53 protein-coding genes and 1 other RNA gene (2 of these 54 cut by a window edge) are annotated in these 55565 nt (G+C 65.9%); 35 read left to right on the plus strand and 19 right to left on the minus strand.

The features are described 5' to 3' along the window. Positions 1-378, plus strand: partial view of a DUF2780 domain-containing protein gene (locus JFY56_RS21750; RefSeq protein WP_208316242.1) — the 3' portion only. 183 nt of this gene lie to the left of the window's left edge; the window shows 378 of its 561 coding nt (coding positions 184-561); its start codon lies off the left edge, out of view; the stop codon is at positions 376-378. Between the two features lie 7 nt (positions 379-385). Here JFY56_RS21750 and JFY56_RS21755 read toward each other — a convergent pair whose 3' ends face one another. After that, on the minus strand, positions 386-844 hold the full coding sequence (locus JFY56_RS21755; protein ID WP_208316243.1) for a GGDEF domain-containing protein: 459 nt from the start codon (positions 842-844) through the stop codon (positions 386-388). Between the two features lie 54 nt (positions 845-898). Then, complete coding sequence (locus JFY56_RS21760; protein WP_208316244.1) at positions 899-1354, minus strand: EVE domain-containing protein; 456 nt, start codon at positions 1352-1354, stop codon at positions 899-901. A gap of 188 nt (positions 1355-1542) precedes the next feature. On the opposite strand from JFY56_RS21760, the gene JFY56_RS24555 reads away from it, so the two are divergent. Further along, positions 1543-1677: a hypothetical protein gene (locus JFY56_RS24555; RefSeq protein ID WP_268968894.1), complete on the plus strand. Its 135-nt coding sequence runs from the start codon at positions 1543-1545 to the stop codon at positions 1675-1677. Position 1678: 1 nt separating this feature from the next. Here JFY56_RS24555 and JFY56_RS21765 read toward each other — a convergent pair whose 3' ends face one another. The 4 genes from JFY56_RS21765 to JFY56_RS21780 all read right to left on the minus strand — a co-directional run bounded on the left by JFY56_RS21765 (position 1679) and on the right by JFY56_RS21780 (position 3061). Continuing rightward, on the minus strand, positions 1679-2320 hold the full coding sequence (locus JFY56_RS21765) for a 5-formyltetrahydrofolate cyclo-ligase (RefSeq protein ID WP_208316245.1): 642 nt from the start codon (positions 2318-2320) through the stop codon (positions 1679-1681). A gap of 10 nt (positions 2321-2330) precedes the next feature. Then, positions 2331-2509: non-coding RNA, 6S RNA (gene ssrS, locus JFY56_RS21770), on the minus strand. 31 nt (positions 2510-2540) lie between these two features. Next, the gene (locus JFY56_RS21775) at positions 2541-2855 is read right to left on the minus strand and encodes a cell division protein ZapA (RefSeq protein WP_208316246.1); all 315 of its coding nucleotides are present in this window, start codon (positions 2853-2855) and stop codon (positions 2541-2543) included. Further along, on the minus strand, positions 2852-3061 hold the full coding sequence (locus JFY56_RS21780; protein WP_208316247.1) for a TIGR02449 family protein: 210 nt from the start codon (positions 3059-3061) through the stop codon (positions 2852-2854). Before JFY56_RS21780 ends, JFY56_RS21775 begins: the two co-directional genes overlap by 4 nt. A gap of 179 nt (positions 3062-3240) precedes the next feature. Between JFY56_RS21780 and JFY56_RS21785 the strand changes: the two genes are divergently transcribed. Genes JFY56_RS21785 through JFY56_RS21805 form a run of 5 tightly spaced genes read left to right on the plus strand, consistent with a single transcriptional unit; the run spans position 3241 to position 8037 of the window. Next, positions 3241-3792, plus strand: coding sequence for a UPF0149 family protein (locus tag JFY56_RS21785; protein WP_208316248.1), 552 nt, complete (start codon positions 3241-3243; stop codon positions 3790-3792). Positions 3793-3801: 9 nt separating this feature from the next. Beyond that, positions 3802-5136 (plus strand): Xaa-Pro aminopeptidase, encoded by a 1335-nt coding sequence (gene pepP / locus JFY56_RS21790; RefSeq protein WP_208316249.1) that lies wholly within the window; start codon positions 3802-3804, stop codon positions 5134-5136. 1 nt (position 5137) lies between these two features. Next, positions 5138-6322, plus strand: a complete 1185-nt coding sequence (gene ubiH / locus JFY56_RS21795; protein ID WP_208316250.1) for a 2-octaprenyl-6-methoxyphenyl hydroxylase — start codon at positions 5138-5140, stop codon at positions 6320-6322. An 8-nt stretch (positions 6323-6330) separates the two neighbouring features. Next, entirely contained in the window at positions 6331-6810 is a 480-nt protein-coding gene (locus JFY56_RS21800) for a DUF4442 domain-containing protein (RefSeq protein ID WP_208316251.1), read from the plus strand. Positions 6811-6819: 9 nt separating this feature from the next. Next, on the plus strand, positions 6820-8037 hold the full coding sequence (locus tag JFY56_RS21805; protein WP_208316252.1) for a 2-octaprenyl-3-methyl-6-methoxy-1,4-benzoquinol hydroxylase: 1218 nt from the start codon (positions 6820-6822) through the stop codon (positions 8035-8037). Between the two features lie 184 nt (positions 8038-8221). On the opposite strand, the gene JFY56_RS21810 is transcribed toward JFY56_RS21805, so the two are convergent. Next, positions 8222-9241, minus strand: a complete 1020-nt coding sequence (locus JFY56_RS21810; protein WP_208316253.1) for an AraC family transcriptional regulator — start codon at positions 9239-9241, stop codon at positions 8222-8224. A 145-nt stretch (positions 9242-9386) separates the two neighbouring features. Between JFY56_RS21810 and JFY56_RS21815 the strand changes: the two genes are divergently transcribed. After that, positions 9387-10310: an SdiA-regulated domain-containing protein gene (locus JFY56_RS21815; RefSeq protein WP_208316254.1), complete on the plus strand. Its 924-nt coding sequence runs from the start codon at positions 9387-9389 to the stop codon at positions 10308-10310. Between the two features lie 9 nt (positions 10311-10319). Here JFY56_RS21815 and JFY56_RS21820 read toward each other — a convergent pair whose 3' ends face one another. Together JFY56_RS21820 and rpiA are read right to left on the minus strand one after the other, a co-directional pair. Beyond that, positions 10320-10652 (minus strand): YegP family protein, encoded by a 333-nt coding sequence (locus tag JFY56_RS21820; RefSeq protein ID WP_208316255.1) that lies wholly within the window; start codon positions 10650-10652, stop codon positions 10320-10322. A gap of 129 nt (positions 10653-10781) precedes the next feature. Continuing rightward, a complete protein-coding gene (gene rpiA / locus JFY56_RS21825) occupies positions 10782-11453 on the minus strand; it encodes a ribose-5-phosphate isomerase RpiA (protein WP_208316256.1) in 672 nt (223 codons plus the stop codon). 116 nt (positions 11454-11569) lie between these two features. On the opposite strand from rpiA, the gene ilvA reads away from it, so the two are divergent. After that, complete coding sequence (ilvA, locus tag JFY56_RS21830) at positions 11570-13102, plus strand: threonine ammonia-lyase, biosynthetic (protein ID WP_328824951.1); 1533 nt, start codon at positions 11570-11572, stop codon at positions 13100-13102. A gap of 79 nt (positions 13103-13181) precedes the next feature. After that, a complete protein-coding gene (locus tag JFY56_RS21835) occupies positions 13182-13649 on the plus strand; it encodes a DUF2269 domain-containing protein (RefSeq protein WP_208316257.1) in 468 nt (155 codons plus the stop codon). 104 nt (positions 13650-13753) lie between these two features. Here the strand turns inward: JFY56_RS21835 and JFY56_RS21840 are convergent, their stop codons facing one another. Beyond that, positions 13754-14410 (minus strand): histidinol-phosphatase, encoded by a 657-nt coding sequence (locus JFY56_RS21840; protein ID WP_208316258.1) that lies wholly within the window; start codon positions 14408-14410, stop codon positions 13754-13756. Positions 14411-14557: 147 nt separating this feature from the next. On the opposite strand from JFY56_RS21840, the gene JFY56_RS21845 reads away from it, so the two are divergent. Both JFY56_RS21845 and ptsP read left to right on the plus strand, forming a co-directional pair. Continuing rightward, positions 14558-15037 (plus strand): RNA pyrophosphohydrolase, encoded by a 480-nt coding sequence (locus JFY56_RS21845; RefSeq protein WP_208316259.1) that lies wholly within the window; start codon positions 14558-14560, stop codon positions 15035-15037. 32 nt (positions 15038-15069) lie between these two features. Continuing rightward, on the plus strand, positions 15070-17349 hold the full coding sequence (gene ptsP / locus JFY56_RS21850) for a phosphoenolpyruvate--protein phosphotransferase (RefSeq protein ID WP_208316260.1): 2280 nt from the start codon (positions 15070-15072) through the stop codon (positions 17347-17349). A gap of 401 nt (positions 17350-17750) precedes the next feature. On the opposite strand, the gene JFY56_RS21855 is transcribed toward ptsP, so the two are convergent. Further along, a complete protein-coding gene (locus tag JFY56_RS21855; RefSeq protein ID WP_208316261.1) occupies positions 17751-18497 on the minus strand; it encodes an NRDE family protein in 747 nt (248 codons plus the stop codon). Between the two features lie 111 nt (positions 18498-18608). Here JFY56_RS21855 and JFY56_RS21860 point away from each other — a divergent pair, with 111 nt between their 5' ends. Beyond that, positions 18609-19391, plus strand: coding sequence for a sulfite exporter TauE/SafE family protein (locus tag JFY56_RS21860; RefSeq protein ID WP_208316262.1), 783 nt, complete (start codon positions 18609-18611; stop codon positions 19389-19391). Positions 19392-19408: 17 nt separating this feature from the next. Beyond that, a complete protein-coding gene (gene lgt / locus JFY56_RS21865) occupies positions 19409-20209 on the plus strand; it encodes a prolipoprotein diacylglyceryl transferase (RefSeq protein ID WP_208316263.1) in 801 nt (266 codons plus the stop codon). Between the two features lie 54 nt (positions 20210-20263). Here the strand turns inward: lgt and elbB are convergent, their stop codons facing one another. Continuing rightward, on the minus strand, positions 20264-20917 hold the full coding sequence (gene elbB, locus JFY56_RS21870) for an isoprenoid biosynthesis glyoxalase ElbB (RefSeq protein ID WP_208316264.1): 654 nt from the start codon (positions 20915-20917) through the stop codon (positions 20264-20266). A gap of 106 nt (positions 20918-21023) precedes the next feature. Further along, a complete protein-coding gene (locus JFY56_RS21875; RefSeq protein WP_208316423.1) occupies positions 21024-21587 on the minus strand; it encodes a DedA family protein in 564 nt (187 codons plus the stop codon). A gap of 243 nt (positions 21588-21830) precedes the next feature. Here JFY56_RS21875 and hemB point away from each other — a divergent pair, with 243 nt between their 5' ends. Both hemB and ppk1 read left to right on the plus strand, forming a co-directional pair. Next, positions 21831-22844 carry a porphobilinogen synthase gene (hemB, locus tag JFY56_RS21880; RefSeq protein WP_208316265.1) on the plus strand — a complete coding sequence of 338 codons (1014 nt, stop codon included), beginning with the start codon at positions 21831-21833 and terminating at the stop codon, positions 22842-22844. A gap of 22 nt (positions 22845-22866) precedes the next feature. Further along, positions 22867-25074 carry a polyphosphate kinase 1 gene (gene ppk1 / locus JFY56_RS21885; protein WP_208316266.1) on the plus strand — a complete coding sequence of 736 codons (2208 nt, stop codon included), beginning with the start codon at positions 22867-22869 and terminating at the stop codon, positions 25072-25074. 359 nt (positions 25075-25433) lie between these two features. Here ppk1 and ppx read toward each other — a convergent pair whose 3' ends face one another. Further along, a complete protein-coding gene (gene ppx, locus JFY56_RS21890; RefSeq protein ID WP_208316267.1) occupies positions 25434-26936 on the minus strand; it encodes an exopolyphosphatase in 1503 nt (500 codons plus the stop codon). A gap of 195 nt (positions 26937-27131) precedes the next feature. Here ppx and trxA point away from each other — a divergent pair, with 195 nt between their 5' ends. The 4 genes from trxA (at position 27132) to JFY56_RS21910 (ending at position 31621) form a co-directional block, all read left to right on the plus strand. Beyond that, positions 27132-27458 carry a thioredoxin TrxA gene (gene trxA / locus JFY56_RS21895; protein WP_084313849.1) on the plus strand — a complete coding sequence of 109 codons (327 nt, stop codon included), beginning with the start codon at positions 27132-27134 and terminating at the stop codon, positions 27456-27458. A gap of 235 nt (positions 27459-27693) precedes the next feature. Further along, positions 27694-28956, plus strand: coding sequence for a transcription termination factor Rho (gene rho, locus JFY56_RS21900; RefSeq protein WP_208316268.1), 1263 nt, complete (start codon positions 27694-27696; stop codon positions 28954-28956). A gap of 120 nt (positions 28957-29076) precedes the next feature. After that, positions 29077-30546: a 4-hydroxy-3-polyprenylbenzoate decarboxylase gene (gene ubiD / locus JFY56_RS21905; RefSeq protein ID WP_208316269.1), complete on the plus strand. Its 1470-nt coding sequence runs from the start codon at positions 29077-29079 to the stop codon at positions 30544-30546. A gap of 112 nt (positions 30547-30658) precedes the next feature. Then, on the plus strand, positions 30659-31621 hold the full coding sequence (locus JFY56_RS21910) for a CDP-6-deoxy-delta-3,4-glucoseen reductase (RefSeq protein WP_208316270.1): 963 nt from the start codon (positions 30659-30661) through the stop codon (positions 31619-31621). Here the strand turns inward: JFY56_RS21910 and JFY56_RS21915 are convergent. Beyond that, a complete protein-coding gene (locus JFY56_RS21915; protein WP_208316271.1) occupies positions 31606-32499 on the minus strand; it encodes a LysR substrate-binding domain-containing protein in 894 nt (297 codons plus the stop codon). The genes JFY56_RS21910 and JFY56_RS21915 overlap by 16 nt on opposite strands. Before the next feature lie 260 nt (positions 32500-32759). On the opposite strand from JFY56_RS21915, the gene JFY56_RS21920 reads away from it, so the two are divergent. The 7 genes from JFY56_RS21920 to JFY56_RS21950 all read left to right on the plus strand — a co-directional run bounded on the left by JFY56_RS21920 (position 32760) and on the right by JFY56_RS21950 (position 41207). Next, entirely contained in the window at positions 32760-33875 is a 1116-nt protein-coding gene (locus JFY56_RS21920; RefSeq protein WP_208316272.1) for an ABC transporter ATP-binding protein, read from the plus strand. Positions 33876-33914: 39 nt separating this feature from the next. Beyond that, on the plus strand, positions 33915-34832 hold the full coding sequence (locus JFY56_RS21925) for an ABC transporter permease (RefSeq protein WP_208316426.1): 918 nt from the start codon (positions 33915-33917) through the stop codon (positions 34830-34832). Then, positions 34832-35638 carry an ABC transporter permease gene (locus JFY56_RS21930; RefSeq protein WP_208316273.1) on the plus strand — a complete coding sequence of 269 codons (807 nt, stop codon included), beginning with the start codon at positions 34832-34834 and terminating at the stop codon, positions 35636-35638. The genes JFY56_RS21925 and JFY56_RS21930 overlap by 1 nt, the downstream gene beginning before the upstream one ends. A gap of 26 nt (positions 35639-35664) precedes the next feature. Beyond that, positions 35665-36699 carry an ABC transporter substrate-binding protein gene (locus JFY56_RS21935; RefSeq protein WP_208316274.1) on the plus strand — a complete coding sequence of 345 codons (1035 nt, stop codon included), beginning with the start codon at positions 35665-35667 and terminating at the stop codon, positions 36697-36699. 153 nt (positions 36700-36852) lie between these two features. After that, positions 36853-38316, plus strand: a complete 1464-nt coding sequence (locus JFY56_RS21940) for an amidase (protein WP_208316275.1) — start codon at positions 36853-36855, stop codon at positions 38314-38316. A gap of 35 nt (positions 38317-38351) precedes the next feature. Beyond that, positions 38352-39671 carry a malonyl-CoA decarboxylase gene (locus tag JFY56_RS21945; RefSeq protein WP_208316276.1) on the plus strand — a complete coding sequence of 440 codons (1320 nt, stop codon included), beginning with the start codon at positions 38352-38354 and terminating at the stop codon, positions 39669-39671. Positions 39672-39680: 9 nt separating this feature from the next. Next, on the plus strand, positions 39681-41207 hold the full coding sequence (locus JFY56_RS21950; protein ID WP_208316277.1) for a malonate--CoA ligase: 1527 nt from the start codon (positions 39681-39683) through the stop codon (positions 41205-41207). A gap of 152 nt (positions 41208-41359) precedes the next feature. Here the strand turns inward: JFY56_RS21950 and JFY56_RS21955 are convergent, their stop codons facing one another. Together JFY56_RS21955 and JFY56_RS21960 are read right to left on the minus strand one after the other, a co-directional pair. Beyond that, positions 41360-42013 (minus strand): serine protease, encoded by a 654-nt coding sequence (locus JFY56_RS21955; RefSeq protein ID WP_236033003.1) that lies wholly within the window; start codon positions 42011-42013, stop codon positions 41360-41362. Between the two features lie 275 nt (positions 42014-42288). Further along, positions 42289-43266, minus strand: coding sequence for an NADPH:quinone oxidoreductase family protein (locus JFY56_RS21960; RefSeq protein WP_208316278.1), 978 nt, complete (start codon positions 43264-43266; stop codon positions 42289-42291). 146 nt (positions 43267-43412) lie between these two features. Between JFY56_RS21960 and JFY56_RS21965 the strand changes: the two genes are divergently transcribed. The 4 genes from JFY56_RS21965 to JFY56_RS21980 all read left to right on the plus strand — a co-directional run bounded on the left by JFY56_RS21965 (position 43413) and on the right by JFY56_RS21980 (position 48968). After that, positions 43413-43820 (plus strand): flagellar basal body-associated protein FliL, encoded by a 408-nt coding sequence (locus JFY56_RS21965; protein WP_208316279.1) that lies wholly within the window; start codon positions 43413-43415, stop codon positions 43818-43820. Positions 43821-44040: 220 nt separating this feature from the next. Continuing rightward, positions 44041-45114, plus strand: a complete 1074-nt coding sequence (locus tag JFY56_RS21970; RefSeq protein WP_208316280.1) for an HlyD family secretion protein — start codon at positions 44041-44043, stop codon at positions 45112-45114. Continuing rightward, entirely contained in the window at positions 45111-47840 is a 2730-nt protein-coding gene (gene rbbA / locus JFY56_RS21975; protein WP_208316281.1) for a ribosome-associated ATPase/putative transporter RbbA, read from the plus strand. Before JFY56_RS21970 ends, rbbA begins: the two co-directional genes overlap by 4 nt. 3 nt (positions 47841-47843) lie before the next feature. Further along, positions 47844-48968 (plus strand): ABC transporter permease, encoded by a 1125-nt coding sequence (locus tag JFY56_RS21980; protein ID WP_208316282.1) that lies wholly within the window; start codon positions 47844-47846, stop codon positions 48966-48968. Positions 48969-49226: 258 nt separating this feature from the next. On the opposite strand, the gene JFY56_RS21985 is transcribed toward JFY56_RS21980, so the two are convergent. Then, the gene (locus tag JFY56_RS21985; protein WP_208316283.1) at positions 49227-50114 is read right to left on the minus strand and encodes an acyltransferase; all 888 of its coding nucleotides are present in this window, start codon (positions 50112-50114) and stop codon (positions 49227-49229) included. A gap of 126 nt (positions 50115-50240) precedes the next feature. On the opposite strand from JFY56_RS21985, the gene rloA2 reads away from it, so the two are divergent. The 4 genes from rloA2 (at position 50241) to creD (ending at position 54440) form a co-directional block, all read left to right on the plus strand. Then, a complete protein-coding gene (gene rloA2, locus JFY56_RS21990; RefSeq protein ID WP_208316284.1) occupies positions 50241-50759 on the plus strand; it encodes a retropepsin-like aspartic peptidase RloA2 in 519 nt (172 codons plus the stop codon). A 17-nt stretch (positions 50760-50776) separates the two neighbouring features. Further along, the gene (gene creB / locus JFY56_RS21995; protein WP_208316285.1) at positions 50777-51460 is read left to right on the plus strand and encodes a two-component system response regulator CreB; all 684 of its coding nucleotides are present in this window, start codon (positions 50777-50779) and stop codon (positions 51458-51460) included. After that, entirely contained in the window at positions 51460-52869 is a 1410-nt protein-coding gene (gene creC, locus JFY56_RS22000; protein WP_208316286.1) for a two-component system sensor histidine kinase CreC, read from the plus strand. Before creB ends, creC begins: the two co-directional genes overlap by 1 nt. 191 nt (positions 52870-53060) lie before the next feature. Further along, positions 53061-54440, plus strand: a complete 1380-nt coding sequence (gene creD / locus JFY56_RS22005; protein ID WP_208316287.1) for a cell envelope integrity protein CreD — start codon at positions 53061-53063, stop codon at positions 54438-54440. A 226-nt stretch (positions 54441-54666) separates the two neighbouring features. Here the strand turns inward: creD and JFY56_RS22010 are convergent, their stop codons facing one another. Next, positions 54667-55565 carry the 3' end of a TonB-dependent siderophore receptor gene (locus JFY56_RS22010; protein WP_208316288.1) on the minus strand. The gene runs 1513 nt beyond the window's last position, so 899 of the gene's 2412 nt are visible here — the last part of the coding sequence; its start codon lies off the right edge, out of view — the gene reads right to left on this strand; its stop codon occupies positions 54667-54669.

Below are 55565 nucleotides of genomic sequence, written 5' to 3' on the forward strand. Positions count from 1 at the left end.
GGCGGCACCGGCGCCCTGCTCGGCCTGGCGCTGAATACCCTGCAGGGCGCAGACCAGACGCAGCTCCAGCAGTCCCTGCCCGGCATCGAGCAGCTCGCCGGCAACAGCGCGCTCGGCGGCCTGGGCGGTCTGGGTAGCCTGCTGGGCGGAACCGGCGGCGCCAGTGCCCTGCTGGGCGGGGTCGGCAGCCTACAGGATGTCGACCAGATATTCGGCGTGCTCGGCATGGATCAGTCGATGATCGGCCAGTTCGCCGGCGTGCTGCTCGACTATTTCGTCAAACAGGGCCTGAACAGTCAGTTGCTGGGCACCCTCGGCGGCATCTGGGGCGCGCCCGCCAGCCCGGCGGTGGAACCGATCGTCGGCCGCGGCGCGTAACGCACGGCTAGTGCGACAGCGGCCACACACAGGTGGTGTTGCCGCCCCGGTTTTTCGCTGCATAGAGCGCCCGGTCGGCCTGGGCGATCAGCAGTTCCGGATCGTCGTCGTCGCCTGGCGTGGCGATGGCCAGGCCGATGCTCAGGGTCAGATAGCCGAGGTTGCACTCCGGGTGGCTGATCCGCAGTTCGGCGATCTGCTCATGCACCCGCTCGGCGATATGACTGGCGCCATCGAGGCCGGTCCCGGCAAGGATGATGGCGAATTCCTCGCCGCCATAGCGGCAGGCGGCGTCGCTTTCCAGTTGCCGCGCCAGGCTGCTCGCCTGGTAGGCCAGGCGCTCCTCCGCACGCTGTCCTTCGCGCTCCTCCAGTCGCTGGCCCAGCCAGTAGCTGGCCGCGAGCAGAATCAGGAGCAGACCGCCGAGTCCGAGATAGGAAAGCAATGCAGGCTTCGGCCGGCGCATGGGGTGGGTTCCGACGAAATGTCACCTGTGTAATAGCACAGTGCCTTCAGTCTTTCATCGTCGGACGAGGGAGAGGATCAGTCGCCATTGCTCGTCGTCGACCGGCATCACCGACAGGCGGCTGCCGCGTTTGACCAGGGGGAGCTCTTCCAGGCCGGCCTGGTCCCGCAGCGTGGCCAGCGGCAGGACGGCCGTGAAGGCTTCGACGAAAGCGACGTCGCGTGCCGTCCAGGGGTTCTTTTCCGCCGTTGCCTTGGCGTCGTGATAGTGGCTTTGCGGATCGAGGGCGGTCGGATCGGGATAGGGCTCGCCTTCGATGCGCGCGATGCCGGCGATGCCCGGTTCCGGGCAGCTGGAGTGATAGAAGAAGAACAGGTCGCCCGGATTCATGCTGCGCATGAAGTTGCGTGCCTGGTAGTTGCGAACGCCGTCCCAGCGGGCTTTTGTGAGTCGTTTCAAATCGTGAATCGAGAGCTCATCGGGCTCCGATTTCATCAGCCAGTACGGCATGATCCTTGCCTCCTTTTCGCCGCTGTTAATCGGAAACGGCCTACTCCGACGACTGGTTGGTCCTGCAAATTGCGGGGAGCAATTCATTGTCGGAGAATGCGCGCCGCTTTGTAGCTTGGCACGCCGGACGGACATAAAAACCAACCGCCGGCCATCGTGGGCAGTTTGCCTTAAGGGGGAGGCAATCGATGAAACGCAAGCCTGACTTGTTGTGGATATTGGTGATCATTTTCGGACTGGGTGTTGTCACCACCGGTTACACCCAGAGCCTGTGGGATCGCCAGGGCAGCCTGCCTGCCGAAGTCGTGACGCAGCAACCCTGATTCATCCCGCCCGGTGCCGCAGGGAGCGCGGCGCCGGAGCGAGTTCGCCATACCAGCCGCCATCGGTCACCGTGGCCTGCAGCGGCACATCCCAACTGGCCATGTCCAGTCGATCGACCTTCTGGCACTCGTGCGCCAGACCCAGCAGCGTCGGTTTCTGCCAATTCTTGCGCCGGCCCAGATACGCCAGGGTGCGGTCGTAGAAGCCCTTGCCCATGCCCAGCCTTCCGCCCTGCGGGTCGAATCCGACCAGCGGCAGCAGCAGCAGGTCCAGCGCCCAGGCCTTGCGCTGGCGGCCGCGGTCCGGCAGCGGCTCGTGGATGTCGAAGCGGTTGCGCTTCCAGCGTTCGCCGTTGCCCACGCGCTGGAAGGTCATGTGCGTCTGCGGCCAGCGGCTGAGCACCGGCAGGTAGGTGGCCTTGCCGCGTTTCTGCGCGGCGAGCAGCAGCGGGCGCGGATCGATCTCGCCGTCGTTGGGCAGGTACAGGGCGATATGCCGGGCGCGGCGGAACAGCGGATGCTGGGCCATCTGCAGGTACAGCTTGCGGGCGGCGATCTTTTGCTGGTGCGCTGGGAGCGATCGGCGGGCCTCGCGCAGCAGACGGCGTAGGGCGGGGCGGGAAAGGTCTTGGGCGTGGATCATGAAAGAAATGAGGCTCCCCGGAAATGCCGCTGTCGGGTTAGCCCTTGAACCCGAAAGTTCAAGGTGGCGGCTGCAGTAGACTTTAAGGCTTTCCGTCGTGCGGACATGCACACCAGTCCAACTGGCAACCTCCGTTGTTGCGATTATCGGCTCAGGGACATCACCGACTGGCAAACACACCAGGGAGCGGGGCGATTATACCCCACAGCTCGCGCCGGGGTCAGTCTTCCCCGGTCGGCGAATCGGTGGTAAGGGCGCGGTCGACGCGCTCCAGCAGTTCGCGCACGCGCTCGCGGGTCGAACTGGTCTCGTGGTCCAGGCGCTCCTGCTTGTGCAGCAGGTCGTGGGTGATGTTCAGCGCGGCCATTACCGCCACGCGGTCGGCACCGATGACTTTTCCGCTGGAACGGATCTCGCGCATCTTGCCGTCGAGATAACGGGCGGCGCTTTCCAGGTTGGCACGCTCCTCGGCGGGACAAGTGATGCAATATTCCTTGTCGAGGATTTGGACATTGATGGTGTTCGGCTGGCTCATGAGTCCTGCTCCAGGGCTTTCAGACGCAAAATCATCGCTTCGACCTTGTGCCGTGCCAATTCGTTCTTCTCGATCAGATGAGCGCGCTCTTCGCGCCACGCCCGTTCGTGTGACCGCAACAGCCGGTTCTCCGCCTTGAGCTGTTCCAGGCGCTGGAGCAGCAGGTCGAATTTGGCGATCAGCGCGTGCAAGTCGGCGTCTTCCATGGACTCTCGCTTCGGAAAGGCTTCGATCGGGTTTATATAGGACTGCTTGGGCGGGGGGTCAACGCTGGGCGGCCATCACCGGCCTTCGCATGGTCTAGCCGCGCCCGGCGATGCTAGGATACAGGGCACATTCTATTCGCAGCGCCTGATGGCGCCTAGCCGTCCAATCCAGGTCAGATATGTCTTCCAACTCCGCCTATTCCGCCTTCGCCGCCCTGCTGGCCGAAGCGACAATGCCGATTTCCCCCGCCGAACTGCACGGCCACCTGCTCGGGCGGGTCTGCGCCGGTTCCGGTTTTGACCAGGGGGAATGGCTGCAGGCCGCCGCCGAGCTGCTCGGCGGCGATCCCGGCGAGCGCCTGAACGCCGCGCTGGGCGGGCTGCTCGGCATGGTCGAGCAGGATTTCGCCGCCGGCGAGATGGCCGTACTGCTGATGCTGCCCAACGACGATGCGCCGCTGGCCGAACGCGCCGCGGCCCTCGGCCAGTGGTGCCAGGGCTTCCTCGCCGGCTTCGGCCTGGCGCTGCGCCAGGCCAGCCTGTCCGACGAGGCCGACGAAGTGCTGCAGGACATCGCCGCCATCGCCCAGGTCCAGGGCCAGCTGGACGAGTCCGAGGATGGCGAGTCGGACTACATGGAAGTCCAGGAATACCTGCGAGTCGCGCCGCTGCTGCTGTTCGCCGAGTTCGGCAAGCCCGCCGCGCCGGCTCCCAAGCCTTCATTGCACTGAGGTCTCTGCATGATCCGTATCTCGAAGCCGGAATACGCCCGTCGGCGCAAGACGCTGATGGAGCAGATGGAGCCCAACAGCATCGCCATCCTGCCGGCGGCGCCGATGTACATCCGCAACCGCGATGTCGAGCACGTCTACCGCCAGGACAGCGACTTCCAGTACCTCACCGGTTTCCCCGAGCCGGAAGCGGTGATGGTGCTGATCCCCGGCCGCGCCCATGGCGAATACGTGCTGTTCTGCCGCGAGCGTGATCCCGAGCGCGAGCTGTGGGACGGCCTGCGCGCCGGCCAGGACGGTGCGATCAAGGACTTCGGCGCCGACGACGCCTTCCCCATCGGCGACATCGACGACATCCTCCCGGGCCTGATCGAAGGCCGCGAACGCGTCTACTACGCCCTCGGCGCCAACCCGGAATTCGACCGCAGGCTGATGGACTGGATCAACGTGATCCGCTCCAAGGCCCGCCAGGGCGCGCAGCCGCCGAACGAGTTCGTCGCTCTCGACCACCTGCTGCACGATCTGCGCCTGTACAAGAGCGCCGCGGAAGTGAAGGTGATGCGCTATGCCGCCGAGGTTTCCTCCAACGCCCACGTGCGCGCCATGCAGGAATGCCGTCCGGGCCTCTACGAATACCATCTGGAAGCCGAGCTGGAGTACGTGTTCCGCAAGGGCGGGGCGAAGATGCCGGCCTATGGCTCGATCGTCGCCTCCGGACGCAACGCCTGCATCCTGCACTACCGGGAGAACGACGCGCAGATCAAGGACGGCGACCTGATCCTGATCGACGCCGGCTGCGAGATCGACTGCTACGCCAGCGACATCACCCGCACCTTCCCGGCCAGCGGCACCTTCAGCCCCGAGCAGAAGGCGATCTACGAGCTGGTGCTGGAAGCGAACCTGGATGCGATGAACTACATCGCCCCCGGCCGCCACTGGAACGAAGCCCACGAAGCCACCGTGCGGGTGATCACCGCCGGCCTGGTGAAGCTCGGCCTGCTCAGCGGCAACGTCGACGAGCTGATCGCTAGCGAGGCCTACAAATCCTTCTACATGCACCGCGCCGGCCACTGGCTGGGCATGGACGTGCACGACGTCGGCGAATACAAGGTCGGCGGCGAGTGGCGCGTGCTCGAACCGGGCATGTCGATGACCGTCGAACCGGGCATCTACATCGCGCCGGACAACACCAGCGTGGCGAAGAAGTGGCGCGGCATCGGCGTGCGCATCGAGGATGACGTGGTGGTCACCAAAACCGGTTGCGAAGTGCTCACCAACGGCGTGCCGAAGACCGTCGCCGAGATCGAGGCGCTGATGGCCGCAGCCCGGGCGCAGGCCGCCTGAGATGCGGCGTCCGCAGATCGCCATCGTCGGTGGCGGGCTGGTCGGCGCCAGCCTGGCGCTGCTCCTGCAATCCCGCGCCCGCGAGCGCGGCTGGAAGATCCTGTTGATCGAGCCGTTCGCCCCCGGCGACAGCTACCAGCCCAGCTACGACGCGCGTTCCACCGCGCTGTCCTTCGGCAGCCGGCAGATCTACGAGCGCCTGGGCGTCTGGCAACAGATCGCCCAGCGCGCCGAGCCGATCGCGCAGATCCACGTTTCCGACCGCGGCCGCTTCGGCTCCGCGCGCCTCACCGCGATGGAAGAGGGCGTGCCGGCCCTTGGCTACGTGGTGGAGAACGCCTGGCTCGGCCAGTGCCTGTGGCATGCGCTGGACCCGGAGCTGGTCAGCTGGCGCTGCCCGGCCGAGGTGCGGCAGATGGAAGCGCTCGGCGACGGCTACCGGCTGACCCTGGACGACGACAGCCAGGTCGACTGCGACCTCGCCGTGCTCGCCGACGGCGGCCGTTCCAGCCTGCGCGAGCAGCTTGGCATCGGCGTGCACACCGCACCCTATGGGCAGACCGCGCTGATCGCCAACGTCAGTCCCTCCGAGGATCATCGCGGACAGGCCTTCGAGCGCTTCACCGATCACGGGCCGATGGCCCTGCTGCCGCTGCCGGAAAACCGCTGCGCGCTGGTCTGGACCCGTTCCTCGAAGGATGCCGAACGCCTGCGCGAACTGCCCGATGCGGAATTCCTGCGCGAACTGCAGGACACCTTCGGCTATCGCCTGGGCACGCTGCGCCAGGTTGGCGCCCGCTACACCTATCCGCTCAGCCTGATCGAATCCGAGGAACAGATCCGCCCGCATCTGGTGGTGCTCGGCAACGCCGCGCACAGCCTGCATCCGATTGCCGGACAGGGCTTCAACCTGTCGCTGCGCGATGCCCAGGCGCTGGGCGACCGCTTGCTGCAGGAAGAGGCGCCGCCCGGCGATTTCGCCGTGCTGCAGCGCTACCTGGAAGGCCAGGCGCTCGACCAGCAGATGACCGTCGGCTTTTCCGACCGCGTCACCCGCCTGTTCTCCAACGCCCAGCCGCTGCTCGCCACCGGCCGCAACCTCGGCCTGCTCGGTCTCGACCTGCTGCCGCCGGCCAAGCGCTGGTTCGCCCGCCAGGCCATGGGCCTCGGCGCGCGTCCCGTCTAGGAAAGCCCATGCAAGAACGCAAACTGGCCCGCAAGGCCCGCCTGCTCCGCTTCGTCCTGAATCTCTACCCGCCCTATATCGGCGCGGGCGTGCGGGTGCGCCACATCAGCCCGGATTTCCGCAAGGTAAGGGTGCGCATGGGGCTGAACCGCTTCAACCGCAACTACGTCGGGACCCAGTTCGGCGGCAGCCTGTACAGCATGACCGACCCGTTCTTCATGCTGATGATCATGGAGAACCTCGGGCGCGATTACATCGTCTGGGACAAGGCGGCCAACATCGAATTCGTCAGCCCCGGCAAGGGCCCCGTGTATGCGGACTTCCACATCGACCAGCAGTTGCTGGACGACATCCGCACGCAGACCGCCGGCGGCGACAAATACCTGCCCAAGCTGCACGCGGAAGTGCGCGACGGCGAGGGCACGCTGGTGGCGCGGGTGCAGAAGACTCTCTACGTTCGACTGAAGCCCCGGGCAAGGGCGGCATAAGGAAGCGATATGCACGCGGATCTGGTCATCGTCGGTGCGGGAATGGTCGGCAGCGCCCTGGCGCTGGCGCTGGAAGGCAGCGGGCTGGAAATCCTCCTGGTGGACGGCTCGCCGCTCAGTGTCAGGCCGTTCGACCGCACGGCGGCCTTCGAGCCGCGCGTCAGTGCGCTGTCCGAGGCCAGCCGGCGCATCCTGCAGCGCCTGCATGCGTGGGACGGCATTCTCGCGCGGCGCTCCGAGCCGTACCGTGAAATGCAGGTGTGGGACGGCTCCGGCACCGGGCAGATCCACTTCAGCGCGGCCAGCGTGCATGCCGAAGTGCTCGGCCATATCGTCGAGAACCGCGTGGTGCAGGACGCTCTGCTGGAGCGTCTGCACGACTCCACCATCGGCCTGCTGCCGGGCGCGCGCCTGGAGCAGTTGCGCCACTCCGGCGAAGACTGGCTGCTGACTCTCGCCGACGGCCGGGAAATCCGCACGCCGCTGCTGGTCGCCGCCGACGGCGCCAACTCGGCGGTGCGCCGCCTGGCCGGTTGCGCCACCCGCGAGTGGGATTACCTGCACCACGCCATCGTCACCAGCGTGCGCTGCGCCAAACCGCACCTGGCTACCGCCTGGCAGCGCTTCACCGACGACGGCCCGCTGGCCTTCCTGCCGCTGAGCCTGGAAGGCGACCGCCACTGGTGCTCGATCGTCTGGTCGGTCACACCTGAGCAGGCGGAACGCCTGATGGCGCTGGACGACGACGGCTTCTGCGCGGCCCTCGGCCGGGCTTTCGAGGAGCGCCTGGGGCCGGTCGAGAAGGCCGACCCGCGGCTGTGCATCCCGCTGCGCCAGCGCCACGCCAAGCGCTACGTGGAGCCGGGACTGGCGCTGATCGGCGACGCAGCGCACACCATCCATCCGCTGGCGGGGCAGGGGGTCAACCTCGGCTTCCTCGACGCCGCGACCCTCGCCGAAGTGCTGCTGCATGCCCACGAACGCGGCGAACGCATTGCCGACGAACGCGTGCTGAGCCGCTACGAACGCCGCCGCATGCCGCACAACCTGGCGATGATGGCGGCGATGGAGGGCTTCGAGCGGCTGTTCCAGACCGACGCGCTGCCGCTGCGCTGGCTGCGCAACGCCGGACTGAGCCTGGTGGACCGCCATCACGAAGCCAAGGGTGTGTTCGTCCGCCAGGCCCTCGGACTGAGCGGCGACCTGCCGGAGCTCGCGCGGGTCTGAGCGCTCCCGTCGGGCTGCTGTTGGGCCTTCCCGTAGGTTGGGCTGAGGCACGAAGCCCAACGATGCCATCTCCGACACATGTTGGGTTTCGCACTTTGTAGGTTGGCGCTGAGCGCAGCGAAGCCCAACGTTTGTGTGGCCGGATGTTGGGCTTCGCAAGCTCAGCGCCAACCTACAGAAGTTCCTACACGCCGCGGAACAGGCTCGGGCATGCTCCGCTCCAGCGCTGGAAGGCATGCCGGAAGCTGGCTGTCTCGCTGTAGCCGAGCTGTTCGGCGATCAGGTAGATCGGCAGGTCGGTGTCCTTCAGCAGTTGCCGTGCCTTGTCATAGCGGACTTCGTCGAGCACCTGCTGGAAGCTGGTATTCCGCTGCTGCAGATGACGGCGCAGGGTGCGCGCGGAACGGTGCAGGTGGCGGGCGACGGATTCCAGGTCGCGCGCTTCGTGCAGGTGGCTGGCGAGGTGCTGGCGGATCAGTTCGAGAATATCGCTGCGGCTGCGGAAGGCCGCGCTCAGCTTCATGCACTGCTGCAGGCCGTTGTGGCAGCTCACCGGGTCGGCCAGCGGCAGCGGGCGGTCGAGCAGCGCCGGACTGAAGCACAGGGCGCTGACCGGCGCGCCGAACTCGACCGGGCAACCGAGGCGCTCGGTGTAGATATGCGCGTGCAGCGGCGGGCGATAGGCGAGCAGCAGGCGCCGTGGGCGCACCGATTCGCCGAGCAGGTCGCGGATCACCGTGAGCAGCGAGGTCAGGCACAGTTCGGTGTTGAACACCGTCAGTTCCGGGGCGTAGCGGTAGCCGTCGGCGCTCAGTCGAACTTCGTCGTCGTGCGGCTGCAGGGCCAGGCGGAAATAGGTGCCGAGCAGCTCCGGATGGGCCAGCGCCAGTTCCAGCGCGTCGCGCAGGGTGCGGCTGGCGAGCATGCTGTAGCCGAGGATGCCATAGGCCGACACATGCATGCGCAGGCCCATGCACAGGCCGAGCGCGGGATCGTGCTGGCAGTTCAGCGCGTTGGCGAACACCCGCAGTTCCTGGGCGTGGGTGATGAGTTTTTCCGGGGTCTGCAGGTCGGCTTCGGCGATCCCGCTGCCTTCCAGCAGGCGCATGCGGGGAATGCCGGCATGGCTGAGCACTTCGGTCGCCAGCACTACGGTATGCAGTGTGGCCAGGGCTCGTTGTTCAGGAAGTTGTGATGTGGCCATCGGAACTTCTCTTGTAGTAATTCGAGCGGTGAGGGCTGCGATAAGCTGAATCTAACCTGTGGATTTTTCATATGGCTAGCGAATTAAGCGGGGCTTCAGCCTGCCTGTGCTATTCCTAGAAGCCATTCCCCTGTTCGAGCCGACCATGCCGCGCCTGACGTTCTTTCGCCTGCTGTTGATAGTCCTGCTGATCGTGCTGGCGGCCCTGGCCTGGCTCGGCCAGCAATTCCGGGTCTACGAGCGCGGCTGGTTTGCCGTGCGCGAGTGGCGCCATGCGGAAAGCTGGCGCGAGCGCTCCATCTGGCTGCCGGACTACCGTGTGGTGATCGAGGGGAAGGAAATCGAAGGGCTGGATGACGATGTCTCGGCGCTGACCTACGACCCCGACCGGCACAGCCTGTTCAGCGTCACCAACCAGCCGGCGCAGATCATCGAGTTGTCCCTGGATGGCCGCCTGCTGCGCAAGATTCCGCTGACCGGCTTCGGCGATCCGGAGGCCATCGAGTACATCGGCCCGGGCAGCTACGTCATCAGCGACGAGCGGGAGCAGCGGCTGATCCGCGTCCACGTCGACGACCTGACCTCCTTCATCGATGCTGCCGACGGCGAGCAGTTGTCCCTTGGCATCGGCCTGAGCGGCAACAAGGGCTTCGAGGGGCTGGCCTTCGACGCCGCCGAGCGCCGGCTGTTCGTCGCCAAGGAGCGCGATCCGGTGCGTATCTACGAAATCCGCGGCTTCCCGCACACCCAGGCGGACAAGCCATTCGCTGTGCACGTGCTGGACGACCCCAAGCGCGACCGCCGGCTGTTCGTCCGCGATCTCTCCAGCCTGCAGTACGACGAACGCAGCGGCCATCTGCTGGCGCTGTCCGACGAGTCGCGGCTGGTGGTGGAGCTGGACGTCGACGGCAAGCCGATCAGCACCCTGTCGCTGCTGGGCGGCATGCAGGGCCTGGAGCGCAGCGTGCCGCAGGCCGAGGGCGTGGCGATGGACGAGGCGGGCGCGCTGTACCTGGTCAGCGAGCCCAACCTGTTCTACGTGTTCCGGAAACCCGAGCTGCAGAAATGATCAGGACGCTCAGGTCTCGTCACTGACTCCCGCATCCGGCGCATAGCGCTGCACGGCGGCCACGCCCGCTTCGGCGTTGGCCTGGCTGGCGTACAACTGGCTCTGGCCGACCACCTGGCCGTTGGTGGCCTTGAGGACGAAATGGAACTTGCCGTTGGCGGCGGCCTTCACCTCGAACGCGCCTTCGCGTTGCGAGTTCTTGCGCACCGACTCGATGCCGTCGAGCGCCGAGGGCTTGGCCTTGTACAGCTCGCTGGTAAGGATGATCTCGCCATTGCTGGCGTGCAGGTTGAAGTGGAATTGGCCGTCGCTGGCCTTCTTCAGGTGGAATTTACCGGCCATGTCGCTGCTCCGTGCGGGTAGGGATGACCCCATAAGCGTAGACGCCCTGCGCCGTAGGAGCGGGCCATGCCCGCGAAGAGCCTTTTCGCGCGCATGGCGCGCTCCTGCAGGGGCTATACCGGCGTTAGCTCAGGCGCGCAGTTGCTTCACTCCCTCGGCGGTGCCGAGCAGCAGCAGGTCGGCCGGGCGGGCGGCGAACAGGCCGTTGGTGACCACGCCGACGATGTTGTTGATCTGTTCTTCCAGCTTGGTCGGGCTGTCGATGCGCAGGTTGTGCACGTCGAGGATGATGTTGCCGTTGTCGGTCAGTACGTGCTCGCGATACACCGGATCGCCACCCAGCTTGACCAGTTCGCGGGCGACATGGCTGCGCGCCATCGGGATCACTTCCACCGGCAGCGGGAAGGTGCCGAGGATCGGCACCAGCTTGCTGGCGTCGGCGATGCAGATGAACGACTTGGCCACCGCGGCGACGATCTTCTCGCGGGTCAGCGCGGCGCCGCCGCCCTTGATCAGCTCCAGGCGCTCGTTGGTCTCGTCGGCGCCGTCGACGTAGAACTCCAGTTCGCTCACGGTGTTCAGGTCGTACACCGGAATGCCATGGGCCTTCAGGCGCTGGGCGGTAGCTTCCGAGCTGGCCACGGCGCCATCGAATTCGGCCTTGTGTTTGGCCAGCAGGTCGATGAAGAAGTTGGCGGTGGAGCCGGTGCCGACGCCGACGATGCTCTTGCTGTCGAGGTGCGGAAGAATGTGGTCGACGGCGGCCTGGGCGACGGCCTGCTTGAGCTGATCCTGATTCATGGAGAGTTTCCGGGCGGATGGCAGAAAGGGCGAATTATAGCGGCGGACCCGGGGCAAAAGTTGATTCGCCAACCAATGGTCGAATTTGTTGGGTTAGACTCCCTGCTTCCCGCCAGATCGCCAGCGAAATCGCCATGCTCGAACAGTACGTCAAGAAGATCCTCACCTCGCGCGTCTACGACGTCGCCGAGGAAACCCCCCTGCAATCGGCCCGCCAGCTCTCCGAGCGTCTGGGCAACCAGGTCCTGCTCAAGCGCGAGGACCTGCAGCCGGTGTTCTCCTTCAAGATTCGCGGCGCCTACAACAAGATGGCGCAGCTTTCTCCCGAGGAGCTGGCGCGTGGCGTGGTCACCGCCTCCGCCGGCAACCATGCCCAGGGCGTGGCGCTGGCGGCGCGCGAGCTGGGGATCAAGGCGACCATCGTGATGCCGCGGACCACTCCGGAACTGAAGGTCGCTGGCGTACGCGCACGCGGCGGCCATGCCCTGCTGCACGGCGACGCCTTCCCCGAGGCGCTGGCGCATTCGCTGAAGCTGGTGGAGGAAAAGGGCTACGTCTACATCCATCCGTACGACGATCCGGACGTGATCGCCGGCCAGGGCACCGTGGCGATGGAGATTCTCCGCCAGCATCCCGGCCGCCTGGACGCCATCTTCGTGCCGGTCGGCGGCGGCGGGCTGATCGCCGGCATCGCCGCCTACGTCAAGTACCTGCGCCCCGAGGTGAAGGTGATCGGCGTCGAGCCGGACGATTCGAACTGCCTGCAGGCCGCGATGGATGCCGGTGAGCGGGTGGTGCTCGGCCAGGTCGGACTGTTCGCCGATGGCGTGGCGGTGGCGCAGATCGGCCAGCACACCTTCGACGTCTGCAAGAAATATGTCGACGAGGTGATCACCGTCAGCACCGACGAGATCTGCGCGGCAATCAAGGATATCTACGACGATACCCGCTCGATCACCGAACCGGCCGGCGCGCTGGCCGTGGCCGGGATCAAGAGGTACGTCGAGCGCGAGAACGTCCGCGGCCAGACCCTGGTGGCGATCGACTCCGGCGCCAACATCAACTTCGACCGCCTGCGCCACGTCGCCGAGCGTGCCGAGCTGGGCGAGAAGCGCGAGGCGATCATCGCGGTGACCATCCCCGAGCAGCCGGGCAGCTTCAAGACCTTCTGCGAGGCGATCGGCAAGCGCCAGATCACCGAGTTCAACTACCGCTACAACACCGCCCAGGAAGCGCACATCTTCGTCGGCGTGCAGACCCATCCGGAGAACGACCCGCGCGAGGTTCTGGTCGAGCAGTTGCGCGAGCAGGGTTTCCCGGTGGTCGACCTGACCGACAACGAACTGGCCAAGCTGCACATCCGACACATGGTCGGCGGCCGCGCGGCGTGGGTCAGCGACGAGATGATCTTCCGCTTCGAGTTCCCCGAGCGGCCGGGTGCGCTGTTCAACTTCCTCAACAAGCTCGGCGGGCGCTGGAACATCAGCATGTTCCACTACCGCAACCACGGCGCCGCCGACGGCCGCGTGGTGGCCGGCCTGCAGGTGCCGGAAGATGAGCGGCACCTGGTGGCGGAAGCGCTGGAAGAGATCGGCTACCCGTACTGGGACGAGAGCGACAACCAGGCCTACCGGCTGTTCCTCGGCTGACGGGGCTGTCCGGAGCCCGCGCTGGCGCGGGCTTCAACTAGCCTCTAGGGATCGGGGCGTTATCACAGGGACGCAGAAGATGGACACATTTCAGACTTTCCGAATCCTGCATGGCGCGGCGGTGGTACTGCTGTTCCTGGCGGTGATCGGGCTGGCCTGGTATGGCTGGCGCACCTGGCGGCGCGGCGACGCCGGCGGCATCGCCAAGGCGTTCCAGCGTATCGGTTTGATCGGTTGGGTGCTGGTCGGCGGCAGCGTGCTGAGCCTGCCGGTGACCGGCTGGCATCTGGTGCACATGACCGGCTGGCCGCTGGGTCAGACCTGGCTGCTGGGCAGCGCCTGCCTGCTGATTCTCGCGACGATCTTCTGGCTGCTGTTCACCAGCCGCCTGTGGCGCATCCGCCGCCAGGCCCTGGCCGCCCAGGGCAGCGGCGAACCGCTGGCGGCGCAGGCGAGCCGCGATCTGAAGTTCGGCCTGGCGTTCTTCGTCCTGGCCTTGCTGACGATGTTCGTCATCCTCTGGATGATGATCGCCAAGCCAATGTAGGTTGCGGCTGAGCCTGCGAAGCCCAACAACCGTATCCGCCATCACGAGATGTTGGGCTTCGCAAGCTCAGCGCTAACCTACAAATCATCAGCGCCAACCACAAATCAATCGCGTAGGGATATCACCGGCCAGCCGCGTTCCGTGGCGACGGCGCGCAGGTGGTTGTCCGGATCGACGGCGACCGGGTGGGCCACCGCTTCCAGCAGCGGCAGGTCGTTGCGCGAGTCGCTATAGAAGTAGCTGCCTTCCAGGCCAAGACCGGTTTCTTCCAGCCAGCGGTTCAGGCGCGTCACCTTGCCGGCCTGGTAGCAGGGGATGTCGGTGGTACGCCCGGTGTAGCGGCCATCGGCCATTTCGCACTCGGTGGCGAGCAGGGTGTCGACGCCCAGGCGCGCGGCGATCGGCCCGGTGATGAAGCGGTTGGTGGCGGTGATGATCACCAGCTTGTCGCCGGCCGCGCGGTGTTTCTCCAGCAGCACCTCGCCCTGTTCCAGGATGATCGGCTCGATCACCTCCTGCATGAACTGGGCATGCCAGCGTGCCAGTTGCTCCATCGAGTTGCGGCCGAGGATGGCCTGGGTGAAGTCCTGGTAGGCGATCACGTCCAGCTTGCCGGCCACGTAGTCGGCATAGAAGGCATCGTTGCGCGCCTGGTATTCGGCGGCGTCGACCAGCCCGCGATGGCACAGCCATTCGCCCCAGCTATGGTCGCTGTCGCCGGCCAGGAGGGTGTTGTCGAGATCGAAGAGAGCCAGTCGCACGATGATTTACCGCCAATTGCCAATGCCGAAAAAACGCCTAGAGTAACGGCTTTTGGACGCCCTGCACATGACGCCGCGCCTTGCGTTGCCGCTGTAACAGGCTTTGTGGAACAATGCGTGCACATGCGATTTCGAGGATGCCCAGTCGTGATCGATTCCGATGGTTTTCGCCCGAATGTCGGCATCATCCTGTCCAACGAGGCAGGGCAGGTGCTGTGGGCACGGCGCATCAACCAGGACGCCTGGCAGTTTCCGCAGGGCGGCATCAACCCCCGGGAAACTCCCGAGCAGGCGCTGTTCCGTGAGTTGAACGAAGAAATTGGCCTTGAAGAGCAGGATGTGGAGATCCTTGCCTGCACTCGGGGCTGGCTGCGTTACCGACTGCCGCAACGGCTGGTGCGAACCAACAGCCAGCCGCTGTGCATCGGCCAGAAGCAGAAGTGGTTCCTGTTGCGCCTGACCGGCGATGAAAACCGGGTGCGCATGGATGTGACCGGCAAGCCGGAGTTCGACGGCTGGCGCTGGGTAAGTTACTGGTATCCGCTGGGACAGGTGGTTACCTTCAAGCGCGAAGTCTATCGGCGTGCCCTGAAGGAACTGGCGCCGCGCCTGTTGGCGCTCGACTAGCGATCATAGATCAAGGAGTTAGACCCCGAGCCATGCTCAACACGCTGCGCAAGATCGTCCAGGAAGTGAACTCCGCCAAGGATCTCAAGGCGGCGCTGGGCATCATCGTGCAGCGCGTGAAGGAGGCCATGGGTACCCAGGTGTGTTCGGTCTACCTGCACGACGTGGAGACCAACCGCTTCGTGCTGATGGCGACCGAGGGTCTGAACAAGCGTTCCATCGGCAAGGTGAGCATGGCGCCGAACGAGGGCCTGGTCGGCCTGGTCGGCAGCCGCGAAGAACCGCTCAACCTGGAAAACGCCTCCGAACACCCCCGCTACCGCTACTTCGCCGAAACCGGCGAGGAACGCTACGCCTCCTTCCTCGGTGCGCCGATCATCCACCATCGCCGGGTGATGGGTGTTCTTGTCGTCCAGCAGAAGGAAAAGCGCCAGTTCGACGAAGGCGAGGAAGCTTTCCTGGTCACGATGAGCGCGCAGCTCGCCGGGGTTATCGCCCACGCCGAGGCGACCGGCTCGATCCGGGGCCTGGGCAAACTCGGCAAGGGTATTTCCGAAGCCAGGTTCGTCGGCGTGCCCGGCGCGCCCGGCGTTGCCGTGGGCAAGGCGGTGGTGGTGCTGCCGCCGGCCGATCTGGAAGTGGTGCCGGACAAGCCGATCGACGACGTCGAGGCCGAGGTCGAGCTGTTCAAGCAGGCGCTGGAATCGGTGCGCGAGGACATGCGCAACCTTTCCAAGAAGCTTGCCACCCAGTTGCGCAAGGAAGAACGCGCGCTTTTCGACGTCTACCTGATGATGCTCGACGACGCCTCCATCGGCCTCGAAGTGAAGCGCGTCATCCGCACCGGCCAGTGGGCCCAGGGCGCCCTGCGCCAGGTGGTGATGGAGCACGTCAAGCGCTTCGAGCTGATGGACGACGCCTACCTGCGCGAGCGTGCCGCCGACGTCAAGGACATCGGCCGGCGCATCCTCGCCTATCTGCAGGAAGAGCGGCAGCAGACCCTGACCTATCCGGACCAGACCATCATCGTCAGCGAGGAGCTTTCGCCAGCCATGCTCGGCGAGGTGCCGGAGGGCAAGCTCGCCGGCCTGATCTCGGTGCTGGGGTCGGGCAACTCCCACGTCGCGATTCTTGCCCGCGCCATGGGCATTCCGACGGTGATGGGCGCGGTCGACCTGCCGTATTCCAAGGTCGACGGCATCGACCTGATCGTCGACGGCTACCATGGCGAAATCTACACCAACCCGTCGCCGCAGCTGGTCAAGCAATATGGCGACGTGGTCGCCGAAGAAAAGGAGCTGAGCAAGGGCCTCGCCGCCCTGCGCGAGCTGCCCTGCGAGACGCTGGACGGCCACCGCATGCCGCTGTGGGTCAACACCGGCCTGCTGGCGGACGTCGCCCGCGCCCAGGAGCGCGGCGCCGAAGGGGTCGGCCTGTACCGCACGGAAGTGCCGTTCATGATCAACGACCGCTTCCCCAGCGAAAAGGAGCAGCTGGCGATCTACCGCGAGCAGCTCACCGCCTTCCATCCGCTGCCGGTGACCATGCGCACCCTGGATATCGGCGGTGACAAGGCGCTGTCCTACTTCCCGATCAAGGAAGAGAACCCCTTCCTCGGCTGGCGCGGCATCCGCGTCACCCTCGACCACCCGGAAATCTTCCTGGTGCAGACCCGCGCCATGCTCAAGTCCAGCGAAGGGCTGGACAACCTGCGCATCCTGCTGCCGATGATTTCCGGCACCCACGAACTGGAAGAGGCGCTGCACCTGATCCACCGTGCCTGGGGCGAAGTGCGCGACGAGGGCGTGGATATCCCCATGCCGCCGATCGGCATGATGGTGGAGATCCCCGCCGCCGTGTACCAGACCCGCGAACTGGCGCGGCAGGTGGACTTCGTCTCGGTCGGCTCCAACGACCTGACCCAGTACCTGCTGGCGGTGGACCGCAACAACCCGCGCGTCGCCGACCTCTACGACTACCTGCACCCGGCGGTGCTGCAGGCGCTGAAGAAGGTGGTCGACGACTCCCACGCCGAAGGCAAGCCGGTGAGCATCTGCGGCGAGATGGCCGGCGACCCGGCGGCCGCGGTGCTGCTGATGGCGATGGGCTTCGACTCGCTGTCGATGAACGCCACCAACCTGCCGAAGGTGAAGTGGCTGCTGCGGCAGATCACCCTGGCCCGCGCCAAGGAACTGCTCGCCGAGCTGATGACCTTCGACAACCCGCAGGTTATCCACAGTACGCTGCACCTGGCCCTGCGCAACATGGGCCTCGGCCGGGTGATCAACCCGGCGGCGGCCGTCCAGGCCTGAGCCAGTCCCTGTGGGGGCTCGGAACACTCTTTCTCGCGGTTCCCTGTAGGAGCGCGCCATGCGCGCGAATCGGCGGTGCCGGTATTTCGCGGGCATGGCCCCTACGGATACTCCGGCGTTGCGATCCCCTCACCCCAACCCTCTCCCGGAGGGAGAGGGGGCGCGACGGTGTGAGGTGGTACACCATGCCAGCCGGCAACTCCGGACAGTCCCCTCTACCTGAGGGAGAGGGTTAGGGTGAGGGGGAAGCATCATGACGATGCAAGACAGTTGCTCCTACGGGCTGCAATGCCCACTGTAGGTTGGCGCTGAGCAACGCGAAGCCCAACATCGCCATCGTTGGGCTTCACTGCGTTCAGCACCAACCTACGTATGCCCGTAGAGGCGCCATTCGGCAGCACTCAAACCAACAACCGCACCTCGCCCAGATGCGCTCCGCAGGGGCCGAAGCTGCGTTCCACGATTTCCCGCCGCCCGTCCGCTTGGACGATCAGCGCCGTGCTGGCGCGGGTGCCGTAGTTCTGGCTGGCGATGAACACGCTCGACAGCAGGCGCTCGGTGGCCAGGCCCACGCCGGTTTCCGGAAGACGCTCGTCTTCCGGCTGGTGGGTGTCCGCCAATAGTGCGAGCAGGCTTTCCGCGTTCGGCGCTGCCAAGGTCTCGCCGAGGGCGGCGCGGGCGCGTTGCAGCTTCGGCCAGGGCGTGTCCAGCGCGGCATTGGACAGGCCGTGGACGCCAGGCTCCAGTTCTCGGGGCAAGCCGATGCGTGGATTGAAGTAGCAGAGTTGCCGGGCGTCGCCGACCAGCAGGTTGAAGCCGGAATACTCGCTGGCCCGGCGCTGGACGTGGTGCAGGTACTCCAGCGGCGCCTCGCGCCCGCGCAGGAAGCCGGCGACCAGTTCGCCACGGGAGCGCAGGCCCACCGGCTGACCCGGGTCGCGGACGTTGGTCAGGGCGGCGAAGCGTCCGCCGGGAGCGATGCCCAGCCAGGTGCCGCCGGCCTCCAGGTCGCGTCCCGCATAGACGTCCGCAGCCTCTTCCCAGGCCGCCAGCGGCAGGGTGGGGCGGGCATAGAATTCATCGCGGTTGGCCGCTACCACGAGCGGCGTGGGATGCCCGGGGCGCCAGGCGAAAACGATCAGGCACATGGGAAACTCCTTGGTCTGGCCTGAGTCTACCAAGCCCTTGGCGGCCCGGAGCAACTGGAGCGACCCATTGGCTTCCGCTACCATGCCGCCTTTCTTCGCCCGAGGTTGACCATGGAGTTCCTGCTCTACCTAGTGCTCGGCGCCTGCGCCGGCGTGCTCGCCGGGCTGTTCGGCGTCGGCGGTGGCCTGATCATCGTGCCGGTGCTGGTCTACAGCTTCACCGCCCATGGCTTCTCCCCCGACGTGCTGACGCAGATGGCGGTGGGCACTTCGCTGGCGACCATCGTCTTCACGTCGGTCAATTCCATCCTCGAACACCATCGCCGCGGCGCGGTGCGCTGGCCGGTATTCATCTGGATGACTATCGGCATCCTCGCCGGCAGCGCCCTCGGCGCGCTGACCGCGGCGCAGATCCAGGGGCCGGTCCTGCAGAAGATCATCGGCACCTTCGCCATCCTCGTGTCGCTGCAGATGTCCCTGGGCCTGCAGCCGAAGGCGACCAAGGGACTGCCGGGCAAGGCCGGGCTTGGCGTCGCCGGCGGCGTGGTCGGTTGGGCTTCGGCGATCTTCGGCATCGGCGGCGGTTCGCTGACCGTGCCGTTCCTGTCCTGGCGCGGCGTGCCCATGCAACAAGCGGTTGCGACTTCGGCGGCTTGCGGGCTGCCGATCGCCATCTCCGGTGCGCTATCGTTCATCGCCGTCGGCTGGCACAACGCGCAGCTGCCGGAACTGAGCTTCGGCTTCGTCTACCTGCCGGCGCTGGTCGGCATCGCCACCACCAGCATGTTCTTCGCCCGTATTGGCGCGCGGCTGGCCCATCGCCTGCCGCCGAGAGTGCTGAAGCGCCTGTTCGCCCTGCTGCTGTTCTGCATAGGCCTGAGTTTCCTGATTTGAGTCGCTAGGAGAAGCGCATGTTGCCTTATCCCCAGATCGACCCCGTGGCGATATCGCTGGGTCCCCTGAAAATTCACTGGTACGGACTGATGTACCTGATCGGCATCGGCGGTGCCTGGCTGCTGGCATCGCGCCAGCTGAAGCGCTTCGACCCGACCTGGAGCAAGGAGAAGCTCTCCGACCTGGTGTTCTGGGTGGCCTGCGGCGTGGTGCTCGGCGGGCGGCTGGGCTACGTGCTGTTCTACAACCTGGAGGAATACATCGCCAATCCGACGCTGATCCTCGAAGTATGGAAGGGCGGCATGTCGTTCCACGGAGGCCTGCTCGGCGTGATCCTGGCGGTCTGGTGGTTCGGCAGGCGCAACAACAAGAGCTTCTTCCAGCTGATGGACTTCATCGCCCCGCTGGTGCCGATCGGCCTGGGCGCCGGGCGCATCGGCAACTTCATCAACGCCGAGCTGTGGGGCAAGGTAACCGACGTGCCGTGGGCAATGGTGTTCCCCACCGGCGGCGACCTGCCGCGTCATCCGTCGCAGCTCTACCAGTTCGCGCTGGAAGGCGTGGCGCTGTTCGTCATCCTCTGGCTGTTCACCCGCAAGCCGCGGCCGACCGCTTCGGTGTCCGGCCTGTTCGTGCTGTGCTATGGGATCTTCCGCTTCATCGTCGAGTTCGTCCGCGTGCCGGACGCCCAGCTCGGCTACCTCGCCTGGGGCTGGCTGACCATGGGACAGGTGCTCTGCGTGCCGATGATCCTCGGCGGCATCGCCCTGATGGTCTGGGCCTATCGCCGCGCGCCGGCGCAGCCGCTGCCGAACTGAAGCGCGCCATCCGGCAGGGTGGAGTCGCGACGACTCCACCCGTGCCGTGGCCGGTCAGGCCAGTTCGAGAACGCGGTCGACCAGCTTGTTGATGCCCGAAGCGGCCTCGGCGATCGACTGGGCGAGCATGTAGGCCGGGGTGGTCACCAGCTTGTGGTGGGCATCCTCGACGATGTCTTCCACCGTGCACTCGACATGCTTGGCACCCATGCGGGTCAGCGCCGCAGCGGTGTCGGCATCGTTGCCGATGGTGCATTCGATGCCCTGGCCGTAGATGCGCGGAGCCATGGCCGGAGCGATGCAGATCAGGCCGACCGGCTTGTGCGCCGCGGCGAAGGCCTGGGCCAGCGCCAGCAGGTCGGGCTGCACCGCGCACTGGTCGCCGTTGAAGGCGAAGTCGCAGAGGTTCTTCGCGGCGCCGAAGCCGCCGGGAACGATCAGCGCATCGAAATCTTCCACCTTCGCCTCGCGCAGATCCTTGATCGCGCCGCGGGCGATGCGTGCCGCCTCCACCAGAACATTGCGGGTTTCCGGCATTTCCTCGCCGGTCAGGTGGTTGATCACGTGATGCTGGGCGATGTTCGGCGCGAAGCACTGGACATCGGCGCCGCGCTGGCTGAGGCGCAGCAGGGCGATCACGCTTTCGTGGATTTCTGCGCCGTCGAAGACGCCGCTGCCGGAGAGGATGACGGCAACTTTCTTGTGCATGGATTGCTCCTTGGGGTCATGCCTTGAAAAGGACTGGGCGGTCAGGCCTTGGTCCAAGCATAACGATTCGGCCATGTGCCGAACCACTGGAACATCCGGCTGGCCGTCAGTTGTTGTTGCGACTGTTCTTGATGCGGCGGCGCAGCCAGAGCAGCAGGCCGACGACGATGAAGCCGCCGAGCACCATCAGTTCGTATTTCTTGATGTTGCCGAGGATGCCTTCCAGCACACTGCCGAAGGTGTAGGCGGCGCCGCCGAGCGCGGCGGCCCAGACGATGGCGCCGAGGCCGTTGAGCAGCAGGTAGCGGAGCGGCGGATAGCCGGACAGGCCGATGGCGACCGGCATCACCGTGCGCAGGCCATAGACGAAGCGGAAGCTCAGCACCCACAGGTCGGGATGGCGGCGCACGTGGTCCAGCGCCTTGTCGCCCATCTTCTGCCAGCGCGGCTTGCGCGCGAGCAGCTTGCGCCCATGACGGCGGCCGAGGAAGTACCAGAGCTGGTCGCCGGCATAGCTGCCGAGGAAGGCGACCGCGATGACCCATTCAAGCTGCATGTAGCCACGAAAGGCGAGGAATCCGGCCAGCACCAGAATGGTCTCGCCTTCGAAGAAGGTGCCGAGAAACAGCGCCAGGTAGCCGAAGTCCTGCAGGAATTGTTGAAGCATTATGGAGGCAACGCAGCAAAATGAACGCGCAGCCTACCCCCATTGACGCCATGGGGGAAGGCTCGGCGCGTGTGCGAATGTTCATTCAGATGAGCCCGGTCATCTGATCATCCATTTCCCTACAAGTACATTCGTAGAAGCGTGTAGGCGTGACTCCGGGTCACTGTTACCGAGTGTAACCTATCGGTCATAATTCCACTTTATAACTGTCAGACTGCGCCTGGTTGCCGGGCCCTGGAGAACACCGTGAGTTTCATTTCTGCCGAACGCGCCTTCCCCTTCACTCGCCTGCGGCGCAACCGTCGCGATGAATTCTCCCGCCGTCTGGTGCGCGAGAACGTGCTGACGGTGAACGATCTGATCCTTCCGGTGTTCGTCCTCGACGGCAAGAACCAGCGCGAGAGCGTGGCGTCGATGCCGGGCGTCGAGCGCCTGTCCATCGACCTGCTGCTGAAGGAAGCCGAGGCGCTGGTGGAACTGGGCATTCCGGCGCTGGCGCTGTTCCCGGTGACTCCGCTGGAGAAGAAATCCCTCGATGGCGCCGAAGCCTACAACCCGGACGGCATCGCCCAGCGCGCCACCCGCGCCCTGCGCGAGCGCTTCCCGGAACTGGGGATCATCACCGACGTGGCGCTCGATCCGTTCACCAGCCATGGCCAGGACGGCATCCTCGACGAGAACGGCTACGTCATGAACGACGAGTCGGTCGACGTGCTGGTCAAGCAGGCGCTGTCCCACGCCGAGGCCGGTGCCCAGGTGGTGGCGCCGTCGGACATGATGGACGGCCGCATCGGCGCCATCCGTGAGGCGCTGGAGTCCACCGGCCACACCAACGTGCGCATCATGGCCTACTCGGCCAAATACGCCAGCGCCTACTACGGCCCGTTCCGCGATGCGGTCGGCTCGGCCGCCAACCTCGGCAAGGGCAACAAGGCCACCTACCAGATGGACCCGGCCAACAGCGACGAGGCGCTGCACGAGATCGCCGCCGACCTCGCCGAGGGGGCCGACATGGTCATGGTCAAGCCGGGCATGCCCTACCTGGACATCGTCCGCCGGGCCAAGGATGAATTCCGCGCGCCGACCTTTGTCTACCAGGTCAGTGGCGAATACGCGATGCACATGGCGGCGATCCAGAACGGCTGGCTGAGCGAGGCGGTGATCCTCGAGTCGCTGCTGGCCTTCAAACGCGCCGGCGCTGATGGCATCCTGACCTACTTCGCCAAACGCGCGGCAGAACAACTGAAAAAGGGGGGGTAACCCCCCAACGACGAGACTTGCGATGAATACCGAAGGCCTTAGCGAAACCGAAGTACTCGAAGCCGAACCCACTGTGACCGTCGTTCCCGATCCAGCCACGCTGGAACCGGTTGCCCCGCCCGTGGTGGCGGAAACGGTCGTCGCGCCGGCGATCAACGTCGACGACAGTGCCCTCTATATTCATCGCGAGCTGTCGCAGATGCAGTTCAACATCCGCGTGCTGGAACAGGCGCTGGATGAGTCCTACCCGTTGCTGGAGCGGTTGAAGTTCCTGCTGATCTTCTCCAGCAACCTCGACGAATTCTTCGAGATCCGCGTCGCCGGCCTGAAGAAGCAGATCGCCTTCGCCCGCGAACAGGCCGGCGCCGACGGCCTGCTGCCGCACCAGGCGCTGGCGCGGATCAGCGAGCAGGTGCATGTCCAGGTCGCCCGCCAGTACAGCATCCTCAACGACATCCTGCTGCCGGAACTGGCCAAGCACGACGTGCGCTTCATCCGCCGGCGCTACTGGACGCCGAAGATCAAGGCCTGGGTGCGGCGCTTCTTCCGCGACGAGATCGCGCCGATCATCACGCCGATCGGCCTCGACCCGACCCACCCGTTCCCGCTGCTGGTGAACAAGAGCCTGAACTTCGTGGTCGAGCTGGAAGGGATGGACGCCTTCGGCCGCGACTCCGGCCTGGCGATCATCCCGGCGCCGCGTTCGCTGCCGCGGATCATCCGCCTGCCGGAAGACGTTGGCGGCGCCGGCGACAACTATGTGTTCCTTTCCTCGATGATCCATGCCCATGCCGACGACCTGTTCCCCGGCATGAAGGTGAAGGGCTGCTACCAGTTCCGCCTGACCCGTAACGCCGACCTCTCGGTGGACGCCGAGGACGTCGAGGACCTGGCCCGCGCGCTGCGTGGCGAGCTGTTCTCCCGCCGCTACGGCGACGCGGTGCGCCTGGAAGTGGTGGACACCTGCCCGGCGCAGCTGTCCGACTACCTGCTCAAGCAGTTCGGCCTGGCCGAGAGCGAGCTGTACAAGGTCAGCGGGCCGGTCAACCTGACCCGTCTGTTCAGCGTCACCGGCCTGGCCAGCCACCCCGAGCTGCAGAACCCGCCGTTCACCCCGACCATTCCCAAGCTGCTGCAGAAGAAGGAAAACCTCTTCGGCGTGCTGGCCAAGCTCGACGTTCTGCTGCTGCACCCGTTCGAGTCCTTCACCCCGGTGATCGACCTGCTGCGCCAGGCCGCGAAGGACCCCAACGTGCTGGCGATCAAGCAGACGCTGTACCGTTCCGGGGCCAACTCGGAGATCGTCGACGCACTGGTTGAAGCGGCGCGCAACGGCAAGGAAGTCACCGCGGTGATCGAACTGCGTGCGCGTTTCGACGAGGAATCCAACCTGCAGCTCGCCAGCCGCCTGCAGCAGGCCGGCGCGGTGGTGATCTACGGCGTGGTCGGCTTCAAGACCCACGCCAAGATGATGCTCATCCTCCGCCGCGAGGACGGCGAACTGCGCCGCTACGCGCACCTCGGCACCGGCAACTACCACGCCGGCAACGCCCGCCTGTACACCGACTACAGCCTGCTGACCGCCGACGTGGCGCTCTGCGAGGACCTGCACAAGCTGTTCAACCAGCTGATCGGCATGGGCAAGACGCTGCGCATGAAGAAGCTGCTGCATGCGCCGTTCACCCTGAAGAAGAACCTGCTGGAAATGATCAACCGCGAAGCGGCCCAGGCCGCCGAGGGCAAGCCGGCGCAGATCATGGCCAAGGTCAACTCGCTGACCGACGCCAAGGTCATCCGCGCGCTGTACAAGGCCAGCCAGGCCGGCGTGAAGATCGACCTGGTGGTTCGCGGCATGTGCTGCCTGCGTCCGGGCGTGCCGGGCGTCTCGCACAACATCCAGGTGCGCTCGATCATCGGCCGCTTCCTCGAACACAGCCGCATCTACTACTTCCTCAACGGCGGCGACGAGAAGCTGTTCCTCTCCAGCGCCGACTGGATGGAGCGCAACCTCGACATGCGCGTCGAGACCTGTTTCCCGGTGGAAGGCAAGAGGCTGGTGCAGCGGGTGAAGAAGGAGCTGGAGCTTTACCTGGCGGACAACACCCAGGCCTGGACCCTGCAGGCCGACGGCAGCTACCAGCGGCAGGCGCCGAGCGGCAACCAGAACCCGCGCAACGCGCAGGCGATGCTGCTGGAGCGGCTGTGCACGCCGGTGATCAATTCGCACTGACCGGTTGTTCGGCTGCAATGAAAAGGCCCTGGCGCGAATGCGTCAGGGCCTTTTCGTTTGGAGCGCCAGATCTGTCGCGGGCATGGCCCTACGGTTCGCTCGTGCAGAACGTAGGGTGGAAAACGGCGAAGCCTTTTCCACCATCAAGCGCGGTGCGACGGGGCGGTGGACAAGCTTCGCGTTGTCCACCCTACAAAAAGCACCCTCGGTGGCAAGACAGTTGCTCCTACGCAGGGCGTGGCTGGGCCATAACCCGCGTAGGTTGGTGCTGAACGCAGTGAAGCCCAACGATGGCGATGTTGGGCTTCGCGTTGCTCAGCACCAACCTACGGTGGGCATTGCAGCCCGTAGAAGCTGCCTCAGCTCACACTGAGCTGGTAGCCGACCCGCTTCAGCCACCCGGCTTCCTGTTCGAAGTCGGCGCGGGTCAGCGGGTTGGTCGCCAGCCAGCCGTCCGGGAAGCGGATATCCAGGCTCTTCGCCGCGCACTTCAGGGTCACCGAAGGCATCTGCTGGTGGCCGCGGATGTGGTGGAAGAGGATGGCGAAGCGCAGCACGATGCACAGGCGGATCAGCTTGTCGCCTTCGTCGCCCAGTTCGTTGAAGCGGTCGGCCGGGATGTTGCGCCGGTGGCCGCGCACCAGCAGCGCCAGGGTCAGCTGGTCCTGGCGCGAGAAGCCGGCCAGGTCGGAGTGCTCGATCAGGTAGGCGCCGTGCTTGTGGTAGTGGTAGTGGGCGATGTCGAGGCCGAGCTCATGCACCCGCGAGCCCCAGACCAGCAGTTCGCGGTGCCAGTCGTCCTTCAGGTCCCAGGCGTCGGCGACCTGTTCCAGGGTCTTGAGCGCCTTAGCCTCGACGCGCGCGGCCTGTTCCGCGTCGACGTGGTAGCGCTCCATGAGGGCGCCGATGGTGCGTTCGCGGACGTCCTCGTGGTGGTGGCGGCCGAGCAGATCGTAGAGCACGCCTTCACGCAGGGCGCCTTCGGAGTGGGCCAGGCGGGTCAGTTCGAGGGCGTCGAACAGCGCCTCGACGATAGCCAGGCCGGCCGGGAAGATCGGCCGGCGGTCGGGCTTGATGCCCTCGATATCGAGCTTTTCCACCTCGCCCAGCTTGAAGATCTTGCGCTTCAGCCAGGCCAGGCCTTCCGGGTTGATCTCACCGTTGCCGTGGCCGCCGGCCTGGATCGCCAGGCACACCGAGCGGATGGTGCCGGAGGCGCCGACCGCTTCATCCCAGCCGAGGCGGCGCAGGCTGTTCTCGATGGCCATCAGCTCCAGGCGCGCCGCGGTATAGGCCTGGGCGTAGCGTGCCGGAGTGATCTTGCCGTCCTTGAAGTAGCGCTGGGTATAGCTGACGCAGCCCATCTGCAGGCTTTCGCGCAGTTGCGACTCGAAGCGCTGGCCGACGATGAACTCGGTGCTGCCACCGCCGATGTCGGTGACCAGGCGGCGGCCCGCGGTATCCGGCAGGGTGTGGGAGACGCCGAGATAGATCAGGCGTGCCTCCTCGCGGCCGGAGATGACTTCCACCGGGTGGCCGAGGATGGGTTCGGCGCGGCGGATGAACTCGGCGCGGTTGCGCGCCTCGCGCAGGGCGTTGGTGCCGACCACCCGCACCGAGCCCGGCGGCATGCCGTTGATGAACTGGGCGAAACGCTTCAGGCAATCGAAGCCGCGCTGCATGGCTTCTTCGCTGAGATTGCGCTCCTCGTCGATGCCGGCGGCCAGCTGGACCTTCTCGCCAAACCGTTCAAGGATGCGGACTTCGCCGTGATCGGCCTTGGCCAGGACCATGTGGAAACTGTTGGAGCCGAGGTCAAGGGCGGCGATCAGCGGGAAGGCCTTCGCAGGGGTATGGGGCATGGTGGGAAAGTCCGGAAAATAACTTCGACATCCTGCCATGATAGGCGGTGGCAGCCAAATTACAGTCTGGTTTCCGATTGGCAGCCGCCTCGCTGACGATAGGCAGACTCAATCGCCTGCGCCTTTCGGTGGGGGCCAAGGCGGGCTATGATGGCGGTCACTTTTTTGTCCGAATCCGATCCACGGAGAGAATTCATGAGCGAACATATCGTCAACGTCACCGATGCCAGCTTCGAGCAGGACGTTCTCAAGGCCGATGGTCCTGTGCTGGTGGACTACTGGGCTGAATGGTGCGGCCCGTGCAAGATGATCGCGCCGGTGCTCGACGAGATCGCCAAGGACTATCAGGGCAAGCTGAAAGTCTGCAAGCTGAACATCGACGAAAACCAGGACACCCCGCCGAAGTACGGTGTGCGCGGCATTCCGACCCTGATGCTGTTCAAGGGCGGCAATGTCGAAGCGACCAAGGTCGGCGCCCTGTCGAAGTCGCAACTGGCGGCCTTCCTCGACAGCAATATCTGAACTTGACGTTCGGCAAAAGCCCCGTAAATAGCGGGGCTTTTTTCTTTCCGGCCCCCTAGACGCCGGCCAAATCGCGGTGATACAGTCCTTCGCGCAACGTTGATACGTTGTCCCCTGCAAGCCGTCGCCGACGCACTCCAATTCGAATTCCAAGCGATCCTGTCCGTCACTCTGCGGCACGGCTCTTCAAGCTCAACGCTTGTTCCCTAATTCCTCTTTCTACGTCCCCTTTCATATGAATCTGACCGAACTCAAGCAAAAGCCGATTGCCGAATTGCTGGAAATGTCCGACGCCATGGGCCTGGAAAACATGGCTCGTTCGCGCAAACAGGACATCATCTTCGCATTGCTGAAAAAGCACGCGAAAAGCGGCGAGGAAATCTCCGGCGATGGCGTGCTGGAGATTCTCCAGGATGGCTTCGGCTTCCTGCGTTCCGCCGACTCTTCCTATCTGGCCGGCCCGGATGACATCTACGTCTCGCCCAGCCAGATCCGCCGGTTCAACCTGCGCACCGGCGACACCATCATCGGCAAGATTCGACCGCCGAAAGAGGGCGAGCGCTACTTCGCGCTGCTGAAGGTCGACTCGATCAACTTCGATCGTCCGGAAAACGCCAAGAACAAGATTCTCTTCGAGAACCTGACCCCGCTGTTCCCCACCAAGCGCCTGACCATGGAAGCCGGCAACGGCTCCACGGAAGACCTCACCGGCCGGGTGATCGACCTCTGCTCGCCGATCGGCAAGGGCCAGCGCGGCCTGATCGTCGCCCCGCCGAAAGCGGGCAAGACGATCATGCTGCAGAACATCGCGGCCAACATCACCCGCAACAATCCCGAATGCCACCTGATCGTCCTGCTGATCGACGAGCGTCCGGAAGAAGTGACCGAGATGCAGCGCACCGTGCGCGGCGAAGTGGTCGCCTCGACCTTCGACGAGCCGCCGACCCGCCACGTGCAGGTTGCCGAGATGGTGATCGAGAAGGCCAAGCGCCTGGTCGAGCACAAGAAGGACGTGATCATCCTGCTCGACTCCATCACCCGTCTGGCGCGCGCCTATAACACCGTGATCCCGAGCTCCGGCAAGGTCCTCACCGGTGGTGTCGACGCCCACGCCCTGGAAAAGCCCAAGCGCTTCTTCGGCGCCGCGCGCAACATCGAGGAAGGCGGTTCGCTGACCATCCTCGCCACTGCGCTGATCGAGACCGGCTCGAAGATGGACGAGGTGATCTACGAGGAGTTCAAGGGCACCGGCAACATGGAGCTGATCCTCGACCGCAAGATTTCCGAGAAGCGCGTCTTCCCGGCGATCAACATCAACCGCTCCGGCACCCGCCGCGAAGAGTTGCTGACCGGTGAGGAAGAGCTGCAGCGCATGTGGATCCTGCGCAAGATCCTGCACCCGATGGATGAAATCTCCGCCATCGAGTTCCTCCTCGACAAGCTCAAGCAGACCAAGACCAACGACGAGTTCTTCGACTCCATGAAGCGCAGCAAGTAAGCGCGGAGATGACACCGTCGACAGCACGAAGGCCGGGGAAACCCGGCCTTCGTGTTTCTGCGCGCGGGCGGTTGCGGCTAAACTGTCGTATTCATTGCCTGACAGCCCATCGAGACCTTCATGCAGTATCGCGATCTGCGCGACTTCATCCGCGCGCTGGAACAGCGCGGCCAGCTCAAGCGCATCCAGGTGCCGGTTTCCCCCGTGCTGGAAATGACCGAAGTGTGCGACCGCACGCTGCGCGCCAAGGGCCCTGCGCTGCTGTTCGAGAAGCCCACCGGCTATGACATCCCGGTGCTCGGCAACCTGTTCGGCACGCCCGGGCGCGTCGCCCTAGGCATGGGCGCCGAGGATGTCGGCGAGCTGCGCGAGATCGGCAAGCTGCTGGCCTTCCTCAAGGAGCCGGAGCCGCCGAAGGGCCTCCGGGACGCCTGGTCGAAGCTGCCGATCTTCAAGAAGGTGCTGTCGATGGCGCCAAAGGTGCTGAAGGACGCGCCGTGCCAGGAAGTGATCGAGGAGGGCGACGACGTCGACCTGTCGAAGCTGCCGGTGCAGACCTGCTGGCCCGGCGACGTCGGCCCGCTGATCACCTGGGGCCTGACCATCACCAAGGGTCCGAACAAGGAGCGGCAGAACCTCGGCATCTATCGCCAGCAGGTGATCGGCCGCAACAAGGTCATCATGCGCTGGCTCAGCCATCGCGGCGGCGCGCTGGATTACCGCGAGTGGTGCCAGAAGCATCCGGACAAGCCCTACCCGGTAGCCGTCGCCCTCGGTGCCGATCCGGCGACCATCCTCGGCGCGGTGACGCCGGTGCCGGACAGCCTTTCCGAATACGCCTTCGCCGGCCTGCTGCGCGGGCACAAGACCGAGCTGGTCAAGGCGCGCGGCAGCGACCTGCAGGTGCCGGCCAGCGCCGAGATCGTCCTCGAAGGGGTGATCCATCCCGGCGAGATGGCCGACGAAGGTCCGTACGGCGACCACACCGGCTACTACAACGAGGTCGATCGCTTCCCGGTATTCACCGTCGAGCGCATCACCCGCCGGCAGAAGCCGATCTACCACAGCACCTACACCGGCCGCCCGCCGGATGAGCCGGCGATCCTCGGCGTGGCGCTGAACGAAGTGTTCGTGCCGATCCTGCAGAAGCAGTTCCCCGAGATCACCGACTTCTACCTGCCGCCGGAAGGCTGTTCCTACCGCATGGCCGTGGTGACCATGAAGAAGCAGTACCCCGGCCACGCCAAGCGCGTGATGCTCGGCGTGTGGTCGTTCCTGCGACAGTTCATGTACACCAAGTTCGTTATCGTCACCGACGACGACATCGATGCACGGGACTGGAACGACGTGATCTGGGCGATTACCACGCGCATGGACCCCAAGCGCGACACGGTGATGATCGACAACACGCCGATCGACTACCTCGACTTCGCCTCGCCGATCTCCGGCCTCGGTTCGAAGATGGGCCTCGACGCCACCCACAAGTGGCCGGGCGAGACCAACCGCGAATGGGGCCGCGCCATCGTCCAGGACGAGGCGGTGAAGCGGCGCGTTGACGAGATGTGGGCGAGCCTGGGGATAGATCGATGAACCACGTGCCCCGCATTGCGCTATCGCGGGCATGGCCCGCTCCTACAGGAGTTGGTGCACGCAGGAGCGGGCCATGCCCGCGATCCGGGACACCCACCAGGGGACTGGTAGCATGAGAGTCACCCTGCAACCCTCCGGCGCCACCTTCGAGGCGCAGCCCGGCGAGCGCATCCTCGATGCCGCACGGCGCCTGGGCTACGAATGCCCGCAGAGCTGCCGCAACGGCAACTGCCATATCTGCGCCGCCTTGCTGGTGGAAGGCCGGGTGAAGCAGAACGGCGATGTACGCGACCACGGCGAGCTGTTCACCTGCCTGGCCGAGCCGCTGGAAGACTGCGTGCTGCACTGGGACGGCGTGCTCGCCCCGGGCGAGCTGCCGCTGCGCCACCTGGCCTGCCAGGTCACCCTGTGCCAGCCGGTGGGCGGCGATGTCTGGCGCGTGCGCCTGCGCGCGCCGGCCGGCAAGCCGCTGCGCTATCACGCCGGACAATACCTGCTGATCGAGCGCGAGGGCGGTCATTCGGCGTTCTCCCTGGCCTCCGCGCCGCACGAAGGGCGCGACCTCGAATTGCACATCCTGGCCCGTGAGGGCGGTGCGGTGAAGATGGTCGAGCAGCTGCGCAACAGCAGCACGGTCCGTGTGCAGATGCCCCTCGGCGACGCGCATCTGGCCGACCTGCCGGACGGCCCGCTGGTGCTGATCGCCGCCGGCACCGGTATGGCGCAGATGCACAGCCTGATCGAGCACTGCCGCGCCCAGGGCTTCGCCCATCCGGTGCACCTGTACTGGGGCGTGCGCCAGCCTGAGGACTTCTACGAACTGCCGCACTGGCAGGAGTGGCAGAAAGTGCCCAACCTGCACCTGCACAAGGTAGTCAGCGAGCCGGACAACTGGCAGGGCCGCACAGGCATGCTGCACGAGGCGCTCTGCGAGGACTTCGCCGACCTGCGGGGCCTGCGCGTCTACGCCAGCGGCTCGCCGGCGATGGTCTACGGCACGCTGGATGCGCTGGTGGAAGCCGGCATGGACGCGCACCAGATGCGCGCCGACGTGTTCGCCTACGCGCCGCGCTGATCGGCCGGCGCGGCGGCGCACAGTTCGGGAAACTCTTCCCGCAGCGCCGCGGCGATCCATTCCAGGAACCACTCGATATCCGCGCTGCTGCGGCCGGCCGGAATCAGCAACTGATAGCTCTCCAGCGGCACTTCGGTGGCGACCGGGCGCACCAGCGCGCCCGAGGCCAGCTCGTGCTTGACCAGCACCTCGTTCGCCAGGGCGATGCCATGGCCCGCCTCGGCCATCGATAGCGCGTGGTCGTTGCTGATGTAGAGCATGTCGGAACTGACGCGGATATCCAGGTGATTGGCGGCGAACCAGGCGTTCCACCATTCACCGTCGTCGACATGGATCAGCTTGTGCCGCACCAGGTCCTCCGCACGCGCGATGGGGTCGATGCTGGCGAGGAAGTCCGGCGAGCACACCGGGAACACGTGCGGGTGCAGCAGCGTCGCGTGGCAGTTGGCGTATTGCCCGGGCATGCCGTAGACGATGCCGAGGTCGGCGCTCTTGCCGTCCACCTCGGTGAAGGTCGGGTTGGGTTCGATGGCGATCTTCAGGCCGGGGCGTTGCTGGCGCAGCGACTCCAGGCGCGGCATCAGCCAGCGCTTGGCGAAGGCCGGCACCACGCGGATCTTCAGCCAGCGCATCGAGCTGCCCGGCGCCAGTTCGTTGCCGGCATCGGCGATCTGCTGCAGGGCTGTGGATATCTTCGCGTAGTAGCGCTGGCCGGCGGCGGTCAGGGTCACGCCGCGAGGGGTGCGTTCGAGCAACTGCACGCCCAGCCATTCCTCCAGCAGCTTGACGTGGCGGCCGATCGCCGGTTGGGTGACGTGCAGCACGCGGGAGGCGGCGACATAGCTGCCGAGCCGGGCCGCGGCCTCGAAGGCGCGCACGGCGTTGAGCGGGGGAAGGCGGTGGGAGGGCGTGAATCGGAAACCTTGCCTTCGCTATTAAATTATTTAACAGCCAATGTAAGAAAATTGAGCTTTTTGCTCAACCATGTTTGCCGGAATATCCCCCCAGCAGCAGTACAACGAATCGAGCCGATACAGGCCGCACGCTGCATCCAGACTTTCTCTAGTCCTGCCAGAACAAATACAAGACCCGTCCGCCGGCCCATGCCGTGGACGGGAAGGGAACCGGAGGTAATTCCATGAGTGCCCTGCATAGCGTGCAGACGGCGGCGGTATCGATTCGTTCGGTCCGCAAGGTCTACGGCGATCCGGACAGCGGCCCGGTCGCGCTGAAGAGCGTGGACCTGGACATCCGCGACAACGAATTCTTCACCCTGCTCGGCCCTTCCGGCTGCGGCAAGACCACCCTCCTGCGGATGATCGCCGGCTTCGAGTTTCCCACCGCCGGGGAAATCCTCCTGTATGGCGAGAACATCGCCGATCGTCCGCCGTACGAGCGTTCGGTGAACACGGTGTTCCAGCACTACGCACTGTTCCCGCACATGACCATCGCCGAGAACCTGGCCTTCGGCCTGGAATCGCACCCGCTGGGCAAACGCATGGACAAGGCGCAGATCGCCGAGCGGGTCCGCGAGATGCTCGCCCTGGTGCAGATGGAACGCTTCGCCCAGCGCAAGCCGACCCAGCTTTCCGGCGGCCAGCAGCAGCGCGTGGCGCTGGCCCGCGCGCTGGCGCCGCATCCCAAGGTTCTGCTGCTCGACGAACCGCTGTCGGCGCTCGACCTCAAGCTGCGCCAGGCGATGCGCGAGGAACTCAAGGCGATCCAGGCGAAGACCGGCATCACCTTCATCTTCGTCACCCACGACCAGGAAGAAGCCCTGACCATGTCCGACCGCATCGCCGTGCTCTCCGAGGGTGAAGTGCAGCAGGTCGGCCGGCCGGATGACATCTATGAGCATCCGCGCAACCGCTTCGTCGCCGACTTCATCGGCGAGACCAACTTCATCGAGGCCCGCGTCGAGCAGGTGGCCGATGGGCAGGCGCTGTACCGGATCGCCGGCGGCAGCCTGCTGGCCGCGGCTGCCGGTGAGGGTGTGAAAGCCGGCGCCACGGTGACCCTGTCGATTCGTCCGGAGCGCCTGCAACTGCTGGCCGACTCCGCCGAAGCCACGCCCTGCACGGTGATCGCGCAGATCTACCTGGGCACCGACCTGCAGTACCAGGTCAGCCTTGCCGACGGCACGTGCCTGACCGTGCGCGCGCCGAACAGCGCCGGGCAGCGCCAGCGCTTCGCCGCCGGACAGAGCGCCGGACTGCAATTCGAGAAGGGCAGCGCCAGCGTCCTGCTGGACTGAGCCAGCCAACGCTTCCCCGTGGGGCCACACATGCACCAGATGCGCAACAACATTGCCGGCTCGCTGGAGCGGCGCCAGGCGTTGAGGAGCTTCCTCGGCGTCTCCCCGGCGCTGCTGTCCATCGGCCTGTTCCTGATCGTGCCGATCCTCATCGTGATCGCCTACTCGCTGATGGAGGCCAACCCCTACGGCGGGGTCAACCGGGTCTTCAGCACCGACGCCTACCTGTCGCTGATATTCGAACGGCAGCTGGACGACAGCCTGGCGTTCGCCGACTCCTACCTGATCATCGCCCTGCGCTCCATCGGCATCGCCGCGGCGACCACCCTGATCACCCTGCTGATCGGCTTCCCCGTGGCGGTCTGGCTGGCCATGCAGCCGCCGCATCGGCGCGGCCTGCTGATCTTCCTGATCACCGTGCCGTTCTGGGCCAACCTGCTGATCCGCACCTATGCCTGGATCCTGCTGCTGCGCGGCACCGGCGTGGTGAACAACAGCCTGCTGGGTCTCGGCCTGATCCACCAGCCGCTGGAACTGCTCTACAGCGACGGCGCCGTGCTGCTGGGGCTGGTCTACACCTACGCGCCCTTCGTCGTGCTGCCGATCTACTCGACCCTGGAGAAAATGGACGTGCGCCTGCTCGAAGCGGCCCAGGACCTCTACGCCGGACGCCTGCGCACGCTGCGCAAGGTGGTTCTGCCGATCGCCCGGCCGGGCATCCTGGCCGGCGCCATCCTCACCTTCGTGCCCTGCCTGGGCGCGATGATCGCCCCGGAACTGCTCGGCGGCGGCACCAAAATGATGCTCGGCAACCTGATCTTCCGGCAGTTCAGCGATGCGCGGAACTGGCCTTTCGGCGCCGCCCTGTCGCTGGTGCTGATGGCCGCGGTGATGCTGGTGCTGATGTTCTACGCGATGCGCGCCGAGCGCCTGCGCATCGCGCGGGGAGGTGAATGATGCGTGCGCTGCCCGGTAAACGCCGTCTCGGCGTCCAGGACTTCCCCGGCTTCGGTGGTTTCAGCTTCCTCTTCTATCTCTACCTGTACGCGCCCATCGTGGTGCTGGTGGTGTTCTCCTTCAACGCCAACCAGTCCGCCACCGTGTGGACCGGCTTCAGCCTCGACTGGTATCGCGCCGCCTTCGCCAACCAGGCGCTGCGCCAGGCGGCCGGCAACAGCCTGCTGATCGCCGTGTGCGCCAGCGTGATCGCCACGGCGATAGCCACCCTGGCCGCGCTGGGCACCTCGCGCGGGGCGAAGTTCAAGGGCCTGCGCCTGTCCATGGGGGCGATCATGCTGCCGCTGGTGCTGCCGGAGATCGTCGTCGGCGTCGCCACCCTGGCGCTGTTCTCCACCCTTGGCCTGTCGCTCGGCTACGGCAACCTGATCATCGCCCACACGGTGTTCTGCATCCCGTTCGCCTACCTGCCGATCCGTGCCCGGCTGAACGACATGGACCTGTCCCTGGAGCAGGCCGCCGCCGACCTCTACGCCGGCCCCTGGCGGACCTTCCGCAAGGTCACCCTGCCGCTGCTGATGCCGGGGATCGTCTCCGGGCTGATGCTCGCCTTCATCGTCTCGCTGGATAACTTCGTGATCTCGATGATGGTTTCGCAGGCCGGCACCACCACGCTGCCGATCTTCATCTTCGGCCTGCTGCGCATGGGCGTTACCCCTGATGTGAATGCGGTATCGACGCTGATCCTTGGTGTTTCGGTGCTGTTCGTCACCCTGTCCTACCTGCTCGGCAAAAAGAAAGCCTGAGCCAAGCCAACACTGGGAGTTGAAGCATGAGCAAGTTGATCGTCGCCGTTGGGGCCTCGCTGTCGCTGGGCCTGGCTGCCGGAGTTCAGGCCGCCGAACAGTTGAACGTGGTGAGCTGGAGCGGCTACTTCACGCCGCAGATCCTGGAGAAGTTCGAGAAGGAAACCGGCATCAAGGTCACCGTGGATTCCTATGACTCCAACGAGACCCTGCTGGCCAAGCTGAAGCAGGGCGGCGCCGGCTACGACGTGGCGATCCCGTCGCACCAGTTCGTGCCGATCCTGATCCAGGAGAACCTGCTGGAGCGCTTCGATCCGGCGCAGCAGCCGTACTACGCGAACATCGTCGACAACCTGAAGACGCCGACCTGGGACCCGCAGGGCGCCTACTCCGTGCCCTTCATCTGGGGGACCACCAGCGTGGTGCTGGATACCGCCATCTACAAGGGCCCGACCGACAGCTACGACGTGCTGTTCCACCCGCCGGCGGAGCTGCAGGGCAAGATCAACATGTTCGACTCGGTCAGCGAAGTGGTCGACGCGGCCAGCGTCTACCTGGACATCCCGCTGTGCAGCGAGGACCCCAAGCAGATGCAGCAGGTGCTGACCCTGCTCAAGGCGCAGAAGCCCTTCGTCAAGACCTACAGCTCCAAGGCCGGCTCGATTCGCGAGAACCTCGCTTCTGGCGAAGTCGACATGTCGATGTTCTGGGGCGGCTCGTCGATGCGCGCGCGTGAGATGAAGCCGACCCTGAAGTACCTGTATCCGAAGGAAGGCGTGCTGGCCTGGGTCGACAACATGGTCATCCCCAAGGGCAGCCGCAACCCGGAGAACGCGAAGAAGTTCATCGCCTTCCTCAGCCAGCCCGAGAACTCCGCGATGACGCAGAACTTCCTCAAGCACCAGAGCCCGATCAAGGGTGTCGAGCCCTTCCTCGATGCCAGCCTGAAGGACGCTCCGGAGCTGCATATCCCCGAAGGCACCAGGGTGGTGTTCAGCAAGACCTGCGGCGAAGGCTCGATCCGCCTGGCCGACCGCCTGTGGACCAACCTGATGCGCTGAGGCGGATTCCCGGCCCCCCGCGTCCGCGGGGGTGACGGATGACCGTGGGGCGGACCGGCATCGCGCCGGTCGGCACGACCCCGTTCGCCCGTCTTTCCGCCTTTCCCGTCGTCCCGCGAACCCGATCAACAAGCCGTTTCAAGGCAACGTCGTATGAGCCAGAACAACAACATCAGCGAACTCGTCCAGCTACAGGCCCACGAACTGGCCGGACTCATTCGCCAGCGCGAGGTGTCCTGCCACGAAGTGATGGTGGACTATCTCGGGCATATCGAGCGCTTCAATCCGGCGGTCAACGCCATCGTCAGCCAGCAGCCGACGGAGCAACTGCTGGCCGAGGCCGATGCGCGCGACGCCGAACTGGCGCGCGGCGAGTACCGCGGCTGGATGCATGGCCTGCCCCATGCGGTGAAGGACCTCTCGCTGACCCGCGGCATTCGCACCACCCTGGGCTCGCCGTTGTACCGCGACTACCTGCCCGAGCGTGACGGCATCATGGTCGAGCGTCTTCGCGCGGCCGGCGCGGTGCTGATCGGCAAGACCAATACCCCGGAGTTCGGCCTCGGCTCGCAGAGCTACAACCCGGTCTTCGGCGCCACCGGTTGCGCCTACGACCCGGGCAGGACCGCCGGCGGCAGCAGCGGCGGGGCGGCCGCGGCGGTGGCCCTGCAACTGGTGCCGGTGGCCGACGGCAGCGACATGATGGGCTCGCTGCGCAACCCGGCGGCCTTCAACAACATCATCGGCTTCCGTCCTTCGCAGGGCCGGGTGCCGTTCGACGACAGCGCCGACCTGTTCATCGACCAGCTCGGCTACGAAGGGCCGATGGGCCGCAGCGTGCGCGATGTCGCCCTGCTGCTGTCGGTACAGGCCGGCGGTGACAGCCGCGCGCCGCTGTCCATTCCCGAGTCGGGGGCTGCCTTCGCCGGTCCGCTGGAGTGCGATCTCAAGGGCGCGCGGCTCGGCTGGCTGGGTGATTTCAATGGCTACCTGCCGATGCAGAGCGGCGTGCTCGAACTGTGCCGCCGTGCCTTCGCCGACTTCGAGGCGATCGGCTGCACGGTGGAAGAAGCCGACTCCGGCTTCTCCCCGGAACGGCTCTGGGAATGCTGGCGCACCCTGCGTCACTGGATGGTCGCCGGTTCCCTCGGCGAGCTCTACGCCGATCCGCAGAAACGCGCCCAGCTCAAGCCGGAAGCCTGCTGGGAGGTGGAAAACGGCCTGCGCCTGTCGGCGGTGGATGTCTACCGCGCCTCGGTGGCGCGCAGCGACTGGTACCGTGCGATCAGCAAGCTGTTCGAACGCTACGACTACCTGCTGCTGCCCAGCGCGCAGGTGTTCCCGTTCGACAAGAACCTGGAATGGCCGAAGGAAATCGAAGGCGTGGCGATGGACACCTACCACCGCTGGATGGAGGTGGTGATCCCCGGCACCCTGTCCGGTTGCCCGGTGGCCAACGTCCCGGTCGGCTTCAATGAACAGGGTCTGCCCATGGGCCTGCAGATCATCGGCCGGCACCACGCCGACCTGGCGGTCCTGCAACTGGCGCATGCCTACGAGCAGGCCAGCCGCTGGTACCAGCGCTGCCCGCCGCCATTGCTCCGCTCGGAGCGGTAACGGCGGCACTTCGAACGCAGAACGAGGGGGAAACGATGAACGTCAGCTTCTTCCAGGAACTCTTGCAGAGCATCAGCGAACGTGGCCGGCAACTGCTGGAATCGCGCGAGCCAGCGCCGATCAGTGCGGCGACGCTGGTCGAGGCCAGCCGCCGGCTGCTGTCGGGGCATGGCGAGGCGTCCGGCGTGGCCCTGGCGCGGCAGGTGCTGTGCAGTTATCGCGACTGTCCGCCGGAGCAGCAGAAGGTGTTCTTCGATGGGCTGCTGAAGGAGTTCGCGCCACCCCACGACGCGCTGGCCGAGGCCTGCCGGCGCTATCTGGAAAACCCCGGTGCGGAGCAGGTGAGTGCGCTGTTCCGCGCCTGCGAGCCGCCGCGCCAGGAGCTGTTCCGGCGCCTCAACCAGGCGCCCGGCGGCACCGCCGAGCTGATCGCCATGCGCCGCCTGCTGCTCCAGCAGCTCAAGGCCAAACCCGAGCTGATCGCGGTCGACCAGGACCTGCAGCATCTGCTGACCTCGTGGTTCAACCGCGGCTTCCTGGTGCTGCGGCGGATCGACTGGTCGACCCCGGCGTCGATCCTGGAAAAGATCATCCGCTACGAGGCGGTACACGAAATCAGGGATTGGGACGACCTGCGCAGCCGCCTGCAACCGGCGGACCGGCGCTGTTTCGCCTTCTTCCATCCGGCGCTGGCCGAAGAGCCGCTGATCTTCGTCGAAGTGGCGCTGACCCGCAGCATGCCCGGCGCCATCGACGAGATACTCGAACAGCGCCCCGACGGCGTGGCGGCCGAGGAGCCGGATACCGCCGTGTTCTATTCCATCAGCAACTGCCAGGAAGGATTGCGCGGGATTTCCTTCGGCAACTTCCTGATCAAGCAGGTGGTGGAAGAGCTGGCGCGGGAAGTCCCGAGCCTGAGGAACTTCGTCACCCTGTCGCCGGTACCCGGCTTTCGCCGCTGGCTGGACGGCCTCGACGGCGATGCGCGGCTCGCTCCCATCGCCGCCGACTGTCTCAAGGCGCTCAAGGGCGACAGCGCACCTCCGCCACGCCTGGAGCAACCGCTGCTGGCGCTGGCCGCCGAATACTTCCTCAACGCGAAGAACGCCGAAGGCCGCCCGCTCGATCCGGTGGCGCGCTTCCACCTCGGCAACGGTGCGCGCCTGGAGCGCCTGAACTGGCGCGGCGACCTGTCCCCCGGCGGGCTGCGCCAGGCCGCCGGATTGATGGTGAATTACCGCTACGAACTGCGCCAGATCGAGAAAAACCACGAAGCCTATGCCAACCAGGGCACCGTCATGGCCTCGCCCGAGGTCAAGCGTCACGCCACCCTGCTGCGCAAGGCCAACAGCTAGGAACCGAGCATGAACCAGAGTCTTTTCGCCGCCATCGGCGCGCATCTGCCGAGCGATCTGCAGAAACCTTTCATCCGCACGCCCGACGGCGGCGGCTACAGCTATGCCGACATGCTGCGCAGCACCGCGCAGTTCGCCCATGCCCTGGTCGAACTCGGCGTGCAGCCGGGCGACCGGGTTGCGGTGCAGGTGGACAAGAGTCCCGAGGCGATCATGCTCTACCTCGCCACCCTGCGGGTCGGCGGCGTCTACCTGCCGCTCAACAGCGGCTACACCGCCGACGAGCTGCGCTACTTCCTCGGCGATGCGCAGCCGACGCTGTTCGTCTGCGCGCCGGCTTTCGAGGCCGAGGCCCGGCAACTGGCCGGGGAGTGCGCCGTGGCTCAACTGGCGACTCTTGGCAGCCATGGCGAAGGCAGCCTGATGACGCGGGTGGACGGCCAGCCAGGGAACTTCGCCGATGTGCCGCGCAGTGCCGACGATCTCGCGGCGATCCTCTACACCTCCGGCACCACCGGGCGCTCCAAGGGCGCGATGATCAGCCACGGCAATCTGGTCTCCAACGCCCGCGCGCTGGTGCAGGCCTGGCAGCTGTCGGCGGACGACTGGCTGCTCCATGCGCTGCCGATCTTCCACATCCACGGCCTGTTCGTGGCCTGCAACAGCCTGCTGCTGGCGGGCGGCTCGATGCTGTTCCTGGAGAAGTTCGACGCCGCGGAAGTCCTGCGCCTGCTGCCCCAGGTCAATCTGCTGATGGGCGTGCCGACCTTCTACACCCGCCTGCTCGATCAGCCGGAGCTGAATCACGCGGCGGTCGCGCACATGCGCCTGTTCGTATCCGGCTCCGCGCCGCTCACCGCGGAAACCCACAGGGCGTTCCGCGAGCGCACCGGGCAGGCGATCCTCGAACGCTACGGCATGACCGAAACCGGCATGAATACCTCCAACCCGCTCGACGGCGAGCGCATCGCGGGCACCGTCGGCTTCCCGCTGCCGGGCGTCGAGCTGCGCATCACCGATCCGGGCGTGGCCGAGCCGACTGTCCTGCCGCAGGGCGAGCCGGGGATGATCGAGGTGCGTGGACCGAACGTATTCCAGGGCTACTGGCGGATGCCGGAAAAGACCGCCGAGGAACTGCGTGCCGACGGCTACTTCATGACCGGCGACATCGGCTTCATCGACGAGCGGGGCTATGTGCAGATCGTCGGGCGCAGCAAGGACATGATCATCAGCGGCGGCTACAACGTGTATCCGAAGGAGCTGGAGCAGATCATCGATACCTTGCCGGGCGTGGCCGAGTCGGCGGTGATCGGCGTGCCGCACCCGGACTTCGGCGAAGGCGTGACGGCGGTGGTGGTCGCCACCCCCGGCGCCGTGGTGCAGGAAGCGGAGATCGTCGCCGGCCTCGACGGCAGGCTGGCGCGCTACAAGCAGCCCAAGCGGGTGCTGGTGGTCGACGCGCTGCCGCGCAATGTGATGGGCAAGGTGCAGAAGAACCAGTTGCGCGATCGCTTCAAGGATCTCTATCGATCCTGATCGGGACGATATGTTCCGGATGCATTGATTGCCGATTCGGAGTCTTGGGGAAGTTTCAGGAAAGTGCAATTTCCGGTTTGTGGATAATTGCACTTTCTCTGATTCTGTTAAATTTCTGAAACGCCGTCGGATAACTATTAAAGTGTTTTGTGTTATTTGGCGGCTATTCTTTGACGCTCGTCTGGGGAAAGTCTGGCGTCAAGCAAGTTCCACTCTCTCTGGATAATTGCGAAGGGGACGAAGACGCTGATTCTTTTCGCTCCCTTGGCGCCAGGGCTGTCTATATTGTTCAAAAGTGTCGAGTAGATCCCAATATTGATTCCGACGATCTGGCCGTCGCTGCCAATCACCGGTCCGCCGGACATGCCTTCCACCAGCGGCGCGTCATGGATGGCGTAGTAATCGCCGCTGTTTTCGTCGGTATTGACGAAGGGCGCCGGGTAGACCTTGCCCTGTCCGGTGACGCCCAGCAGATAGGGGCTGGCGCCGGCCGCGGTGATGTTCTCGCCGACGCGCGGGGCGCGCCAGAGCGGGACCTTGCAGTCGCAGCGATGGCGGATGAAGACCAGGTCGCAGCCGGTACTGCAGGTATGCGCCTTGCCGGAAACCAGCGGAATGTGCCGCACGGTGACGGCGTATTCCTCGTTCCACTGCACCGCCGAGGCCATGTACAGGAACGGCAGCGGGAATCCGGAAAATACCCGGAAATAATGCGGCTCGCCGGTGCCGTCCATATCCGGACGAACCAGGCCATTGCATCCTGCGCAAACAGCGCCGGACAAGAAAACGGCCATGACCTTGAACATGTTCAGTCACCGACAGTTCAATTGATTGAAGGGCCGCATTGGAGTTGATGCGGGAAACGCCGAAATATATTCGGCGGAGTTTTTTGTAATGTATGGACGACGCAGAGAAGTTCGTTTGATCAAATTCTGCTAATCGATATTGCCTTTCGCTTCAAGAGCGAAAGTTGCACCGGATGAGTGCAAAAAAGCAGGGGCGGGAAATAAGGAAGGGGTATTTCGGATCTGTAATAGTGCCGTAACAACAAGGGGAGACTGGCGCCTCCCCTTGCAGTGTTTCAGCGTACCTTGACCACCACCTTGCCGACCGCCTTGCGCTGGCCGAGGTGGTTGATCGCCTCGCCGGCCTTTTCCAGCGGCCAGGTCTGCGAGATCAGCGGTTTCAGCTTGCCCTCGGCGTACCAGCGGAACAGTTGCTGGAAGTTCGCCACGTTGTCCTGCGGCTGCTGCTGGGCGAAGGCGCCCCAGAACACCCCGACCAGCGAGGCGCCCTTGAGCAGGGCGAGGTTGACCGGCAGCGAGGGGATGCTGCCGCTGGCGAAGCCGATCACCAGCATGCGGCCGTTCCAGGCGATGGAGCGGAAGGCTTCCTCGAACAGCGGGCCGCCGACCGGATCGTAGATCACGTCGACGCCCTTGCCGCCCGTGGCTTCCTTCAGCTTGTCCTTCAGACTGCCTTCGCTGTAGTTGATCAGCACGTCGGCGCCGGCAGCCCGGGCCACTTCCAGCTTGGCTTCGCTGCTCGCCGCAGCGATCACCCGCGCGCCCATCGCCTTGCCGATCTCCACCGCCGCCAGGCCGACGCCGCCCGATGCGCCGAGCACCAGCAGGGTTTCGCCCGGCTGCAGGTTGCCGCGCTGCTTCAGCGCATGCATCGAGGTGCCGTAGGTCATGCTGAAGGCGGCGGCGCTGGTGAAGTCCATGCCGTCCGGGATCGGCAGCGCCTTGAAATGCTCCACCGCGACCTGCTCGGCGAAGCTGCCCCAGCCGGTCAGCGCCATCACCCGGTCGCCCGGCTTCAGGTGCTTCACCTTGTCGCCTACCGCGGCGACCACGCCCGCCGCTTCGCCGCCCGGGGAGAAGGGGAAGGGCGGCTTGAACTGGTACTTGCCCTCGATGATCAGGGTGTCGGGGAAGTTGACCCCGGCGGCATGCACATCGATGAGGATTTCGTTGCTCTTCGGCTCGGGACTGGCGACTTCTTCGAGAACCAGGTTTTCGGCGGGGCCGAAGGCTTTGCACAGCACGGCTTTCATCGGCGAGGCTCCTTGTTGGAATCCTGCCAGTGTAGGAACCCACGGCCGTCGGGCAATCAGAATCGTCAGCGGTTATACCGCCGCATAGCTTGGGCGACGGCGAAGGACTGGATATGCTTGCCGGCAACCTTTGCGGAGTGCCTGCCTTGAGAACCATCCTCGCCCTGCTGTTGGCCCTGTCGTCCAGCCCGTTCGTTGCCGCCTCGGAGAAACCGGCCGCGGACGAGGCGAACAAGCCGGCCTTCGTCTCGATCACCCCGGCCCTGGTGGGCAACTACGGCAACGGTCCGCGACTGAAGTACTACAAGGCAGATATCGCCCTGAAGGTGACCGGCACCGAGGCGGCGGACAAGGTCGAGCAGCACGAACCGCTGATCCGCAACCAGTTGATCATGCTGTTCGCCCAGCAGACCGACGAAACCCTGGGCAACCTCGAAGGCAAGGAAAAGCTGCGCCAGGAGGCGCTCAAACAGGTGCGCGCGGCGATCAATGCGGAAGAGGGCAAGCCGCTGGTGGACGACCTATTGTTCACCAACCTGATCATTCAGCCGTGAGGCCCGTAGGTTGGCGCTGAGCGCAGCGAAGCCCAACATGGGCCCGGCATTGGCACGTTGGGCTTCGCAAGCTCAGCGCCAACCTACGTATCGCCACGTTCCGATATGGATGTACGACGTTTCCCTGATCGGGTGACATGAATCAAGCCCGATTTTCTGCCCAGCAACGAAGCTCTCCAGTTCAACGGTCGTAATGGCCGCAGACGATAAGGGAGGATCGATGACCGGAAACTCCAGACGCTGGCTGTTCCGCGGAATGATCGCCGTGGCGCTCGCGGTGGCCGCTGCACTGGCCTGGCAGACCCTCAAACCCGACGGGCTCGGCGACGGCTTCGCCAGCGGCAACGGGCGCATCGAAGCCACCGAGGTGGACGTCGCGACCAAGCTGCCCGGGCGGGTGGCGGAAATCCTGGTGGACGAAGGCGACTTCGTGAAGATCGGCCAGGTCGTCGCGCGCATGGATACCCAGGTGCTCCAGGCGCAACTGGCGCAGGCCGAAGCGCAGGCGCGCCAGGCGCAGAACGCCAAGCTCACCGCCACCGCCCTGGTGGCGCAGCGGGAAAGCGAGCAGGCCACCGCCAGCGCGGTGGTCAACCAGCGCCAGGCGGAACTGACCGCCGCGCAGAAGCGTTTCGCCCGTACCGAAGCGCTGGTCAGGCGCAACGCCCTGCCGCAACAGCAACTCGACGACGACCGCGCGGTGCTGCAGAGCGCCCAGGCGGCGCTGGCCGCGTCGCGTTCGCAGGTGCTCTCTGCGCAGGCCGGCATCGAGGCGGCGCGCTCCCAGGTGATCGAGGCGCAGTCGGCCATCGAGGCCGCCGATGCCAGCGTCGCGAGGCTGCAGGCGGATATCGACGACAGCCTGCTCAAGGCGCCGCGCAACGGCCGCGTGCAGTACCGCGTGGCGCAGCCCGGCGAGGTGCTGGCGGCGGGCGGCAAGCTGCTCAACATGGTCGACCTGAGCGACGTCTACATGACCTTCTTCCTCCCGGCGCCGCAGGCCGGATTGCTGCAGCTGGGGCAGGAAGTTCGGCTGGTGATCGACGCGGCGCCGCAGTACGTGATTCCGGCGAAGCTGTCGTATGTCGCCAGCGTCGCGCAGTTCACCCCAAAGACCGTGGAAACCGCCAGCGAGCGCGAAAAGCTGATGTTCCGGGTCAAGGCGCGCATCGATCCGGAACTGCTGCGCAAGCACATCACCTACGTGAAGACCGGCGTGCCGGGGATGGCCTACCTGCGCCTCGATCCCCAGGCCGAGTGGCCGGCGGACCTGCAGATCAGGGTTCCTGAATGAACGGCGGGGCGGACAGCGTGGCGCGCCTGTCCGGGGTGTCGCTGCGCTACGGCGCGACGCGTGCGGTCGACGAGGTCAGCCTGGAGATTCCGGCCAACCGCATGGTCGGCCTGATCGGCCCGGACGGCGTCGGCAAGTCCAGCCTGCTGGCGCTGATCGCCGGCGCGCGGAAGATGCAGGACGGCGAGATCGCCGTGCTCGGCGGCGACATGCGCAGCCGGAAGCATCGCCGCACGGTCTGCCCGCGCATCGCCTACATGCCGCAGGGGCTGGGCAAGAACCTCTATCCGACGCTGTCGGTGTTCGAGAACGTCGATTTCTTCGGCCGCCTGTTCGGCCACGAGAAGGCCGAGCGCGAGCGGCGCATCGCCGACCTGCTGCGCAGCACCGGGCTGGCGCCGTTCGCCGACCGCCCGGCGGGCAAGCTCTCCGGCGGCATGAAGCAGAAGCTCGGGCTGTGCTGCGCGCTGATCCACGATCCCGACCTGCTGATCCTCGACGAGCCGACCACCGGCGTCGATCCGCTGTCGCGCAACCAGTTCTGGGAGCTGATCGAGCGCATCCGCGCCGACCACCAGGGCATGAGCGTGCTGGTGGCGACTGCCTACATGGAGGAGGCCGAGCGCTTCGACTGGCTGGTGGCGATGGACGAGGGCCGGGTGCTGGCCACCGGCACGCCCGCCGAGCTGCGCGAGCGCACCGGCAAGCCGTCGCTGGAGGCCGCCTTCATCGCCCTGCTGCCGGAGCGCAAGCGCCATGGCCACCACGAGCTGCGGATTCCGCCGCGCAGGCAGTTCGACGGCATCGCCATCGAGGCCCACGACCTGACCTGCCGCTTCGGCGATTTCGTCGCGGTGGATCACGTCAGCTTCCGCATCGAGCGCGGGGAAATCTTCGGCTTCCTCGGCTCCAACGGCTGCGGCAAGTCCACCACCATGAAGATGCTCACCGGCCTGCTGCCGGCCAGCGAGGGCAACTGCGCGCTGTTCGGCCAGGCGGTGGATGCGAAGGACATGGAGACGCGCCGGCGGGTCGGCTACATGTCGCAGTCGTTCTCGCTGTACAGCGAGCTGACCGTATTGCAGAACCTCGAACTGCACGCGCGGCTGTTCCACCTGCCGGCGGAAAGCATCGATCCGCGGGTGGCGGAAATGCTCCAGCGTTTCGACCTCGAAGCGGTGCGCGACGAACTGCCGGGCCGCCTGCCGCTGGGCATTCGCCAGCGCCTGTCGCTGGCGGTGGCGGTCATCCACAAGCCGGAAATCCTCATCCTCGACGAACCGACCTCGGGCGTCGACCCGGTGGCCCGCGACGGCTTCTGGGAGCTGATGGTCGAGCTGTCGCGCAACGACGGCGTGACCATCTTCATCTCCACCCACTTCATGAACGAGGCGCAGCGCTGCGACCGCATCTCGCTGATGCACGCCGGCCGCGTGCTGGCCAGCGGCACGCCGGACGAGCTGACCGAGCAGCGCGGCCTGGGCAGCCTGGAGGCGACCTTCATCGCCTACCTGGAGGAAGCGGCCGGCACCGGCGAACCGGTGGAAACGCCGCCGCCAATGGAAAGCGCCGACAGTGCGCCGCATCGCCAGCGCAGGTCGCGCTTCAGCCTGCTGCGCCTGCTCAGCTATGCGCGGCGCGAGACCATGGAGCTGCGCCGCGATCCGATCCGCCTGACCCTGGCGCTGCTCGGCACGGTGATGCTGATGTTCATCATCGGCTACGGCATCAACATGGATGTCGAGGACCTGTCCTACGCCGTGCTCGACCGCGACCAGACCACCACCAGCGAGGCCTACGCGCTGAACCTCGCCGGCTCGCGCTACTTCATCGAGCACGCGCCGATCCACGACTACTCGGAACTCGACCGGCGCATGCGCAGCGGCGAGCTGAGCCTGGCCATCGAGATTCCGCCGGGCTTCGGCCGCGACCTCAAGCGCGGCGCCGCCCCGGCCATCGGCGCCTGGGTCGACGGCGCCATGCCGACCCGCGCCAACACCGTGCTCGGCTATGTGCAGGGCATCCACAACCAGTACCTCGCCGACCTCGCGCGGCAATCGGCCATGGACGCCCCGGGCGCGCCATCGACCATCGAGCTGCGCTACCGCTACAACCCCGACGTGGAGAGCATCAAGGCGATGGTGCCGGCGGTGATTCCGCTGCTGCTGATCATGATCCCGGCGATGCTCACCGCCCTCGGCGTGGTGCGCGAGAAGGAGCTGGGCTCGATCACCAACCTCTACGTCACGCCGGTCACGCGCCTGGAGTTCCTGCTCGGCAAGCAGTTGCCCTACATCGCCATGGGCATGGTCAACTTCCTGCTGATGGTGGCGCTGGCGGTGCTGATGTTCGGCGTGCCGCTCAAGGGCAGCTTCCTCGCGCTGCTGATCGGCGCGCTGCTCTACGTGACATGCAGCACCGGCCTCGGCCTGGTGCTGTCGACCTTCATGCGCAGCCAGATCGCCGCGGTGTTCGGCGTGGCCATCGCCACCATGATCCCGGCGGTGCAGTTCTCCGGCTTCATCCACCCGGTTTCCTCGCTGGAAGGGGTGGGCCTGTGGATCGGCAAGGTCTACCCGGCGTCACACTTCCTGGTGATCAGCCGCGGGACCTTTTCCAAGGCGCTGGGCTTCCCGGACCTGTGGAGCTACTACCTGCCGCTGCTGATCGCCATCCCGCTGCTGACCGCGCTCAGCGTGCGTTTCCTGAAGAAGCAGGAGGACTGAGCCGTGCGCCGCCTGCTGAACGTGTTCCACCTCGGCATCAAGGAATTCCGCAGCCTCGGCCGCGACTACGCGATGCTGGCGCTGATCGCCTGGGCCTTCACCCTCGGCGTCTACAGTTCCGCCACCGGCCTGCCGGAAACCCTGCACCACGCGCCCATCGCGGTGGTCGACGAGGACCAGTCGCAGCTGTCCTCGCGCATCGTCAACGCCTTCCAGCCGCCGTACTTCCGCCTGCCGGCGATGATCGACCCGGCGCAGATGGATCGCGGCCTGGATACCGGGCTGTACACCTTCACCCTGGACATTCCGCCGGACTTCCAGCGCGACGTGCTGGCCGGGCGGCAGCCGGCGATCCAGGTCAACGTCGATGCCACGCAGACGGCGCAGGCGTTCTCCGGCGCCGGTTACATCCAGAACATCGTCGCCACCGAGGTGCGCGAGTTCGTCAGCCGCTACCGCGAGGCGCCGGCGATGCCGGTCGGGCTGGACGTGCGCATGCAGTTCAACCCGAACCTGACCCAGTCGTGGTTCGGCGCGGTGGTGGAGGTGATCAACCAGATCACCATGCTGTCGATCATCCTCACCGGCGCCGCGCTGATCCGCGAGCGCGAACACGGTACCGTCGAGCACCTGCTGGTGATGCCGCTGTCGGCGCTGGAGATCATGCTGGCCAAGGTCTGGTCGATGGGCGTGGTGGTGCTGGGCGCGGCGGCGCTGTCGCTGACCGTGGTGGTGCAGGGCTGGCTGGCGGTGCCGCTGGGCGGCTCGCTGGCGCTGTTCCTGCTCGGCGCGGCGCTGAACCTGTTCGCCACCACCTCCATCGGCATCTTCCTCGGCACCGTGGCGCGCTCGATGCCGCAACTCGGCCTGCTGACCATCCTGGTGCTGCTGCCGCTGCAGATCCTCTCCGGCGGCACCACGCCGCGCGAGAGCATGCCGGAACTGGTGCAGCAGATCATGCTGGCGGCGCCGACCACCCACTTCGTCAGCCTGGCCCAGGCGATCCTCTATCGCGGCGCGGGACTCGCCATCGTCTGGCCGCAGTTTCTGGCGATCATCGCCATCGGCTCGGCGTTCTTCGCCGGCGCCCTGTGGCGCTTCCGCCGGACCATCGGCCAGATGGCATGAGCGGCTTCTCGTAGGTTGGGCTGAGGCACGAAGCCCAACGATGGCCGGGCGCTGCACCGTTGGGCTTCGCTGCGCTCAGCGCCAACCTACGGTTATCGCCATCGGCTCGGCGTTCTTCGCCGGCGCCCTGTGGCGCTTCCGCCGGACCATCGGGCAGATGGCCTGAGCGGCTTTTCGTAGGTTGGGCTGAGGCACGAAGCCCAACGATGGCCGGGCGCTGCACCGTTGGGCTTCGCTGCGCTCAGCGCCAACCTGCGGTTACAGCTCCTTGCGGAGTTGGTCGATGCGGTCGTCCTTCTCCGTCCACAGGCGCGATACCCAATCCTGCACCTGCTGGCGGAATTGCCCGTCGTTCTCGTAGTCGCCCTGCCACAGCGCCGGGTCGATGGCGTGGGTGCGGATATCCACGATCACATGGGGAACCTTGCCGCTGAGCAGGTCCCAGAAGCCCGGCGCGCGGCCCTGCGGGTAGACCACGGTGACATCCAGCATGGCGTCGAGCTGTTCGCCGAGGGCGCCGAGGACGAAGGCCACGCCGCCGGCCTTCGGCTTGAGCAGGTTGCGGTACGGCGACTGCTGGCGGGCGTGCTTGGCCGGGGTGAAGCGGGTGCCTTCGAGGTAGTTCACCACCGTCACCGGCATGCGCTTGAACTTCTCGCAGGCGGCCTTGGTGATTTCCAGGTCCTTGCCCTTCAGGTGCGGGTTCTTCTCCAGGAAGTCCCTGGCGTAGCGCTTCATGAACGGGTAGTCCAGCGCCCAGAAGGCCAGGCCGAGCAGGGGCACCCAGATCAGCTCCTTCTTCAGGAAGAACTTGAAGTACGGCGCCTTGCGGTTGAACGCCTGCACCAGCGCCGGGATATCGACCCAGGACTGGTGGTTGCTCACCACCAGGTAGGACGTATCGCCGCGCAGGTCGCCGGCGCCGCGGATGTCCCAGTGCGTCGGGGTGAGCAGGGCGAAGATGGCCTTGCAGAGTTCCGCCCAGGTCTCGGCGACCCACATCACGCCCCGCGAACACGCATCCTTCAGCGCCTGGCCGGGCAGCACCAGCTTGAGCAGGGCGATCAGCAGCAGCGGGCCGATCAGGATCAGGGTGTTGAGCAGCAACAGAAGGCTGGCGAAGACGCCTGTCAGCAGTGCCTGCATGGCGGTCCGGTTCCTTGTGCGGAGTGACGCGGGCCATGATACGCAGGCCGCCATGGCTTCCCAAGCTGGCGAACCGTTTGCCGGCGTGTTAGTCCTATGGGGATTGCCCGCCTCTGGAGAACCCGCGTGAAGCGCGCCCTCGCCCTGTTGACCCTGATCGCCCTGCCAGCCCTTGCCGCCGAGCCGCACCTCTACGGACGCTACGAATGGGTCGGCCTGCCGGACCTCGACCGCACCCTGCAGGCGAAGATGGATACCGGTGCCTACACCTCTTCGCTGTCGGCTCGGGACATCGAGATATTCCAGCGCAACGGCGAGGACTGGGTGCGTTTCCGCCTGGCCACCAAGGAAGCCGACAACTCGGTGTACGAGCACAAGCTGGCGCGCATCTCGAAGATCAAGAACCGCGCCGACGGCCGCGACGAGGAGGAGGAAGAGGAGGACAACCGCCTCAGCGAGCGCCCGGTGATCGAGCTGCCGGTTTGCCTGGGCGACGACCAGCGGACCATCGAGGTCAACCTCACCGACCGCAGCAACTTCAACTACCCGTTCCTGATGGGCGCCAAGGGCCTGCGCAAGTTCCACGTCGCGGTCGACCCGCGCGAGCGCTTCGCCGCCGGCAAGCCGAACTGCTCGGCCGACTGATATTCAGGGAGCAGGGAATGCCACATATCCTGATCGTCGAAGACGAAGCCGCCATCGCCGACACGCTGCTCTACGCGCTGCAGGCGGAGGGCTTCGCCGCCACCTGGCTGACCCTGGCCGGCGAGGCTCTGGAACGCTTGCAGCGCGAGGCGTTCGACCTGGTCATCCTCGACGTCGGCCTGCCGGACATCAGCGGCTTCGAGGCCTGCAAGCGGCTGCGGCGCTTCTCCGAGGTGCCGGTGATCTTCCTCACCGCGCGCAACGCCGAGATCGACCGCGTGGTCGGCCTGGAGATCGGCGCCGACGACTACGTGGTCAAGCCGTTCAGCCCGCGCGAAGTGGCGGCGCGGGTCAAAGTCATCCTCAAGCGAGTCGCGCCCCGCGAGGCCGCGCCGATGCAGTCCGGCGGGTCGTTCGAGGTGGACGGCGAGCGCATGCGCATCGCCTATCGCGGCCAGCCGCTGAGTCTGACCCGCCATGAGTTCCGCCTGCTGCAGACGCTGCTCGGCCAGCCGGAGCGGGTGTTCAGCCGCGAGCAGTTGCTCGATGCGCTGGGCGTCTCCAGCGAGGCGGGCTACGAGCGCAACATCGACAGCCACATCAAGAGCCTGCGCGCCAAGCTGCGCCAGGTCGCCGCCGACGCCGAGCCGATCCAGACCCACCGCGGCCTCGGCTACAGCTACGCGCCGGGCCAGAGCTGATGCCGCTCGGCGTCCGCATCTTCCTGGTCTACTTCCTGTTCGTCGGGCTGACCGGCTATTTCGTGCTCAGCACGGTGATGGACGAAATCCGCCCCGGCGTGCGCCAGTCCACCGAGGAAACCCTGGTGGACACCGCCAACCTGCTGGCGGAAATCCTCCGCGACGACCTGAAGCGCGGCACCCTGGCCCAGAGCCAACTGCCCGAGCTGTTGCAGGCCTACGGCAAGCGCAGCCCGCAGGCGGATATCTGGGGCGTGCGCAAGACCGAGGTGAACCACCGCATCTACGTCACCGACGCGCGCGGCATCGTCCTGCTCGACTCCAGCGGCGCGGCGGTGGGGCAGGATTATTCGCGCTGGAACGACGTCCATCTGACCCTGCGCGGCAAGTACGGCGCGCGCTCGACCCGCGAGTCGGCGGACGACCCGGATTCCTCGGTGATGTACGTCGCGGCGCCGATCAGGGATGGCGAGCGGATCATCGGCGTGGTCTCGGTTTCCAAACCCAACCGCACCCTGCAACCCTACATCGACCGCTCGCAGCGCCGGCTGGCCTGGCTCGGTGCCGGGCTGATCGGCCTCGGCCTGCTGGTCGGTGGATTGCTGTCGTGGTGGCTGAGTGGCGCGCTGCGGCGACTGACCCGCTACGCCCAGGCGGTCAGCGAGGGCCGGCGTGCCGAGCTGCCGCGCTACCGTGGCGGCGAGCTGGCTCAACTGGCCGAAGCGGTGGAACGCATGCGTGTGCAGCTGGAGGGCAGGGAGTATGTCGAGCGCTACGTGCATAGCCTGACCCATGAACTGAAGAGTCCGCTGGCGGCCATTCGCGGCGCCGCCGAACTGCTCGAAGGCGAGATGCCGGCGCAGCAGCGGGCGCGCTTCGTCGGCAATATCGCCGGGGAGAGCGAGCGCCTGCAGCAGGTGATCGAACGGCTGCTCAGCCTGGCCCAGGTGGAGCAACGGCAGGGGCTGGAGGAGCGTGTTGCGGTGCCGTTGCGCGAGCTGGTCGAGGAACTGTTGCAGGCACGCATCCGCACCGATGTGAAGATCGAGAACCTGCTGGGCGCCGATGCGGTGGTCATGGGCGAGCGCTTCCTGCTGCGCCAGGCGCTGGCCAACCTGCTGGACAACGCCCTGGACTTCACCCCGGCGGGCGGGACGATCCGCTTCAGCGCCGAACGCGAGGACGGCAACTGGCGGCTGGCGCTGTTCAACCAGGGCGAACCGATCCCCGACTACGCCCTGCCACGCCTGACCGAACGCTTCTACTCCCTGCCGCGCCCGGGCAGCGGGCGCAAGAGCACCGGGCTTGGGCTGAACTTCGTCGCCGAAATCGCCGCGCTGCACGGCGGCGAGCTGTGGGTGGGGAATGTCGAAGGTGGCGTCGAAGCGCGGTTGACCCTGCCGGCGTAGGTTGGTGCTGAGCGCAGCGAAGCCCAACATCTGTCGGGCGTGGCACCGTTGGGCTTCGCAAGCTCAGCACCAACCTACGGGATCCGAGTAGTGCCCGGGGCAATCTCCACACAATCTCCATATTTCCACCCCGGTGGCTCCATCCGCGCCGCCGAGACTCTCCGCATTCCAACCCGACGGAGAGACTCCCGATGAACCGCACCCTGGCCATCAAGCTCGGCGCCATTGCCGGCCTGATCCTGCTTTTGCTGATCCCCCTGCTGATGATCGACGGCCTGATCGGCGAGCGGCAGGCCTATCGCGATGGCGTGCTGCAGGACATCGCCCGCAGCTCCAGCTACGCCCAGCAGATCACCGGGCCGCTGGTGGTGGTGCCCTATAGCCGCACCGTCCGCGAGTGGCATGTCGACAAGGAAACCAAGAAGCGCACGCTGGAAGAACGCGAATACCGTGGCCGCCTGTATTTCCTCCCGGAAACCTTCGAGCTCGACGGGCAGATGCGTACCGAGCTGCGCCATCGCGGCATCTACGAGGCGCGCCTGTACCACGCCGATTCGCGCATCAGCGGGCACTTCCTGCTGCCGGCGAATTACGGCATCGACGAGAACCTGGCCGACTACCGTTTCGAGCAGCCGTTCCTGACGGTGGGCATCAGCGACGTGCGCGGCATCGAGAACGCCCTCAAGCTGCGCCTGAACGGCCAGCAGCTGGACTTCCAGCCGGGCAGCCAGGAAAGCATGCTTGGCAACGGCGTGCATGCGCCGCTCACCGGCGTGAACGGCAGTGCGCAGCAGCGCCTGGACTACGCCTTCGACCTGGCCCTGCTCGGCAGCTCGCGGCTGGACATCACGCCGATCGGGCGCGACAGCCAGGTCAGCCTGAAGTCCGACTGGCCGCACCCGAGCTTCGGCGGCGAGTTCCTGCCCACCGAGCGTACGGTGAACAACGACGGCTTCAGCGCGCGCTGGCGCAGCAGCTTCTTCGCCACCAACCTGGAAGAGAAAGTGCAGGCCTGCGCCGCCCGCAGCGGATGCGACTTGAGCGCGAGCAGCTTCGGCGTCGGCCTGGTCGATCCGGTGGACCAGTACCTGAAGGCCGACCGGGCGATCAAGTACGCGCTGCTGTTCATCGTCCTCACCTTCGCCGGCTTCTTCCTCTTCGAGGTGCTGGCGCGGCTGGCGGTGCACCCGATCCAGTACGCCCTGGTCGGCATGGCGCTGGCGCTGTTCTATTTGCTGCTGCTGTCGCTCAGCGAGCACCTCGGCTTCGAGCTGGCCTACCTGATTTCCGCCAGCGCCTGCGTCGCGCTGATCGGCTTCTACCTCTGCCATGTGCTGCGCAGTCTGGCGCGGGGGTGTGGTTTCAGCCTCGGCCTGGCGGCGCTCTACGGGATGCTCTACGGCCTGCTGCGCGCCGAGGACTATGCGCTGCTGATGGGCTCGCTGCTGCTGTTCGGCGTGCTCGCCGGAGTGATGGTGCTGACCCGCAAGCTGGACTGGTACGGCATCGGCAAGCCGCGCGGCAAGGACGAACTGCAATGGTCGCTGGACGAGGTGGAGGTGCAGAAGTGAGCGCCTGGCACGGACTGCGCGAGGAACGCGAGCAGGGCGCGCGCTTGGCACGGCACATCGCCCTGCTGTTCCACTGGCCGCCCGGCCCCGTACCTGCCCGGGCATGTAGGGCGGGTGCAACCCGCCAATCCCGCAATCAGGACAATCGGCGGGTTTTACCCGCCCTACGCCGGGACGATTTCGACAGCTGAAAACAACCGGGGCCGCATCTGCGGCCCCGTTCGTATCACCACTTGTAGTCGACGCTGGCGACGACGTTGCGGCGGTCGCCGTAGTAGCAGTAGAAGCCGTCGCAGGTGGAGATGAACTCCTTGTCGAACACGTTGTTCGCGTTCACTGCCACGCTCAGGCCCTGCAGGGAGCTGTCCAGGCGACCGAGGTCGTAATGCACGGCGGCGTCGTAGACGGTGTAGGAGTCGGTATCGCCGTCAGACTTGTCGCGCACGAAGGCCATGCTGCCAATGGCGATGTTCTCGGTCTCGCCGACGTAGCGCGCGCCGAAGCCGATGCCGAAGCCGTCCAGCAGGCCGGTGTGCCAGGTGTAGTCGGCCCACAGGGACGCCTGGTTTTCCGGGGTCAGCGGCAGCGGGCGGTTCTTGTCCGCTTCCTGGGCGACCTTGGTCATCTTGCTGTTGGCGTAGGTGTAGGCGGCGGTCACCTTGAGGTTCTCGGTCACGTCACCCACGGCTTCCAGCTCGAAGCCCTTCACTTCTGCCTCGCCCACCGGACGGCTGATGAAGTCGCTGCCGGTGAGAACGATGTTCTCGCGCTTCAGGTCGTACACGGCGGCGCTGAGCAGGATGTTCTGGCCCGGCGGCTCGTACTTGATGCCCAGTTCGTACTGCTTGCCGGTGCTCGGTTCGAAGATCTCGCCGCCGCTGCCGCCCGGCTCGGGCTGGAACGACTCGGCATAGGAGACGTAGGGTGCCACGCCGTTGTCGAACACGTAGCTGAGCGCCGCATTGCCGCTGAACTGCATGTCGCGGCGGGTGTCGGTGGCGCCGCCGACGTTGTAGAACTTGGTGCCGGTGTGAACCCAGTCCTCGCGGCCGCCCAGGGTCAGGCGCCAGTTGTCCAGGGCCATCTGGTCCTGCACGTAGAGGCCGGTGTCGCGCATCTTCTGGT

It is taken from the genome of Pseudomonas schmalbachii, from assembly GCF_017589465.1.
GTDB classification, from domain to species: Bacteria; Pseudomonadota; Gammaproteobacteria; order Pseudomonadales; family Pseudomonadaceae; genus Pseudomonas; species Pseudomonas schmalbachii.

What these genes read in the sequence shown, in the direction of transcription:
- JFY56_RS21755 (WP_208316243.1), bottom strand. Translation starts at nt 844, where the DNA reads ATGCGCCGGCCGAAGCCTGCATTGCTTTCCTATCTCGGACTCGGCGGT.
- JFY56_RS21760 (WP_208316244.1), bottom strand. Translation starts at nt 1,354, where the DNA reads ATGCCGTACTGGCTGATGAAATCGGAGCCCGATGAGCTCTCGATTCAC.
- JFY56_RS24555 (WP_268968894.1), top strand. Translation starts at nt 1,543, where the DNA reads ATGAAACGCAAGCCTGACTTGTTGTGGATATTGGTGATCATTTTCGGA.
- JFY56_RS21765 (WP_208316245.1), bottom strand. Translation starts at nt 2,320, where the DNA reads ATGATCCACGCCCAAGACCTTTCCCGCCCCGCCCTACGCCGTCTGCTG.
- JFY56_RS21775 (WP_208316246.1), bottom strand. Translation starts at nt 2,855, where the DNA reads ATGAGCCAGCCGAACACCATCAATGTCCAAATCCTCGACAAGGAATAT.
- JFY56_RS21780 (WP_208316247.1), bottom strand. Translation starts at nt 3,061, where the DNA reads ATGGAAGACGCCGACTTGCACGCGCTGATCGCCAAATTCGACCTGCTG.
- JFY56_RS21785 (WP_208316248.1), top strand. Translation starts at nt 3,241, where the DNA reads ATGTCTTCCAACTCCGCCTATTCCGCCTTCGCCGCCCTGCTGGCCGAA.
- pepP (WP_208316249.1), top strand. Translation starts at nt 3,802, where the DNA reads ATGATCCGTATCTCGAAGCCGGAATACGCCCGTCGGCGCAAGACGCTG.
- ubiH (WP_208316250.1), top strand. Translation starts at nt 5,138, where the DNA reads ATGCGGCGTCCGCAGATCGCCATCGTCGGTGGCGGGCTGGTCGGCGCC.
- JFY56_RS21800 (WP_208316251.1), top strand. Translation starts at nt 6,331, where the DNA reads ATGCAAGAACGCAAACTGGCCCGCAAGGCCCGCCTGCTCCGCTTCGTC.
- JFY56_RS21805 (WP_208316252.1), top strand. Translation starts at nt 6,820, where the DNA reads ATGCACGCGGATCTGGTCATCGTCGGTGCGGGAATGGTCGGCAGCGCC.
- JFY56_RS21810 (WP_208316253.1), bottom strand. Translation starts at nt 9,241, where the DNA reads ATGGCCACATCACAACTTCCTGAACAACGAGCCCTGGCCACACTGCAT.
- JFY56_RS21815 (WP_208316254.1), top strand. Translation starts at nt 9,387, where the DNA reads ATGCCGCGCCTGACGTTCTTTCGCCTGCTGTTGATAGTCCTGCTGATC.
- JFY56_RS21820 (WP_208316255.1), bottom strand. Translation starts at nt 10,652, where the DNA reads ATGGCCGGTAAATTCCACCTGAAGAAGGCCAGCGACGGCCAATTCCAC.
- rpiA (WP_208316256.1), bottom strand. Translation starts at nt 11,453, where the DNA reads ATGAATCAGGATCAGCTCAAGCAGGCCGTCGCCCAGGCCGCCGTCGAC.
- JFY56_RS21835 (WP_208316257.1), top strand. Translation starts at nt 13,182, where the DNA reads ATGGACACATTTCAGACTTTCCGAATCCTGCATGGCGCGGCGGTGGTA.
- ptsP (WP_208316260.1), top strand. Translation starts at nt 15,070, where the DNA reads ATGCTCAACACGCTGCGCAAGATCGTCCAGGAAGTGAACTCCGCCAAG.
- JFY56_RS21855 (WP_208316261.1), bottom strand. Translation starts at nt 18,497, where the DNA reads ATGTGCCTGATCGTTTTCGCCTGGCGCCCCGGGCATCCCACGCCGCTC.
- JFY56_RS21860 (WP_208316262.1), top strand. Translation starts at nt 18,609, where the DNA reads ATGGAGTTCCTGCTCTACCTAGTGCTCGGCGCCTGCGCCGGCGTGCTC.
- lgt (WP_208316263.1), top strand. Translation starts at nt 19,409, where the DNA reads ATGTTGCCTTATCCCCAGATCGACCCCGTGGCGATATCGCTGGGTCCC.
- elbB (WP_208316264.1), bottom strand. Translation starts at nt 20,917, where the DNA reads ATGCACAAGAAAGTTGCCGTCATCCTCTCCGGCAGCGGCGTCTTCGAC.
- ppk1 (WP_208316266.1), top strand. Translation starts at nt 22,867, where the DNA reads ATGAATACCGAAGGCCTTAGCGAAACCGAAGTACTCGAAGCCGAACCC.
- ppx (WP_208316267.1), bottom strand. Translation starts at nt 26,936, where the DNA reads ATGCCCCATACCCCTGCGAAGGCCTTCCCGCTGATCGCCGCCCTTGAC.
- trxA (WP_084313849.1), top strand. Translation starts at nt 27,132, where the DNA reads ATGAGCGAACATATCGTCAACGTCACCGATGCCAGCTTCGAGCAGGAC.
- rho (WP_208316268.1), top strand. Translation starts at nt 27,694, where the DNA reads ATGAATCTGACCGAACTCAAGCAAAAGCCGATTGCCGAATTGCTGGAA.
- ubiD (WP_208316269.1), top strand. Translation starts at nt 29,077, where the DNA reads ATGCAGTATCGCGATCTGCGCGACTTCATCCGCGCGCTGGAACAGCGC.
- JFY56_RS21910 (WP_208316270.1), top strand. Translation starts at nt 30,659, where the DNA reads ATGAGAGTCACCCTGCAACCCTCCGGCGCCACCTTCGAGGCGCAGCCC.
- JFY56_RS21920 (WP_208316272.1), top strand. Translation starts at nt 32,760, where the DNA reads ATGAGTGCCCTGCATAGCGTGCAGACGGCGGCGGTATCGATTCGTTCG.
- JFY56_RS21925 (WP_208316426.1), top strand. Translation starts at nt 33,915, where the DNA reads ATGCGCAACAACATTGCCGGCTCGCTGGAGCGGCGCCAGGCGTTGAGG.
- JFY56_RS21930 (WP_208316273.1), top strand. Translation starts at nt 34,832, where the DNA reads ATGCGTGCGCTGCCCGGTAAACGCCGTCTCGGCGTCCAGGACTTCCCC.
- JFY56_RS21935 (WP_208316274.1), top strand. Translation starts at nt 35,665, where the DNA reads ATGAGCAAGTTGATCGTCGCCGTTGGGGCCTCGCTGTCGCTGGGCCTG.
- JFY56_RS21940 (WP_208316275.1), top strand. Translation starts at nt 36,853, where the DNA reads ATGAGCCAGAACAACAACATCAGCGAACTCGTCCAGCTACAGGCCCAC.
- JFY56_RS21945 (WP_208316276.1), top strand. Translation starts at nt 38,352, where the DNA reads ATGAACGTCAGCTTCTTCCAGGAACTCTTGCAGAGCATCAGCGAACGT.
- JFY56_RS21950 (WP_208316277.1), top strand. Translation starts at nt 39,681, where the DNA reads ATGAACCAGAGTCTTTTCGCCGCCATCGGCGCGCATCTGCCGAGCGAT.
- JFY56_RS21955 (WP_236033003.1), bottom strand. Translation starts at nt 42,013, where the DNA reads ATGTTCAAGGTCATGGCCGTTTTCTTGTCCGGCGCTGTTTGCGCAGGA.
- JFY56_RS21960 (WP_208316278.1), bottom strand. Translation starts at nt 43,266, where the DNA reads ATGAAAGCCGTGCTGTGCAAAGCCTTCGGCCCCGCCGAAAACCTGGTT.
- JFY56_RS21970 (WP_208316280.1), top strand. Translation starts at nt 44,041, where the DNA reads ATGACCGGAAACTCCAGACGCTGGCTGTTCCGCGGAATGATCGCCGTG.
- rbbA (WP_208316281.1), top strand. Translation starts at nt 45,111, where the DNA reads ATGAACGGCGGGGCGGACAGCGTGGCGCGCCTGTCCGGGGTGTCGCTG.
- JFY56_RS21985 (WP_208316283.1), bottom strand. Translation starts at nt 50,114, where the DNA reads ATGCAGGCACTGCTGACAGGCGTCTTCGCCAGCCTTCTGTTGCTGCTC.
- creB (WP_208316285.1), top strand. Translation starts at nt 50,777, where the DNA reads ATGCCACATATCCTGATCGTCGAAGACGAAGCCGCCATCGCCGACACG.
- creC (WP_208316286.1), top strand. Translation starts at nt 51,460, where the DNA reads ATGCCGCTCGGCGTCCGCATCTTCCTGGTCTACTTCCTGTTCGTCGGG.
- creD (WP_208316287.1), top strand. Translation starts at nt 53,061, where the DNA reads ATGAACCGCACCCTGGCCATCAAGCTCGGCGCCATTGCCGGCCTGATC.